General features: G+C 61.4%; 52 protein-coding genes (2 of these 52 only partly in view). 25 read left to right on the top strand and 27 right to left on the bottom strand.

What is annotated here, in order from left to right:
- From AC1RT4_RS09790 to AC1RT4_RS09775, 4 genes are all read left to right on the top strand, one after another.
- On the top strand, nt 1-509 hold the 3' portion of the coding sequence (locus AC1RT4_RS09790) for an endonuclease/exonuclease/phosphatase family protein (protein WP_039764867.1). It extends 370 nt beyond the left edge of the window; only the last 509 of its 879 coding nucleotides appear in the window; its start codon lies beyond the left edge, outside the window; its stop codon occupies nt 507-509.
- A complete protein-coding gene (locus AC1RT4_RS09785; protein WP_493085255.1) occupies nt 506-2,590 on the top strand; it encodes a diguanylate cyclase in 2,085 nt (694 codons plus the stop codon). The genes AC1RT4_RS09790 and AC1RT4_RS09785 overlap by 4 nt, the downstream gene beginning before the upstream one ends.
- A gap of 101 nt (nt 2,591-2,691) precedes the next feature.
- Nucleotides 2,692-3,471: an N-acetylmuramoyl-L-alanine amidase gene (locus AC1RT4_RS09780; RefSeq protein WP_493085253.1), complete on the top strand. Its 780-nt coding sequence runs from the start codon at nt 2,692-2,694 to the stop codon at nt 3,469-3,471.
- 75 nt (nt 3,472-3,546) lie between these two features.
- On the top strand, nt 3,547-5,160 hold the full coding sequence (locus tag AC1RT4_RS09775) for an EAL domain-containing protein (RefSeq protein WP_493085251.1): 1,614 nt from the start codon (nt 3,547-3,549) through the stop codon (nt 5,158-5,160).
- On the opposite strand, the gene AC1RT4_RS09770 is transcribed toward AC1RT4_RS09775, so the two are convergent.
- Complete coding sequence (locus tag AC1RT4_RS09770) at nt 5,157-6,947, bottom strand: KinB sensor domain-containing domain (protein WP_007954048.1); 1,791 nt, start codon at nt 6,945-6,947, stop codon at nt 5,157-5,159. The two genes, AC1RT4_RS09775 and AC1RT4_RS09770, sit on opposite strands and share 4 nt — an antisense overlap.
- A 10-nt stretch (nt 6,948-6,957) precedes the next feature.
- Nucleotides 6,958-8,304, bottom strand: a complete 1,347-nt coding sequence (gene algB / locus AC1RT4_RS09765) for a sigma-54-dependent response regulator transcription factor AlgB (protein WP_007954049.1) — start codon at nt 8,302-8,304, stop codon at nt 6,958-6,960.
- 427 nt (nt 8,305-8,731) lie between these two features.
- Between algB and AC1RT4_RS09760 the strand changes: the two genes are divergently transcribed.
- From AC1RT4_RS09760 to AC1RT4_RS09740, 5 genes are all read left to right on the top strand, one after another.
- On the top strand, nt 8,732-9,016 hold the full coding sequence (locus AC1RT4_RS09760; RefSeq protein WP_493085248.1) for a hypothetical protein: 285 nt from the start codon (nt 8,732-8,734) through the stop codon (nt 9,014-9,016).
- Nucleotides 9,017-9,083: 67 nt separating this feature from the next.
- The gene (locus AC1RT4_RS09755) at nt 9,084-9,248 is read left to right on the top strand and encodes a DUF1328 domain-containing protein (RefSeq protein ID WP_003177151.1); all 165 of its coding nucleotides are present in this window, start codon (nt 9,084-9,086) and stop codon (nt 9,246-9,248) included.
- Between the two features lie 2 nt (nt 9,249-9,250).
- Nucleotides 9,251-9,715: an inhibitor of vertebrate lysozyme family protein gene (locus tag AC1RT4_RS09750; RefSeq protein WP_007954053.1), complete on the top strand. Its 465-nt coding sequence runs from the start codon at nt 9,251-9,253 to the stop codon at nt 9,713-9,715.
- 697 nt (nt 9,716-10,412) lie between these two features.
- Nucleotides 10,413-11,744, top strand: a complete 1,332-nt coding sequence (gene gltP, locus AC1RT4_RS09745) for a glutamate/aspartate:proton symporter GltP (protein WP_493085246.1) — start codon at nt 10,413-10,415, stop codon at nt 11,742-11,744.
- 102 nt (nt 11,745-11,846) lie between these two features.
- Nucleotides 11,847-13,076 carry a nucleoside recognition domain-containing protein gene (locus AC1RT4_RS09740; protein WP_007954056.1) on the top strand — a complete coding sequence of 410 codons (1,230 nt, stop codon included), beginning with the start codon at nt 11,847-11,849 and terminating at the stop codon, nt 13,074-13,076.
- A 3-nt stretch (nt 13,077-13,079) separates the two neighbouring features.
- Here AC1RT4_RS09740 and AC1RT4_RS09735 read toward each other — a convergent pair whose 3' ends face one another.
- From AC1RT4_RS09735 to AC1RT4_RS09695, 9 genes are all read right to left on the bottom strand, one after another.
- A complete protein-coding gene (locus AC1RT4_RS09735) occupies nt 13,080-13,706 on the bottom strand; it encodes an ABC-type transport auxiliary lipoprotein family protein (RefSeq protein WP_493085244.1) in 627 nt (208 codons plus the stop codon).
- Nucleotides 13,703-14,641, bottom strand: a complete 939-nt coding sequence (locus AC1RT4_RS09730; RefSeq protein WP_127796495.1) for an MlaD family protein — start codon at nt 14,639-14,641, stop codon at nt 13,703-13,705. Before AC1RT4_RS09730 ends, AC1RT4_RS09735 begins: the two co-directional genes overlap by 4 nt.
- 1 nt (nt 14,642) lies before the next feature.
- Nucleotides 14,643-15,446, bottom strand: a complete 804-nt coding sequence (locus tag AC1RT4_RS09725; protein ID WP_007954063.1) for an ABC transporter ATP-binding protein — start codon at nt 15,444-15,446, stop codon at nt 14,643-14,645.
- Nucleotides 15,443-16,591 (bottom strand): ABC transporter permease, encoded by a 1,149-nt coding sequence (locus AC1RT4_RS09720; RefSeq protein WP_045121722.1) that lies wholly within the window; start codon nt 16,589-16,591, stop codon nt 15,443-15,445. The genes AC1RT4_RS09725 and AC1RT4_RS09720 overlap by 4 nt, the downstream gene beginning before the upstream one ends.
- Nucleotides 16,592-16,646: 55 nt before the next feature.
- Entirely contained in the window at nt 16,647-17,675 is a 1,029-nt protein-coding gene (locus tag AC1RT4_RS09715) for a DUF5924 family protein (RefSeq protein ID WP_493085241.1), read from the bottom strand.
- 75 nt (nt 17,676-17,750) lie between these two features.
- Nucleotides 17,751-19,142: a M16 family metallopeptidase gene (locus AC1RT4_RS09710; protein ID WP_493085239.1), complete on the bottom strand. Its 1,392-nt coding sequence runs from the start codon at nt 19,140-19,142 to the stop codon at nt 17,751-17,753.
- Between the two features lie 94 nt (nt 19,143-19,236).
- Nucleotides 19,237-20,895, bottom strand: coding sequence for a Na/Pi cotransporter family protein (locus tag AC1RT4_RS09705; RefSeq protein ID WP_007954067.1), 1,659 nt, complete (start codon nt 20,893-20,895; stop codon nt 19,237-19,239).
- Between the two features lie 214 nt (nt 20,896-21,109).
- A complete protein-coding gene (locus AC1RT4_RS09700) occupies nt 21,110-21,877 on the bottom strand; it encodes a TerC family protein (RefSeq protein WP_007954068.1) in 768 nt (255 codons plus the stop codon).
- A gap of 71 nt (nt 21,878-21,948) precedes the next feature.
- Nucleotides 21,949-23,256, bottom strand: coding sequence for a CitMHS family transporter (locus AC1RT4_RS09695; RefSeq protein WP_438300262.1), 1,308 nt, complete (start codon nt 23,254-23,256; stop codon nt 21,949-21,951).
- Between the two features lie 324 nt (nt 23,257-23,580).
- On the opposite strand from AC1RT4_RS09695, the gene AC1RT4_RS09690 reads away from it, so the two are divergent.
- Nucleotides 23,581-23,982 (top strand): GFA family protein, encoded by a 402-nt coding sequence (locus tag AC1RT4_RS09690; protein ID WP_493085236.1) that lies wholly within the window; start codon nt 23,581-23,583, stop codon nt 23,980-23,982.
- On the opposite strand, the gene AC1RT4_RS09685 is transcribed toward AC1RT4_RS09690, so the two are convergent.
- Nucleotides 23,983-24,309 carry a DOPA 4,5-dioxygenase family protein gene (locus AC1RT4_RS09685; protein WP_127796489.1) on the bottom strand — a complete coding sequence of 109 codons (327 nt, stop codon included), beginning with the start codon at nt 24,307-24,309 and terminating at the stop codon, nt 23,983-23,985.
- Between the two features lie 84 nt (nt 24,310-24,393).
- Here AC1RT4_RS09685 and AC1RT4_RS09680 point away from each other — a divergent pair, with 84 nt between their 5' ends.
- A complete protein-coding gene (locus AC1RT4_RS09680; protein WP_493085233.1) occupies nt 24,394-25,053 on the top strand; it encodes an NAD(P)-dependent oxidoreductase in 660 nt (219 codons plus the stop codon).
- A gap of 4 nt (nt 25,054-25,057) precedes the next feature.
- Here the strand turns inward: AC1RT4_RS09680 and AC1RT4_RS09675 are convergent, their stop codons facing one another.
- A complete protein-coding gene (locus AC1RT4_RS09675) occupies nt 25,058-26,008 on the bottom strand; it encodes a choline sulfate utilization transcriptional regulator (RefSeq protein ID WP_129973334.1) in 951 nt (316 codons plus the stop codon).
- Nucleotides 26,009-26,122: 114 nt separating this feature from the next.
- Here AC1RT4_RS09675 and betC point away from each other — a divergent pair, with 114 nt between their 5' ends.
- The 3 genes from betC (at nt 26,123) to AC1RT4_RS09660 (ending at nt 30,242) form a co-directional block, all read left to right on the top strand.
- Complete coding sequence (gene betC / locus AC1RT4_RS09670; protein WP_493085231.1) at nt 26,123-27,637, top strand: choline-sulfatase; 1,515 nt, start codon at nt 26,123-26,125, stop codon at nt 27,635-27,637.
- Nucleotides 27,638-27,653: 16 nt separating this feature from the next.
- Nucleotides 27,654-28,571 carry a choline ABC transporter substrate-binding protein gene (gene choX, locus AC1RT4_RS09665; RefSeq protein ID WP_493085229.1) on the top strand — a complete coding sequence of 306 codons (918 nt, stop codon included), beginning with the start codon at nt 27,654-27,656 and terminating at the stop codon, nt 28,569-28,571.
- A 102-nt stretch (nt 28,572-28,673) separates the two neighbouring features.
- Nucleotides 28,674-30,242, top strand: a complete 1,569-nt coding sequence (locus tag AC1RT4_RS09660) for a SulP family inorganic anion transporter (protein ID WP_192562967.1) — start codon at nt 28,674-28,676, stop codon at nt 30,240-30,242.
- A 7-nt stretch (nt 30,243-30,249) separates the two neighbouring features.
- Here AC1RT4_RS09660 and aroE read toward each other — a convergent pair whose 3' ends face one another.
- Complete coding sequence (aroE, locus tag AC1RT4_RS09655; protein WP_493085227.1) at nt 30,250-31,071, bottom strand: shikimate dehydrogenase; 822 nt, start codon at nt 31,069-31,071, stop codon at nt 30,250-30,252.
- A gap of 9 nt (nt 31,072-31,080) precedes the next feature.
- Nucleotides 31,081-31,995 (bottom strand): oxygen-dependent coproporphyrinogen oxidase, encoded by a 915-nt coding sequence (hemF, locus tag AC1RT4_RS09650; protein ID WP_102687947.1) that lies wholly within the window; start codon nt 31,993-31,995, stop codon nt 31,081-31,083.
- Nucleotides 31,996-32,142: 147 nt separating this feature from the next.
- Here hemF and AC1RT4_RS09645 point away from each other — a divergent pair, with 147 nt between their 5' ends.
- Nucleotides 32,143-33,120 carry an NADPH:quinone reductase gene (locus AC1RT4_RS09645; RefSeq protein WP_493085225.1) on the top strand — a complete coding sequence of 326 codons (978 nt, stop codon included), beginning with the start codon at nt 32,143-32,145 and terminating at the stop codon, nt 33,118-33,120.
- A gap of 23 nt (nt 33,121-33,143) precedes the next feature.
- On the opposite strand, the gene AC1RT4_RS09640 is transcribed toward AC1RT4_RS09645, so the two are convergent.
- From AC1RT4_RS09640 to AC1RT4_RS09605, 8 genes are all read right to left on the bottom strand, one after another.
- Nucleotides 33,144-34,442: a phenylacetate--CoA ligase family protein gene (locus AC1RT4_RS09640; RefSeq protein WP_493085223.1), complete on the bottom strand. Its 1,299-nt coding sequence runs from the start codon at nt 34,440-34,442 to the stop codon at nt 33,144-33,146.
- Entirely contained in the window at nt 34,432-35,700 is a 1,269-nt protein-coding gene (locus AC1RT4_RS09635; RefSeq protein WP_493085221.1) for an aminotransferase class I/II-fold pyridoxal phosphate-dependent enzyme, read from the bottom strand. The genes AC1RT4_RS09640 and AC1RT4_RS09635 overlap by 11 nt, the downstream gene beginning before the upstream one ends.
- A complete protein-coding gene (locus tag AC1RT4_RS09630) occupies nt 35,697-36,791 on the bottom strand; it encodes a DUF3419 family protein (protein WP_493085219.1) in 1,095 nt (364 codons plus the stop codon). Before AC1RT4_RS09630 ends, AC1RT4_RS09635 begins: the two co-directional genes overlap by 4 nt.
- A gap of 42 nt (nt 36,792-36,833) precedes the next feature.
- Complete coding sequence (locus tag AC1RT4_RS09625; RefSeq protein ID WP_493085217.1) at nt 36,834-37,568, bottom strand: iron-containing redox enzyme family protein; 735 nt, start codon at nt 37,566-37,568, stop codon at nt 36,834-36,836.
- Nucleotides 37,546-38,217, bottom strand: coding sequence for a hypothetical protein (locus tag AC1RT4_RS09620; protein ID WP_493085215.1), 672 nt, complete (start codon nt 38,215-38,217; stop codon nt 37,546-37,548). Before AC1RT4_RS09620 ends, AC1RT4_RS09625 begins: the two co-directional genes overlap by 23 nt.
- Nucleotides 38,218-38,488: 271 nt before the next feature.
- Nucleotides 38,489-39,046, bottom strand: coding sequence for an L-threonylcarbamoyladenylate synthase type 1 TsaC (gene tsaC / locus AC1RT4_RS09615; protein WP_007954101.1), 558 nt, complete (start codon nt 39,044-39,046; stop codon nt 38,489-38,491).
- Between the two features lie 54 nt (nt 39,047-39,100).
- The gene (gene dprA, locus AC1RT4_RS09610) at nt 39,101-40,201 is read right to left on the bottom strand and encodes a DNA-processing protein DprA (protein ID WP_493085212.1); all 1,101 of its coding nucleotides are present in this window, start codon (nt 40,199-40,201) and stop codon (nt 39,101-39,103) included.
- A gap of 79 nt (nt 40,202-40,280) precedes the next feature.
- The gene (locus AC1RT4_RS09605; RefSeq protein WP_493085210.1) at nt 40,281-41,306 is read right to left on the bottom strand and encodes a LysM peptidoglycan-binding domain-containing protein; all 1,026 of its coding nucleotides are present in this window, start codon (nt 41,304-41,306) and stop codon (nt 40,281-40,283) included.
- 169 nt (nt 41,307-41,475) lie between these two features.
- Here AC1RT4_RS09605 and def point away from each other — a divergent pair, with 169 nt between their 5' ends.
- Genes def through AC1RT4_RS09580 form a run of 5 tightly spaced genes read left to right on the top strand, consistent with a single transcriptional unit; the run spans nt 41,476 to nt 46,039 of the window.
- Entirely contained in the window at nt 41,476-41,982 is a 507-nt protein-coding gene (def, locus tag AC1RT4_RS09600; RefSeq protein WP_007954104.1) for a peptide deformylase, read from the top strand.
- A gap of 56 nt (nt 41,983-42,038) precedes the next feature.
- Nucleotides 42,039-42,998 carry a methionyl-tRNA formyltransferase gene (gene fmt / locus AC1RT4_RS09595; protein ID WP_007954106.1) on the top strand — a complete coding sequence of 320 codons (960 nt, stop codon included), beginning with the start codon at nt 42,039-42,041 and terminating at the stop codon, nt 42,996-42,998.
- The gene (gene rsmB / locus AC1RT4_RS09590) at nt 42,995-44,305 is read left to right on the top strand and encodes a 16S rRNA (cytosine(967)-C(5))-methyltransferase RsmB (RefSeq protein WP_493085207.1); all 1,311 of its coding nucleotides are present in this window, start codon (nt 42,995-42,997) and stop codon (nt 44,303-44,305) included. The genes fmt and rsmB overlap by 4 nt, the downstream gene beginning before the upstream one ends.
- A 22-nt stretch (nt 44,306-44,327) precedes the next feature.
- Nucleotides 44,328-45,704 carry a Trk system potassium transporter TrkA gene (gene trkA, locus AC1RT4_RS09585; RefSeq protein WP_085606334.1) on the top strand — a complete coding sequence of 459 codons (1,377 nt, stop codon included), beginning with the start codon at nt 44,328-44,330 and terminating at the stop codon, nt 45,702-45,704.
- Between the two features lie 20 nt (nt 45,705-45,724).
- Entirely contained in the window at nt 45,725-46,039 is a 315-nt protein-coding gene (locus AC1RT4_RS09580) for a tetratricopeptide repeat protein (RefSeq protein ID WP_493085205.1), read from the top strand.
- A 51-nt stretch (nt 46,040-46,090) separates the two neighbouring features.
- Here AC1RT4_RS09580 and AC1RT4_RS09575 read toward each other — a convergent pair whose 3' ends face one another.
- Nucleotides 46,091-46,978, bottom strand: coding sequence for a lysophospholipid acyltransferase (locus AC1RT4_RS09575; protein ID WP_064379631.1), 888 nt, complete (start codon nt 46,976-46,978; stop codon nt 46,091-46,093).
- A gap of 40 nt (nt 46,979-47,018) precedes the next feature.
- Nucleotides 47,019-47,576, bottom strand: a complete 558-nt coding sequence (gene tag / locus AC1RT4_RS09570) for a DNA-3-methyladenine glycosylase I (RefSeq protein ID WP_007954111.1) — start codon at nt 47,574-47,576, stop codon at nt 47,019-47,021.
- An 81-nt stretch (nt 47,577-47,657) separates the two neighbouring features.
- On the opposite strand from tag, the gene glyQ reads away from it, so the two are divergent.
- The 4 genes from glyQ to AC1RT4_RS09550 all read left to right on the top strand — a co-directional run bounded on the left by glyQ (nt 47,658) and on the right by AC1RT4_RS09550 (nt 52,068).
- Nucleotides 47,658-48,611, top strand: coding sequence for a glycine--tRNA ligase subunit alpha (gene glyQ / locus AC1RT4_RS09565; protein ID WP_003187265.1), 954 nt, complete (start codon nt 47,658-47,660; stop codon nt 48,609-48,611).
- Nucleotides 48,608-50,662 carry a glycine--tRNA ligase subunit beta gene (gene glyS / locus AC1RT4_RS09560; protein WP_007954113.1) on the top strand — a complete coding sequence of 685 codons (2,055 nt, stop codon included), beginning with the start codon at nt 48,608-48,610 and terminating at the stop codon, nt 50,660-50,662. The genes glyQ and glyS overlap by 4 nt, the downstream gene beginning before the upstream one ends.
- 4 nt (nt 50,663-50,666) lie before the next feature.
- Nucleotides 50,667-51,206, top strand: a complete 540-nt coding sequence (gene gmhB, locus AC1RT4_RS09555; RefSeq protein ID WP_162831792.1) for a D-glycero-beta-D-manno-heptose 1,7-bisphosphate 7-phosphatase — start codon at nt 50,667-50,669, stop codon at nt 51,204-51,206.
- Between the two features lie 82 nt (nt 51,207-51,288).
- Nucleotides 51,289-52,068, top strand: a complete 780-nt coding sequence (locus tag AC1RT4_RS09550) for a lysophospholipid acyltransferase family protein (RefSeq protein ID WP_115079795.1) — start codon at nt 51,289-51,291, stop codon at nt 52,066-52,068.
- A 156-nt stretch (nt 52,069-52,224) separates the two neighbouring features.
- Here the strand turns inward: AC1RT4_RS09550 and AC1RT4_RS09545 are convergent, their stop codons facing one another.
- Nucleotides 52,225-53,766, bottom strand: a complete 1,542-nt coding sequence (locus tag AC1RT4_RS09545) for a sensor histidine kinase (protein ID WP_493085200.1) — start codon at nt 53,764-53,766, stop codon at nt 52,225-52,227.
- Nucleotides 53,767-53,932: 166 nt separating this feature from the next.
- Between AC1RT4_RS09545 and AC1RT4_RS09540 the strand changes: the two genes are divergently transcribed.
- Nucleotides 53,933-54,649, top strand: a complete 717-nt coding sequence (locus AC1RT4_RS09540; RefSeq protein WP_493085198.1) for a response regulator transcription factor — start codon at nt 53,933-53,935, stop codon at nt 54,647-54,649.
- Nucleotides 54,650-54,711: 62 nt separating this feature from the next.
- Here AC1RT4_RS09540 and gyrB read toward each other — a convergent pair whose 3' ends face one another.
- On the bottom strand, nt 54,712-57,074 hold the 3' portion of the coding sequence (gene gyrB / locus AC1RT4_RS09535) for a DNA topoisomerase (ATP-hydrolyzing) subunit B (protein ID WP_011331734.1). It continues 55 nt past the right edge of the window; 2,363 of the gene's 2,418 nt are visible here — the last part of the coding sequence; the start codon falls outside the window, past its right edge — the gene reads right to left on this strand; its stop codon occupies nt 54,712-54,714.

The following is a 57,074-nucleotide window of genomic DNA, read 5'->3' as shown; positions in this document are numbered from 1 at the left end:
TGGCCCAGCACAGCAATGGCGTGCTCAGTCGCCTGCGGCCGTGGGCGATCGAGGACCACCCGCTGCCGGGTCCAAAGGGTCGCGGTGCGATTCTGGTGCGCTTCGGCGAAGGCCCGGAAGCGCTGGTGGTGGTGATGATGCACCTGGCGCTCGGCGCCCGGGTCCGCAGCATGCAGCTGGCCTACATCCGCGAGCTGATCGGCGGCTACAAGCATCAGGTGCTGATGGGTGACATGAACACCCACGCCAGCGATCTGCTGCAACACTCGCCATTGCGCGACCTCGGCCTGCTGGCCCCGCAACTCGAAGCGACATTCCCCAGCTGGCGCCCGCAGCGCTGCCTGGACCATATTCTGCTCAGCCCGACCCTGACCCTGGAAAAGGTCGAAGTGCTGGCACAACCGATTTCCGATCACCTGCCGGTCGCGGTAGAGATTCGTCTGCCGGGTTCGCTCACGGCCGATGCATTGCCCGCGTTGAGCACTGCCCTTCGCGGAACCCCTGAATGAGCGACGAAGCCCAGCGCTGGAAAGAGAAATACCTCAAAAGCATCGAACAACAGGAAAAGCTCGAACGTCGATGGGACGCCCGGCTCGACCTGCTGCGCCGTGGCCTGGTGCGCAGCACCCTGGCGGCGGAAGGCACCGACCGCGTGGTCGATCAGTGCATGAAAGAGATGCGCGACGTGGTGCGTACCGATGACATGGACGCCGGCCTCGCCGCCCTGCTGCCGCGCCTGGAAAAAGCCGTACTCGATTCCGAGCAGCGCCGGGAAACCCGGATCGAACAGGTCAGCACTGCACTGACTGCGCTGGTCACTCAGTTGCAATCCCTGCCCCTGCCCCGGGACGTGGCCCAGCCGCTGAAGAAGTTCGCCAAGCAGCTGGACGGCCGGGTGAGTCAGGCAAGGGAAATGCCGCTGCTGCTCAGCGAACTCAGCGGCTTGCAGGGCAAGGCCTTGAGCCAGCTGGAGACGCCGGCGGAACCGGGACGACCGGGGTTGTTGCAGCGCCTGTTCGGCAGTCGCGACAACGAGGAAGCGCCTGTGACGGCGACCCAGCCTGCCGTGGCCGCATCGTCCGCACAGACGGAGCGAGCGCCCGCCCCACATGAAACCGCGCCCTTGCAGGAAGCGCCTGTCACGCCCGTCGAACCGATCGTCCCTGCGCCCGTCAGCCAGGCACCGATCGCCGCCCCCGTGGCCGAACCCGCGAAAACTCCAGCGCCACCCCCCGAGTACCATGCAGAGCCGGAGGTGGTGGCCTTCGAGCCGGCCAGAATCCTCACCGAAGCCCCCGCCGCCCCCAGCGAACCAGAAGCCGCCGAGCCAGAGCCGCAGGCCTTCACGCCTCCTCCGGTTTTCGCGCCGACAGTGCCAACAGCCATCAACCCGGACGAACTGATCCACCCCGGCGATACCCCGCCGCCGGTGATCCTCGACAGCCTGCCCCTGCCCGAGCCCATCGCCCAGGCATTGGCAGCAATCGATCCGGAGCAATCCGAACACGACATCCTCTACGCCCTACCGGACTCGCCGGAGCCGTCCTACAGCTCGGTCGCCAAACACATCGAAGACACGCTGATCGGGTTGCTGGACGACCTGACCCTGCCAGAGCGCCACCGCCCGCAAGCCGAAGCCATGCGCGATCGGCTGAAAAATGGTCTGAACTGGTACGAGCTACTGCCGATCCTCGACGATCTGGCGACCTTGATGCTGGCGATTACCGACAGCGGCCAGCACGAATTCGAAGCTTACCTGCAGCAACTCAACGAACGCCTCGAAGCTTTCCAGAGCAACTTGCAGGCCGCCAGCGAAGGCCACGCCGACAACAGCTCCGCGGCGCGGGCGATGGACACGCAGATCCGCGAACAGGTCGACGGCTTGCAGAACAGCGTGCAGGAAGCGGCCGATCTGGACGATCTGAAGCAGGTGCTGGAAAACCACCTCGAAGGCCTGCTCGGCACGATGGATCAGCATCAGAAACAGCGTGACGCCCGGGAACAGGAAGTCGCCGGACGCCTGAAAAGCCTGGCCGAGCGCGTCGCGCACATGGAGCAGGAAGCGCTGGGCTATCGCGAACACCTTGAAGAGCAGCGCCAGAAAGCCCTGATCGATCCGCTCACCGGCCTGCCCAACCGCGCCGCCTGGACCGAACGGCTCGAACATGAAATCGCCCAATGGCAGCAGCACGGCAACACCTTGAGCCTGGCCATGCTCGACCTCGATCACTTCAAACGGATCAACGATAACTACGGCCACCTCGCCGGCGACAAGGTGTTGAAGATCATCGCGACCGTGCTGCGCAAACGCCTGCGTGGCAGCGATTTCATTGCCCGATTTGGTGGAGAGGAATTCGTATTGCTGCTGCCGGCCACTCCGCCGGCCGTCGGCGCCAAACTCCTGGAAACCCTGCGCGCTTCCATCGAAGCCTGCCCGTTTCACTTCAAGGGCGAGCGCGTCACGATCACCGTTTCCATGGGACTGGCGGCGTTCCGGCCGGGAGAACACAGCGATCTGGTGCTCAAAAGAGCCGATCAGGCGCTTTACCGGGCGAAAAACGCAGGACGTAACCGGGTGGAACTGGGCTGAGGCAATTGTTCCATATTGTTTAAATCAGCCCTATAAGCGTCGAAGCGCAAGGCGATACGTTACACTGTTGCATTATCGTCTTGCGTGTACCGCCCTCTGCCATGAAATTTTTTACCCTCCTCGCGTCGCTAATCTTACTGGCCGGTTGTGCCAGCGGCCCGCGTTTTGACACCAGCCATCCTTCGGTCAATCACGACAGTCGCGTGCAGTTTGTGATCGTCCATTACACCTCCGCCTCGCTCGAACGCTCGCTGCAGTTGCTGACCCACGGCGAAGTCAGCAGCCATTACCTGATCGGTGACGACAAGAACGCCACCATCTACAAGCTGATGGACGAAAACCTGCGGGCCTGGCACGCCGGCGAAAGCGAATGGCAAGGCCGTACCTGGCTCAACTCCAGCTCCATCGGCATCGAAATCGTCAATCCGGGTTTCAAGGACACGCCGACCGGTCGCCTCTGGTATCCCTACAGCGAAGCCCAGGTGCAATCGCTGATCGTTCTGCTCAAGGACATCAGTAAACGCCAGGGCATCAGCCCGCGCCACATCATCGGCCATAGCGACATCGCCCCGCTGCGCAAGCTCGACCCGGGGCCGCTGTTCCCCTGGAAACGCCTGGCAGCCGAAGGGCTGGGGCTCTGGCCCAACGAACAAGCGGTGGCACGCCAGCAGGCGCAGTTCGACGCCGAGCTGCCGAGCATTACCTGGTTCCAGAGCCAACTGGCACGCCTGGGCTACTCGACGCCGCAGACCGGCGAGCTGGATGTGGCGACCCGCCATGTGCTCGCGGCCTTCCAGATGCACTACCGCCCTGCGCGCTTCGACGGCACGCCGGATGCGCAAACGGCAGCGTTGCTGCTGGTGCTGAATCAGACAAAATAATGACGCCCGCCCGACGGTCAGGGCGAAAGTGCAATCAGCAGCTATAACTCATTGGTAATTCTTCGGATATCCATGATGGTTGCTACCCGAGAGACGCTGCGTAGCTGGTTTTATCGCCCCTGGTTTCTGGCGATGATCGCGGCTGTCCTCAGTGCGAGCCTGCTGATCACCGGCGGGCTGTTCGTGGCCATGCGCCAGGTTGAACAAAGCGAAAGCCAGGAAATGAACGCCCAGGGCGAGCGCTTCCTGGCGCGTCTGGAGCAACTGTTCGGCCAGTTGCGCGAAAGCCTCGACGACCTCGAAGCCCAACCCTTGCGCAGCTGCGACGACGAAATGATCGCCACGTTGCAGCAAGTGACGTTCAACTACCGCTTCGTCTATGAAGCGGCCTACATGGACGCCACGCGGATCTGCTCCAACCGCCCCCGTCAGGAAGGCCTGTCAGTGGTCCGTCCTCCGGACATCAAAGGCCCGACCTACAGCTACTGGCTGAACACCACCACCGAACCCGATGAAAACCGCGCAGCGCTGATGCTCGGGCGTGGCAACTTTCGCGTGGCCACTTCACGCGGGCATTTGACCGACATGGTCGACCTGTCGCCCGGCAGCAGCCTGTTGGTGGTGCTGGATCACGGATCCCGGGCGATTCCGGTGCTCGGCGTTCCACAAACCTGGCCACCCACGGAACCCTGGCCGCCGAAAACCCCGGATGCACTGCAAGTCACCCAATCGCACCTGATCTACCGCATGCCCACCGATAACCCGGAATATCAACTGGTGCTGATCAGCCCGCGCTCGGGCATGCACATTCCGGAGCTCTGGTGGTGGATGGTACCGTTCTGTCTGGTGCTCGGTGCGCTGGTAGGCGTTCTGGTGTTCTGGATCGTGCGCCAGCGCCAGTCGCTGGATGCCGAGCTGCACGGCGCGATCCGCCGGGGCGAGTTGCAGGTGCTCTATCAACCGATCTTCGATCTCGACAGCCGCAACTGCGTCGGCGCCGAAGCCCTGCTGCGCTGGCGCCGGCCGGACGGCACGCTCACAAGTCCCGACCTGTTCATCCCGATGGCCGAGAACACCGGTCAGATTCGCCAGATGACCGACTTCGTCCTGCAACGCTTGCTCGAGCAGCTCGGCCAGCTGCTGCGAGCCAACCCGCAGCTGTACATCTCGGTGAACCTGGCCGCCTGCGACGTGATGGTGCCGCGCATCGGCCAGGTCATGGCGCGGCTGTTGACCCTGCACCGGGTCGCGGCGCGGCAGATTGCGTTCGAGGTGACAGAACGCGGCCTGATCGATGTGGTGGTGGCTCGGGAAAACCTGCAAGCGCTGCGCGATGTCGGCCATCAGGTACTGATCGACGATTTTGGCACCGGCTATTGCAGCCTCGCCTACCTTCAAACCTTGCCGGTGGACTGCCTGAAAATCGACAAGGCATTCATCGACGCCCTCGGTCATGACGCCGCCAGCAGCGGTGTCGCGCCGCACATCATTCACATGGCCCAGGCGCTGGACCTGAAGGTGATCGCCGAAGGGATCGAATACGAATCCCAGGCCGAGCTGCTGAGCAGCGAAGGCGTGAAGTTCGGTCAGGGCTGGCTGTTCGCCCACGCCTTGAGCGCGGTGCAGTTCATCGAACTGATCACCCGTGGACGGCGACTCGCCGGCCGCCGGATTGACGACGAGGCCTAGACCGCCAGCGCCATGTAGAACTGCGTGCCCTGCCCCGGCCGCGAGTAAACACCCATCCGCCCGCCGTGCAGCTGGACGATTTCCTTGCACAGCGCCAGACCCAGCCCGGCCCCGCCCTTTTTCCTGCCGACCTGGACGAAGGGTTCGAAGATCCGCCCTTGCTGTCCGTAGGCAATCCCTTCGCCGTTGTCTTCGACGCTGATGATCACCCGCTCACCATGACGCCGGGCCTGCAACCGAATCAGCCCGTCGCGCGCTGTGTGGCGCAAGGCGTTGTCGATCAGGTTGTCGAGGACTCGATCAAGCTGCGCCTGATCCGCCTGCAAGCGTGGCAGCGGGCCCTGCGCTTCGACCTGCAGGGTAACGCCCTTCTGCGCCGCCGAATCGGCGAAACGCAAACGCGCCTGCTCCAGCAGATCCTCGATGGAACACGGCGCCAGCGTGAGCTTCTGCAAACCGCTCTGATAGCGCGAGAAGTTCAGCAGATCGTTGATCAGCTGCATCAGGCGCTGCATTTCTTCGTTAACCGTGTCGAGCAGGTCGGACTCGCGCGACTCCGGAGGAAACTTCGCCCGCTCGCGAAACAACCCGAACGCCATGTGCATGCCCGTAACCGGTGTGCGCAATTCGTGGGACGCGCGCAGCACGAACTCGCTGCGCACCCGCTCGAAGGCGCGCTGCTCAGTGACGTCATGCAAGACCATCACGGCGCCGAGGATATGCCCCTGGGTGTGGCTGACCGGCGTCAGGCTGTAGGTCAGCAGGCGCGATTCGCCATCGACCTCGATGCTCAAGTCTTCCGGCGCCCGCTCAAGGGTGCCGCCGCGCAACACCAGTTGCAGTTGTGCATCCAGCTCCGGACGCTGAAGCGCGGTGCCCAGGCCTTCGCCGAAACGGTCGCTGTCCCAGCCCAGTTGCCGCTGGGCCACCGGGTTCAAGTGTTCCAAATGCCCCTGACGGTCGATCATCAGCAAGCCGTCATCGATGCTGTCGAGAACCGCTTGCAGGCGCTGCTGGCCGGCGAGCAATTCGTCGACGTTGGTCGCCTGGTGTTCGCGCAGGGCTTCGGCCATCAGCCCGAAGCGGCGGGTCAGCAGATTGATTTCCATCGCCGAGGACACCGGCAGGGTCACTTCGAAATTGCCCTGCCCAATGTTGTCCGCCGCTTTGGCCAGCGCCTCGATCGGCGCACCAAAACGCCGGGCAATGCCTTGGGCGGTGATGAAACCGATGATCAGCACCGCCAGCCCCACCAGCCCGAGCAGTCCGGAAATCAGCAGCGCCCGGTCACGGGCGGCGTGCTGGACAGCGTTGATGTTATCCAGCGCGTGCTTGTGCTCCGAGATCAAACCGTTACGCAGGGTGTTGAATCGCTCGCGCAAGTCGCCACCACTGCTCAGGGCGGCGCCCGGATCGCGGGACAGGTCGAATGCCTCGAGGAAGGTCAGGTAATCGCTCTTTGCCTGACTGAACCCGTATTGGCGATTGTCGTTTTTCTGCTCTTGAGCGATGCCCTCGTCGAGCAATTCGAAATAACGTTGTTTGGACGCTTCGAACGCCACGGGATCGGGCTTCTCGGCCAGCATCATGATCAGTTGATCGCCGAGGGTCTGCCGCAGCTTGAGCCCCAGATCGAGGGTGACGAAGTTGTTGCGGATCAGCGCCTCCTGAGTGCCGGCCATCTGCATCACGCTGACCAGCCCGAGCATCAGCCCGAGCAAAGCCACGGTGATCAGCGCGGAAATGCTCAGGAACAGGCGGGTCCGCAACTTCATCGCCAGTTTCATCGGCGGGAGCTCACAGGTTGTACTGCTTGCGCTTGCGATACAGGGTCGAAGCGTCGATCCCCAGAGTCTTGGCGGCCTGATCGAGAGTGCCGGCAGTCGCCAGTACTGCGCCGATGTGAGCCTTCTCCAGCTCATCGAGGCTCAGTGCCGCGCCGACCCGTGGCGCGTTGTTGGCCGGTTGCTCGGCCATGCCGAGGTGGCTGATTTCCACCCGCTCCTGCGGGCAGATGATGCTCGCCCGCTCGACCACGTTGCGCAGCTCGCGGATGTTGCCGGGCCAGCGATAACCCAACAGAGCTTCGCGAGCTTCGTCGCTGAAACCCCGGGCCGGACGCGCATATTCCTTCACAAATCGGGCGAGGAAGCGGTCGGCCAGGGTCAGGATGTCTTCGGCTCGCTCGCGCAGTGGCGGCAAATGCAGGGTGATGACGTTCAGGCGATAGAGCAGGTCTTCACGGAAACGGCCGTCGCGCACCATGTCCTCAAGATTGAGGTTGGTGGCGGCGAGGATGCGCACATCGGCGCGGCGGGTGACCGGATCCCCTACCCGCTCGTATTCCTTGTCCTGAATGAAACGCAGCAACTTGGGTTGCAATGTCAGCGGAAAATCGCCGATCTCGTCGAGAAACAGCGTACCGCCATCGGCTTGGTTAACCCGACCCAGCGTACTTTCACTGGCCCCGGTGAACGCGCCACGACTGTGACCGAACAGCTCGCTTTCCATCAGTTCGGCGGTCAGCGATGGGCAATTGATGGTGACGCAGGATTTCTTCTCGCGCTTGCTCCAGCCGTGAATGGCTCGGGCCAGTTCACCTTTACCGGTGCCGGACTCGCCGAGGATCAGAATGTTGGCGTCGGTGCCCGCCACTTGCCGCGCAGTTTCCAGTACGACTTTCATCGCCGGGCTGTGGGAATCGAGGCCGTCCTTGGGCTTGCGGATCTCGCCTTCGAGGGCTTCCAGACGCGCAGAAAGCTGGCGTACTTCCAGTTGCTTGGCGGTCGCCAGGCGCAGTTGATCCGGGCTGCACGGCTTGACCAGATAATCGGCCGCGCCGGCCTGAATCGCGTCCACCGCCGTGTCGACGGCCGAATGAGCGGTGACAATCACCACACGCATCCACGGCGCCTGAATGCGCATCTGCGCCAATACATCCAAGCCGTTGTCTTCGCCCAGACGCAAATCGAGGAAGCACAGGTCGAACACCTGACGTTGCAGCAGCGCATCCGCCTGGGCCGCGCTGTTGGCGGTGGCGACGGTATAACCTTCGTCTTCGAGGCAATAACGGAAGGTTCGCAGGATGGCGGATTCATCGTCCACCAGCAGAATGCGGCCTTGGTGCTCAGTGGCTGATTCCATTTTTCCTACGCTCCATAAGTGAATGTCTTGGGTTAGTCCCGGAAAAATCGGGCAAGTTGCATGGTTGATTCTGATCGATTCCGGTCATAGCAGGGTAGCTCTCTCCCGCCCTCACGGCTAATCCGCTGATTTTGTTGATTTTTTAAACATCACACAGTTTCAAGGCGGTTTCCTGCCTCCTTTTCTGACATCCGCCCCCTGCCCTCAATTCAAAAAGAATGATTTCTCCTACGAAATAATCGTGCATTACGCACGACCCTGCGCGGGCCATCGTGCAGGATGCGTCGTCAGGAATTTTCACACCATCCGTAACTAGCTGATTTTATTATATTTTTTTAAACAAAAAAGCTGGCATGCAGGCTGCAATACCTCTCTCAGCCCGGGCAGAAATGCACTGCCCCAACCGAATAAGAGTGAGGAACCCAGGATGACTCGCCCACGTGCCGCCCAAATGCGTATCTCGCCACTGCACTTGCAGCAGGCCCTGTTTGGCGCATTTGCGCTGTTGATCACGCTGATCGCCTGCCAGCAATACCTGCGCTGGGAGCACAGTCAGCGACCTGAGCCACTGATCTCGATGCAACACGCGACGCAGACGCACTTCAGCGCCGTCAGCAGCAGCCAGGCCGACAACGGCGCGATGCGCATGATGGACGTCGACCAGCCACAGCCATTGGGCGACATGCCCCGTGAAGAACGCTGGGTTTTCTGATCAACGAATCTGGGCGCCCCCGCGCCGAGACCGGCAACACCCCTAAATAGAAGCAAGGAGAATCACCATGTTGAGCTGGGCAATCACATTCCTGATCATTGCCATCATCGCTGCAGTACTGGGCTTCGGTGGTATCGCGGGCACCGCCACGGGTATCGCCAAGATTCTCTTTGTCGTGTTCCTGGTGATGTTCATCGCTTCCTTCTTCTTTGGCCGTCGCGGTCGAGGTTGAACATGAAGGGTTTAAAGACACTGGCAGCCGCCCTGCTCTTGGGCGGTAGTGCCATGGCGATGGCGGCCAATGACGGCCAGGCGCGGGTCAACGAACTGTTGAGTTCCGACCCGCAGTACAGGGAAACCTGGGAAGGCGTGGTGAAGAAGGAAGAACGCCTGCCGGAATGGGTGATGAACCTCTCCGGCGCGCCGGACCAACAGATGAATGCCGTGACCGAAGATGGCGATCAGTATCTGGTAGGGCCGCTCTGCGAATCGCAGGACAAATGCCTCAACCACCGCCTGATCGTCGCCTTCAGCTTCGACAAGAAACACGCTTACGCCATGCTGGTCGATGTGCCCGAGGGACTGCCGGCCGACAAGTCGCCAACGCGACATGCCACCTACCGCTTCCTCGGCAAGCCCGACCAGGGCATGCAGGATCTTTTGATGGAAACGCTGAAGAAAGATCCGAACTGGTATTGAACATGAGGGCAGCTGAAAGGCTGTCCTCCATTGCACCCGCCCGAGGAAGGCCGGTGCATGACCAGGGGGCCGGGACGTTCTGACTGTTACAGGGTCGGAGTGACCTACGGGTACAGGGAGTGCCTGCGATGAGGGCCGGGTCAGGGTAAAAGCTGCGACGCAAGTTCGCCAACCGGAGCGGTTCGACGGACTTGCGCTGAGCTTTCAACGTGACAAAACGTTGATCCAGAGCGTTCTGCTCGTCTTTTTTATCGCTCACACTGCGTGCGAAAGCATTTCGCGGTGTTTCTTGGCGACCGTATATCGAGAAAGAGTCGATTGAGGAAGTCGGACTTTTAGATTCCGAACGTAGGCTTTTTCCTAAATTTTTCGTCGAAATCACTCGTTCAAAAAATAACCAACCTACGCTGTAATGGCCGGTTCACGGCACTTATGCCTGCCGAAATGTCGTATTCGAACCGGTTGGGACGCCAGTTTCATTTAAAAAAGCTCATGCCGATTCGGCATAGGGTAGGCGTTTACGGCATTAGACGGCGCAACCTTGCATCGGAATAGTTGCGCCTTTTTTCGCCTGCCGGAGAGCCGTAAACACGCGCTTCGGGGCACCTTATACGGAGGCAGATGCACAGACTTTTCCGCTAAAGAGCGTTCCAGTTCCTGCATGTGCCTGAGTCAAACGCAAGTAAGGGTAAAGATAATGAAGAAGGCAAAGCTTAGCCTCGCCTGGCAGATCCTCATCGGTCTGGTGTTGGGGATTGCAATCGGTGCGTTGCTCAACCATTTCAGTGCCGAGAAGGCCTGGTGGATCAGCAACGTCCTGCAACCGGCAGGCGATATCTTTATCCGTCTGATCAAGATGATCGTGATCCCGATCGTCATCTCTTCCCTGATCGTCGGCATCGCCGGCGTGGGCGACGCCAAGAAGCTCGGGCGCATCGGCCTGAAGACCATCATCTACTTCGAAATCGTCACCACCATCGCGATCCTCGTCGGTCTGGTGCTGGCTAACGTGTTCCACCCGGGCGCCGGCATCGACATGAGCACCCTGGGCACTGTGGACATCTCCAAGTACCAGGCGACCGCCGCCGAAGTGCAGCATGAACACGCGTTCATCGAGACCATCCTCAACCTGATCCCGTCGAACATCTTCGCGGCCATGGCTCGCGGCGAGATGCTGCCGATCATCTTCTTCTCCGTGCTGTTCGGTCTCGGTCTGTCGAGCCTGCAGTCGGACCTGCGCGAGCCGCTGGTGAAGATGTTCCAGGGCGTCTCGGAAAGCATGTTCAAGGTCACCCACATGATCATGAACTACGCCCCGATCGGCGTGTTCGCACTGATCGCGGTGACCGTGGCCAACTTCGGTTTCGCTTCGCTGCTGCCGCTGGCCAAGCTGGTGATCCTGGTTTACGTTGCCATCGCCTTCTTCGCCTTCGTGATCCTGGGCCTGATCGCCAAGATGTTCGGCTTCTCGGTGATCAAGCTGATGCGCATCTTCAAGGATGAGCTGGTGCTGGCTTACTCCACCGCTTCCTCGGAAACCGTGCTGCCACGCGTGATCGAGAAGATGGAAGCCTACGGCGCACCAAAAGCCATCTGCAGCTTCGTGGTACCGACCGGCTACTCGTTCAACCTCGACGGTTCGACCCTGTACCAGTCCATCGCGGCGATCTTCATCGCTCAGCTGTACGGCATCGACCTGTCGATCAGCCAGCAACTGCTGCTGGTCCTGACCCTGATGGTTACTTCCAAAGGCATCGCCGGCGTACCGGGCGTGTCCTTCGTGGTACTGCTGGCCACTCTGGGCAGCGTTGGTATTCCGCTGGAAGGCCTGGCCTTCATCGCCGGTGTCGACCGTGTGATGGACATGGCGCGTACCGCCCTGAACGTGATCGGCAACGCTCTCGCCGTACTGGTCATCGCTCGTTGGGAAGGCATGTACGACGACGCCAAGGGCCAGCGCTACTGGAACTCGCTGCCGCACTGGCGCAGCAAGGAAAAACTGCCGACCGGTGACGTTTCCAACAACTGATCCCCGCCCGCCAGGCACCCTGACAAACCCCGGAGAAATCCGGGGTTTGTCGTTTCTGGCGACCCCGCTATCATTCGCCGCATCTTCCGGGGGATTTGACTGATGCTTAATGGCCTGTGGCTTGGCTTCTTCATCGTGGCAGCCGTTTCGGCGCTGGGGCAATGGCTGATCGGCGGCAACGCCGGGATCTTCGCGGCGATGGTGGAAAGCATTTTTGCCATGGCCAAGCTGTCGGTCGAAGTCATGGTGCTGCTGTTCGGCACGCTGACCCTGTGGCTGGGCTTCCTGCGCATCGCCGAGAAGGCCGGGATCGTCGAGTGGCTGGCCAAAGCGCTGGGCCCGTTGTTCCTGCGGCTGATGCCGGAAGTGCCGGCGGGTCACCCGGCCATCGGCCTGATCACCCTGAACTTCGCCGCCAACGGCCTGGGCCTGGACAACGCCGCCACGCCGATCGGCCTTAAAGCCATGAAGGCGCTGCAAGAGCTCAACCCCAGCTCGACCATCGCCAGCAACGCGCAAATCCTGTTCCTGGTACTCAACGCGTCGTCCCTGACCCTGCTGCCGGTGACGATCTTCATGTACCGCGCCCAGCAAGGCGCTCCGGACCCGACGCTGGTGTTCCTGCCGATCCTGCTGGCCACCAGTTGCTCGACCATCGTAGGCTTCCTGTCGGTGGCGTTCATGCAGCGCCTGCGGGTCTGGGATCCGGTGGTGCTGGCTTACCTGATTCCCGGCGCGCTGATCCTCGGCGGCTTCATGGCGTTGCTGGCGACGATGTCGGCCACCGCGCTGGCGGGGCTGTCGTCGATCCTCGGCAACCTGACGCTGTTCGGCCTGATCATGCTGTTCCTGGTGATCGGCGCGTTGCGCAAAGTGAAGGTTTACGAGGCCTTCGTCGAAGGCGCGAAGGAAGGTTTCGACGTAGCCAAGAACCTGCTGCCGTATCTGGTGGCGATGCTTTGCGCGATCGGCGTATTGCGCGCATCGGGCGCACTGGATTTCGGCCTCGACGGCATCCGTCATCTGGTGGAGTGGGCAGGGTGGGACACACGATTCGTCGACGCGCTGCCGACTGCGATGGTCAAACCGTTCTCCGGCAGCGCCGCCCGGGCGATGCTGATCGAAACGATGAAGACCTCGGGCGTGGACAGCTTCCCGGCGCTGGTGGCGGCAACGATTCAGGGCAGCACCGAGACCACGTTCTACGTGCTGGCGGTGTACTTCGGCGCGGTGGGCATCCAGCGCGCCCGGCATGCTGTCGGTTGCGCGCTGTTGGCCGAGCTGGCGGGCGTGCTCGGCGCTATAGGCGTCTGCTACTGGTTCTTCGGTTAAGGATCAAGGCCGGGCAGGTGGGGCAACTTTCTGCCCTTGCTCCACCGCCCACGCCACCACCTTCGCGGTGAGGCGATCACTGGCCTGACCGAAGCCGGCCACCACCGCCGGGACTTTCACATCATTGAGCGGCTGACGTTCTTCGAAGCGGCGACTGGCGAGAATCCGCTGGTCATAGCCGCGCACCAGCAACGCATCGACCCGCACCACGACGCTGGCCTGTGTGCCCTGATACTCGGTTTGAAACGCCTGCAGGCTGCCACCCAGTTCCAGGTCCGCCTGGAAATTGCTGTCGTCGGTGCTCAGCAGCGATATACGCCCGTCACGCTGGAATCCATCCAGCAACCGATTACGCACCAGCACCGGCGCCGGATCACTCCAGCGCGAGGCCTTATAAGTGCTGATCACGTCACCCTGGGGAATCACCGCGATGCCCGGCCGGTTCAGCGCCTCGCTGGCCTGCAATTTGTTCAACCGTAGCGACCAGTGCTGCGTAGATGCCGAGCTGGCCGAGGCGGGCGCCTGTGCCGCCGGCAAGCGATAGACGTCCAGCGGTTCGGACTTGGGCAGGATCGAGCACGCGCTGATCAGCGTGAAGCCGGCTAAGAGGGCGAGGCGAGTCAGCTTCATGGCGTGAACTCCTTGTTCTTGTCACTGCCCAGCAGGTAACCGCTGGGGTTGGCCTCCAGGCGTTGGGAAATGGCGCGCAGCGAGTTCAGGGTTTCACGCAGTTCGCGGATCGCCGGGGCCAGACCGTTGAGGCCCTGCATGCCGCTGTCGAGGGAGTTCTGGTTCTTGCTCAACAGGCCGTTGATGGTGGCGCTGCTTTGCTCCAGGGACTTCATCGCCTGTTCAGCGCTGCCCAATGCCTGCTTGCCCTGATCGTTGAGCAGACCGTTGGCGTTGCGCATCAGCGCCGAAGTCTGTTCGAGCATGTTGCCGGCCTGTTTGCCCACCGTCGCCAGTTGCTGCATGGCCTGACGCAGGTCGCCGCGCTGATCGTTGATCGAGCCGGTGGTCTGTTCCAGATGCTGGAGGGTTTTGCTCACGCGCTCGATGTTGTCGGCGGAGAACATCTGATTGGCGTTGCTCAGCAGGGTGCTGACTCCGCTCATCAGGTCGTTGCTGTCATTGAGCAGCCGCGAGATCGGCGAGGGCGAAGCGACGATGGTCGGCAGATTTCCGTCATGGCCCTTGAGCTTCGGGCTCTCTGGCGTGCCACCGCTGAGCTGGATGATCGAGGTGCCGGTGATCCCGGCCAGGGCCAGTTTGGCCTGGGTGTCTTCCTTGACCGGCGTGTCGCCCGCCAGACGAATCCGCGCCAGCACCCGACGCGGGTCCTGCGGGTCGAGGCGCAGGCTGACCACATCGCCGACCTTGATCCCGCTGTACTGCACCGGGCTGCCCCGGGACAGGCCGCTGACCGCCTCGTTGAAGACGATTTCGTAATCCTTGAACTCGGTGTCGACGCTGGACTTGGCCAGCCACAGACCGAAGAGCAGGGCGCCCGCCACCACAATCACCGTGAACAGGCCGATCAATACATGATGGGCTCGGGTTTCCATGTCAGACCTCGTTGAGCTGTTTGGCGGCGTCCAGCGCCGAGCGGCCGCGAGGGCCGTGGAAGTATTCGTGAATCCATGCGTCGTCGGTTTCCGAGACCACGTCGATGGGACCGGCCACCAGCACTTTCTTCTGCGCCAGTACCGCGACGCGGTCGGTGATGGTGTAGAGGGTGTCGAGGTCGTGAGTCACCAGAAACACGCTCAGGCCCAGCGCGTCGCGCAGGGTCAGGATCAATTGGTCGAACTGCGCGGCGCCAATTGGATCGAGGCCGGCGGTGGGTTCGTCGAGAAACAGGATGTCCGGGTCCAGCGCCAGCGCCCGGGCCAGTGCCGCACGCTTGATCATCCCGCCGGAGAGCGAGGCGGGGTACTTGTCCGCCGCCGACAGCGGCAGTCCGGCCAGCGCCAGCTTCACCGCCGCCAGATGCTCGGCGTCGTCGCGGCTCAGGCCGGCGTGTTCAATGAGGGGCAGGGCGACGTTCTCGGTCACCGTCAGCGACGAGAACAGCGCGCCTTTCTGGAACAACACGCCAAAGCGCCGCTCGATCAGCGAACGCTCATGTTCCGGCAGGCTCGGCAGATTCTGGCCGAACACCTTGACCATGCCTTCGCTGGGCCGGCGCAAGCCGACGATGCTGCGCAGCAGCACCGATTTGCCGCTGCCGGAGCCGCCGACCACGGCCAGGATTTCGCCTTTGTACAAGTCGAGGTCGAGGTTCTCGTGCACGCTCTGGCTGCCGAAGCGATTGCACAGGCCACGGACTTCGATCACCGCCTCGGAGGGCGCGCGGGGTAGACGACTCACCAGCCCATCTCCATGAAAAACAGCGCAGCGACCGCATCGAGCACGATCACCACGAAAATCGATTGCACCACGCTGGAGGTGGTGTGGGCGCCGACCGATTCGGCGCTACCGCTGACCTTGAAGCCTTCCAGACAACCGATGGCGGCGATCAGGAACGCGAAGATCGGGGCTTTGACCAGGCCCACCAGGAAATGTTGAATCCCTATGTCGCTTTGCAGCAGCGACAGGAACATCGCCGGCGAGATATCCAGCGACACCGCGCAGACCACCGCGCCGCCGACGATCCCGCAAATCATCGCCAAAAAGGTCAGCATCGGCAGCGCCACCAGCAGCGCCAGCACCCGCGGCACCACCAGCAACTCCATGGGATCGAGGCCGAGGGTGCGAATCGCGTCGATTTCCTCGTTGGCCTTCATCGAGCCGATTTGCGCGGTGAAGGCACTGGCGGTGCGGCCGGCCATCAGGATCGCCGTGAGCAAAACGCCGAACTCGCGCAGGAAGGCGAAGCCCACCAGATCCACGGTGAACACGCTGGCGCCGAAACTGGCCAGCACCGTCGCCCCGAGAAACGCCACCACCGCGCCCACCAGAAAGGTCAGCAACGCGACGATGGGCGCGGCATCAAGGCCGGTCTGTTCGATGTGCGCAATCATCGGCGTGATCCGCCAGCGCTTGGGCCGGAACAGACTGCGAGCGATGGTTTCGAGGATCAGGCCGACGAAACCGAGCAACTGCAGTGTGTCCTGCCAGACCGTGTCGACGGCCCGGCCGATGCGGGTCAGCAATTGCACGCTGACGCTGATTTCCGGTTCCTTGATCGGCACACAGAAGTCAGTCAGCGAGCGATACACGGTTTGCAGCAAGGCGCGGTCGGCGCTGGAAATCGTGCAGTCGGGGTGTTCGGCGGACTTGCCCAACCGCTCCGAGCCGAGCAGTTCCACCAGCAGCGACGCACCGGCGGTGTCGAGGGCGCCGAGGCCGTTGAGATCGATGGGGGTGTTGGCGTCGTACTGGCCGTGGAGCGTTTCGCTCAGTTGCTTGAGGTCGGCGTAGTGGGCAAGCGTCCAGTCCCCGGTCACCCGCAGGCGGGCAGGGGTGATCGAGGTGTCCAGGCGGGCACTGCCGGTCATTGGGCTGCTGGTCATAAGCTCCGTGCTTGTTCGGCTGAATACGCTGGCATACGTAATAGCACGAACCCGGTTACTTTTCTTTGGTCGGTGTGCTGTCCGTGACCTCGAAGCGCAGCACGCCAATCACCTGACCGTCTTCGGTCAACACCCGCACCTGCCATTTGCCCGCCGGGTTGCCGGGGAAGTTCTGCTTGTGCGTCCAGGCCCGGTAGCCTTCCTTGCGCCCGCCGTGGATGTCGAGAGCGATGCGGTCGACCTCTTTGCCGTTGAACTGCCACACGTGATAGATCCGCTCATCAAGCCCGCGCGGTGCGTTGATCGCGGTGTAGGCATAGAGCCCGCCGCCACGGATCTGATCGGCGCTGACTTCCTTGAGGCTGGCGCCCGGAACCCGGTCCTGCACCTGGGTGCTGATCGCCACGTCGGTCATCCACAGCGTTGCCGGCGGCACCCACGAACGCAGGACCCAGCCCACGCCACCGATGCCGACCGTAATACACAGGATCGCCAAGGCATTGCGCACGGTGCGGATCGGGAAGATCGACGCCAGGCTCGGGAACGACAACACCACCGCAATCCCCAGCGCCCATTTGAAGCTTTGCGAGGTGGTCAGGTGCATGATCACCGGCAGCGCGGTGAGCAGGGCGGCGAACAGGGTCAGGGTGTGCAGCGCCAGGAACGCCCAGCGCCGTGGCGCCAGCCATTTGTAGTAGAGCGGGTCAACGATCGAGATCAGCGCCGCGATGCACAGCAGCCCGGTGAAAAACAGCTGGCCGCTGTTCCAGGTGGTGGTGATGAAGAAGAACGGCAGGACGAAAAACAGGCTTTCCTGGTGGATCATCTGCGTCGCGTAACGCAGCAGCGGCTGGGGGATTTCCCGTTTGAAGATCCGCGTGAACAGCTTGGTCAGGCTGTTTTCCAGCATCAGCCAGATCCAGCTCAGCAGCATGATCGTGGTGATCCAGCTCGCCAGCCCCTGTTGCCGGTCGACCAAAATGAAGCTGCCGACCCCGGAGATGAAACCGCCAAGCGCAATGACCCCGGGGTAGCGCTTCATCAGTTCGAGAATGCGCTGGATCAGGAGGGTCAATTTAGACATTTGGGCGGTTCACGACAGTCGAGGAAAAAACCCCGACAGAGTACCGCCCGCCGCGCCGTGTGGCGAGGCTGTCGGTCAGTCTGGATGTACGGATTTGCGCCGATGCAGGCGCCAGCCGAGCAGGATCAGCACCAGCACGCCCAATCCGCCCGCCAGCAGCCACAACACCTGATCGTCGCTGAGCAGCGGTTTCTCGATCCGCAGATAACCCGGTTGCAGCAGCAACTCGCGCATGGCCTTGTTCGCCGCCTCCAGCGTCACGCCTTGCAGCTCCCGCGCAGGATCGGCAAAGCGCCCGTCCTCATAGTCGCCCAGCGCGCTCCAGTAGTAGTCGGCCATGGCGCTGGTGCCTTGCACGGCCCAGGCCTGGTGGGCGATGGCGGCTTGTTTCAAGCGATTGAAGGTGTCGGCATCGAGGCCGTTTTTCAGCAGGTCGGCCTTGAGGTCTTCCAGCACTTGTTCGGCTTCAGCAATGTCACCGCGATCCAGATCGGCGTTGAGGCTCATGAAGCCGACGCCGCCGAACACTTCGCGCTCGGCCCACGGCCCGTAGGACAAACCATGGTTCAGGCGTAGTTGGCGGTACAGCGCCCACTCCAGGTATTCCTTGAGCAGGTCGAAGGTCTCGTCGTACTGATCGTCCAGCACCGGCTCCGGCACCAGCCAGTGCAGCTTGGCGCTGTTGCCGATGAAGCCGCGAGTGATCGTGCGTTCGTGAGCGGCGCTGGCGCGAATGTCCGGCAACGGACGGTGTTCGCTCGGATCGACCGCTTCCAGCGCGCCCCACGCCCGCTCCAGATAGGCCGGCAGCAATTTGTCGAGGTCGCCAACGACAATCAGGGTCATGTTGTTCGGCGCGTACCAGGCCTTGCGCACCTTCTCCAGCTGTTCGCGGGTCAGGCCATCGACTTCGGCCCGCTGCGGGCATTTCAGGCCCAGCTCTACTGCCAGTTGATTGCTCGCGGTGTGGCCCAGATCCTGCCGGTCGAGAAAGCGTTGCAGCCGGGTGTAATGGCCGCCGTCCTCGCGCTCGACCACTCGCTTGGCGGCGTTGATCGCGTTGTCGTCGAAGCGGGTCTGGGTCAGCAGGTCCAGCAGCAGGTCGAGGACCTTGCGCTGGTTTTTCGCCGGGGCTTCGATGACGAACGTGGTGTCGGCGTTGCTGGTAAAGGCGTTCCAGTCGCCACCGAGGGCCTGCATGCGCTCTTCGAGGCCACCTTCGCCGGTGGCGTCGATGCCGCTGAACAGCAAGTGTTCGAGCAGGTGCGGCAGCTCCTTTTCATTGCAGTCGAAATCATCGAGACCGACGCCGATCACCAGCCGGATCGCCACGTGCCCACGCTCGGAGCCGGGCTTGAGCAGCAATTGCAAACCGTTGGGCAGCGCATAGCCTTCAACCTGAAAACGATCCAGGGCGAAAGCGGGCAGGGAACCGAGCAACAGACAGGCGAACAACAGGCAACGCATAACGAGCTTCCATACGGCTGAATTGGAGATCCGTGTCGTCAGTCCGGCCGCGAGGCCGAACCTTGAGTTACTGACTGACCACAACCCCAGACGTTCAAGGCGAATGCGTGATGTCCGCCATATCGTCCGCCGCCAGCGCGCCGGTATCGGAAGTTTCCAGCACCACGTAGGCGCTGCTGCAGAACAGCGAGTTCAGGCGTTTCATGTCGGCAATCAACTCCAGGTGCAACGAACTGGTCTCGATACTCTGCACGATCTTACGTTGCAACCGGCTGACATGGGCGTGGGCCAGACGCCGTTCCTGTGCGCGAAAGCGACGTTTCTCGCGCAGCAACTGACGGGCGCTTTCCTTGTCGCCGCTGAGGAACACCGACAGCCCCAGCCGCAGATTCGCGATCAACTGCTGTTGCAGGCCGGCCAGCTCTTCCAGCCCGTCTTCGGAGAACGACCGGCGTTGCGAAGTCTTCTGCTGCTGCACTTTGCGCAGCATGCGTTCGATCAGGTCGCTGGCGAGTTTGAGGTTGATCGCCAGCTCGATGATCTCCGCCCAGCGCCGACTGTCCTGTTCGCCGAGATCTTCGCGGGGCATCTGCGCCAGGTACAGCTTGATCGCGCTGTACAGCGCTTCGACGTCATCGGTCAGCTTGCGCATTTCCTGGGTGACGGCGGTCTGCTTGCCGCGCAGCACGTCGAGGGTCGCGTCGAGCATGTTGTCGATCAGGTCGCCCATGCGCAGGGTTTCCCGGGCGGCGTTGGCCAGCGCCAGACTCGGGGTTACCAGCGCGGTGGCGTCGAGGTGACGCGGCTTGGCGGTGCCATTGACCTCCGGGCGCTCCGGCAGCAGCCAGGCGCACAGCCGCGCCATCGGCCCGACGCTCGGCAGCAGGATCAGGCAGCGCGCCGTGTTGTAGAGCAGGTGGAAGCCGATGACCATTTCCTGCGGGCTGAAATCCAGGCTGTCGATCCAGTGCACCAGCGGGTCGAGCACCGGAATGATCAGCAGCAGCCCGATCAGTTTGTACAGCAGGCTGCCCAGCGCTACTTGCCGGCCGGCGGCGTTCTGCATGCTGGTGCTCATGAACGCCAGCACGCCACTGCCGATGTTGGCGCCGATCACCAGACCGATCGCCACCGGCAAACTGATCACCGCAGCGCCGGCGAGCGTGGCGGTCAGCAGCACGGCCGCCAGGCTGGAGTAGGAAATCATCGCGAACAGCGCGCCGACCAGGGCGTCGAGCAGGATATCGCCGGTCAGCGACGCAAAAATCACCTTCACCCCTTGGGCATGGGTGATCGGTGCGGCGGCCTCGACGATCAGTTGCAGCGCCAGAATGATCAGCCCCAGCCCGATGGCCACACGGCCCATCTGCCCGAGCCGCGTCTGCTTGCGCGAGAGAAAGAAAATCACCCCGAGGAAAATCAGCAGCGGCGACAGCCACGACAGGTCGAACGTCAGCACCCGCGCCATCAGCGCCGTACCGACGTCGGCGCCAAGCATGGTCGCCAGGGCCGGGGTCAACGCCATCAGGCCCTGACCGACAAAAGACGTCACGAGCATGGCGGTTGCGTTGCTGCTCTGCACCATCGCGGTCACGAGGATGCCGGCGACAAAGGCCAGCCAGCGTTTGGACATGTTCTGGCCGATCACGTGGCGCAGATTGGTGCCGTACACCCGCAGGATGCCGGTTCGGACGATGTGCGTGCCCCAGATCAGCAGGGCCACGGCAGAAAGCAAATTGAGCAGGGTGAGCATGCAGACCCCCTGTAATAGCAGCGCCCCAGAGGGGCAAGTTGACGGTACCGCGCAATTTCTACGTTCTGATACTTAAGCTGTAGTTGGCTAACGGTCTGGGCGCCAGCATTGCACAGCTAAAGCGGGGATTGAAACAAAAGTGTCATGAAAACAGGTTCATGCGGCCATGAAAAAAGGGCCCGAAGGCCCTTTGATCTGTTGCGCAGTGTTCGGGTTACTGACCCGGAATATCCTTGCGCAGTTTCACCGGATCCTGCTGTTTGCGTTTTTTCGCGATGGCGGTGCGCATCTTGATGTTGATCGCTTCGACTGCCAGCGAGAACGCCATGGCGAAGTAGACGTAGCCTTTCGGTACGTGCACGTCGAACGACTCGGCAATCAGCACGGTGCCGACCACCAGCAGGAACGACAACGCGAGCATTTTCAGCGACGGGTGCTTGTCGATGAATTCGCTGATCTTGCCCGAAGCCAGCATCATCACCAGTACCGCAACGATGATCGCCGCGACCATGACCGGCACGTGGGACACCATGCCGACAGCAGTGATCACCGAGTCCAGCGAGAACACGATGTCGATGATCGCGATCTGGATAATGGTGTAGAGGAAATTGCCGCCCTTGCCACCGGGTGTTTCGTCGCTTTCGTCTTCACCTTCCAGTGCGTGGTACATCTCCTGGGAGCTTTTCCACAGCAGGAACAGGCCACCGAAGAACAGGATCAGGTCGCGACCGGAAATGCCCTGGCCGAACACTTCGAACAGGTCGGCGGTGAGGCGCATGACCCAGGTGATCGACAGCAGCAACAGGATCCGCGTGATCATGGCCAGGCCAAGACCGAAGATCCGGGTGCGCTGCTGCATGTGTTTGGGCATGCGGCTGACCAGGATCGAAATCATGATGATGTTATCGATGCCCAGAACGATTTCCAGGGCGGTCAGGGTGAAGAAGGCAACCCAGATCTCAGGGTTGGTCAGCCATTCCATGTGTATTCCTTTGAGCGAGTGTTAAACCAGGACGCCAGCAATCAGCTGGCGTCCTGGTGAGTTTGGTGCCGTTACAACGTGCTGAACAGCGGGAAAGTCCCCAACAGCAAGGCTGCGGCCAGTATGCACAGGCAGACCAGCACTGCCCACTTCAGGGTGAAACGCTGGTGATCGCCGAACTCGATCCCCGCCAGTGCCACCAGCAGGTACGTCGACGGCACCAGTGGGCTCAGCAGGTGAACCGGCTGGCCGACGATCGAGGCACGGGCCATTTCCACCGCGGTGATGCCGTAATGGCTGGCCGCTTCGGACAACACCGGCAACACACCGTAGTAGAACGCGTCGTTCGACATGAAGAACGTGAACGGCATGCTCACCAGCGCCGTGATCACCGCCAGGTACGGGCCGAGGAAATCAGGGATCACTGCCAGCAGGCTTTTCGACATGGCATCGACCATGCCGGTACCCGACAGGATACCGGTGAAAATGCCCGCCGCGAAGATCAGACTGACCACCGACAGCACGCTGCCGGCGTGGGCGGCGACGCGATCCTTCTGCATTTGCAGGCAAGGGTAGTTGACGATCATGGCAATACTGAACGCCACCATGAACAGCACCGGCAGCGGCAGCAGGCCGGCGATCAGGGTGCACATCAGGGCCAGAGTCAGCAGGCCGTTGAACCAGATCAGTTTCGGACGGCGTGCATCCGGGAATTGCGAGACGCTGATTTCGCTGTGATCGATTTCGTCGCCGATCAGGTGCAGCTCACCCAGACGCGCACGCTCACGTTTGCCGTAGAAGTAGGCAATGATCAGGATCGCCACCACACCGGCCGCCATCGCCGGGATCATCGGTACGAAGATGTCCGACGGGTCCACGTGCAGCGCACTGGCCGCACGGGCGGTCGGGCCACCCCATGGAGTCATGTTCATCACGCCGCCGGCGAGGATGATCAGACCGGCCATGATTCGCGGGCTCATGCCGATGCGGCTGTACAGCGGCAGCATGGCGGCCACGCAGATCATGTAAGTGGTCGCGCCGTCACCATCGAGGGAAACGACGAGCGCCAGTACGGCGGTGCCGACCGAAACTTTCAGCGGGTCACCCTTGACCAGTTTGAGGATCTTGCGCACGGCCGGGTCGAACAGGCCGGAGTCGATCATCAGGGCGAAATACAGAATCGCGAACATCAGCATCACGCCGGTCGGCGCAAGCTTGGTAATACCTTCGAGCATCATCGGGCCGATCTTCGGGGCGAAACCACCGAACAGGGCGAACAGGATCGGGATGATGATCAGAGCGATCAGCGCAGACAGGCGCTTGGTCATGATCAGGAACATGAACGTGATGACCATGGCGAAGCCAAGGAAAGTCAGCATGGGAATACTCCAGGCGTAGCGCGGCTAGGTAAGTGAGCGGATCGGGCGGGATCAGCGCAGAACGGGAAGCACGAGACGTACGGGCGGAGTCGGAGCGAGGAGGCGGGTTGCAGAGGACATCAGAATCACCATTGTTGTTGTTAATTGGGCCTGTCGTGCGAGCAATCACACGCGTTGGCCAACCGGTCTGTTGCCGGCAGTGGGGGCGATCCTAATCGGGGAACCTTTCAGCTACCTTTCGCGCAAGAAAGCTTTGGGCGAACGGCCAACCGGCCGTCGGATGCGGGCTAGAGTCAATGAACACGGGAAGCGGAGGGCAGGGTGATGACTGAGTTGCACGACGGTGGCTGTCACTGCGGACATATCCGCTATCAGTTCAGCGGAGCGTTGCACGACATCGCCCACTGTCATTGTTCGATCTGTCGAAAGGTCAGCGGCGGCATCGTCACCACCTGGATCACCGTGCCAGCGGCGAACTTCAAGTGGCTGGCGGGGAAACCTTCGCGCTATGACTCGTCGACCAGTTGCGCACGATTCTTCTGCCCGAACTGCGGCGCACAACTGGCGCTGGTGACGTTGCTCAGCCCCGAGAGCATCGATCTGACGGTCGCCACCCTGGATCATCCGGAGCAGGCCGCCGCCGAGCGGCATATCTGGACCGACAGCCAGTTGCCGTGGCTGCACCTGGACGAGCATCTGCCGGGCGAGCCCGAAGAAACCATCTGATTAAAAAATAGACAGATCCAGCGGCCGCATCGCGCCCATCCAGATCGCGTGCTCGGTGTGATCGAGCAAGTCATCGCCGGTGTCCGGGTGCAGGAACACCACCAACCCTTTGCGATTGAGCGCCAGCCACGGCAACACGTCGCCGATCAACTCCGGGCCGAAGGCCAGCTGGCAGCTCCAGTCCGGGTGCGGGCCGACCGGACGTTCATGCACGCGGCCCATCTTCAATGGGAACAATTGCGCGGCCTGCTCACACAGCGCCCGCGCCTGTTCGATCGTGCTGGCGTCGTAATAAACGTGGGCGTGATAACCCTTGATCGTCTGCATCGCAAACCCTCTGAATCGGTTCGAACCCTCGGCGTTGCCCGTATGTCACACGCCATACAAGGGAAAACAAAAGGGACCTCAGCCATGAAAAATGCCGAAACCCCGGCGGTGAAAGTGGTGCTCTATGGTGCCATGAGTAGCCTGGGCAGTGCGTTGATGGCTGAACTGCTGCGCCGCCAGCACGAAGTCATCGCCATCCTCGACGATCTGACGGCGCTCGCGCCACGGCCGGGGCTGCGCACCAAAAGCGGCGATCTGCTCGATGCCGAGCGGGTCAATCAGAGCGTGGCCGGCAGCACGGCGGTGATCTGCCTGCTGAATGCGCCCGGCTTGCCGCTGAGCAGTGATCATGTCGAGAAGTCCGTGGTGCTGGGGCCGGTGGAACAGGTGCTGGCGGTGGATGCGTTGATCGATGGATTGCAGGCGGCGAGCGTCTCGCGGCTGTTTGTCATCGGCGAATTCGAAGCACTGGACGATCCGGAAAACGCCGACCCGCTGCAACGCCACGCCGCTGAAGAAGTGCGCGAAGCCCTGCAAAGCAGCCCGCTGCACTGGACGCTGGTGAATGCACCGCGCAGCGTCGCCGGGCTGACGATCGAGCATTTCAGTCAGGTCGGCCGCACGCTGGAACCGGGTCTCGCCGAACCGCTGGAACGCCTGAACCGGGTGGCGGTGGGGATTGCCGATGAGCTGCGGCTGAATCTGCATCTGCGCCAGCATGTGGATTTCGTCGCCGCCTCTTGATCCGTTACACAGCAATCGAAGGCAACGGCAGTCCGGCCAGGGACTCGGCGCTACTGGCCTGTTCGGCCATCAGCCAATCCACGAAGGTCTGAATCAACGCGCCCCGGCGTTTGCGTTGCGGCAGCACCACGTAATAACCGAGGCGCGACAGGGTGGTTTCGGCGATCGGCCGGCACAGCAGACCCTGGGTGAGCAAGTTATCCACAAGGTGCCGCCAGCCAATGGCCACGCCCTGACCGCCAATCGCCGCTTGAATCAGCAAGGTGTAATTGTCGAAACGCAGCTGGCCCGGGGCGGGTGGCGTACTGATGTTCAACGCGCGGAACAGACCGCTCCAATCGAACCAGTTGCTGCTGTTTTCCCCCCGCAGGTGCAGCAGCGGAAATTCCATAAGTGCTTGGGCCGGCAAGGGCAGGGGACGATCCTTGAGCAGTTGCGGACTGCACACCGGAAACACTTCTTCGCTGAACAACCAGTGACTTTCGCCCTGCTTGAAGCGACCGTCGCCGAACAGAACGGCAACGTCGATATCCGGGCGCAGCATGTTGTGATTGCGCTCGCTGGTGACCAGGCTCACGTCCACCTGTGGATAAGCTTCATGGAAGCGATGCAGGCGCGGCATCAGCCAATACGCGGCGAAGGCAAAATCGGTGGCGACCTGCAGCACTTCATGTTGCTGCTGCGTACTGATCGCGCTCAATCCTGCGTCGATATTCTGCAAACCGAGGGTAACTTGTTCGAAAAGGATCGAGCCGACCTCAGTCAGCTCGATGCCTCGATAGATCCGGTCAAACAGCCGTGTGCCGAGTTGCTCTTCCAGCCGTTTGATCTGCTGGCTGATGGCCGGTTGCGTCGTGCCAAGCTCCACCGCCGCAGCGGTAAAGCTGCGATGACGCGCCGCCGCCTCAAAGGCGCGCAACAGGTCCAGCGACAGATCACCGAGGGCTTCATACATAAGCTGTGCTTATCCTAGTCATTGTCCGGCACGGGCTTTACCGGATATTGCGTGGAATCCATGCTCGATCGCAGCAATGTCGCATAAATATTCACTATGGAATGCCGCGATCACATGAAGCGCAAGAACATTCTTTTCATCATGGCCGATCAAATGGCCGCGCCAATGTTGCCGTTCTACGGCCCGTCGCCGATCAAACTGCCGAATCTCAGCCGCCTCGCCGAACAAGGCGTGGTGTTCGATGCCGCCTACTGCAACAGCCCGCTGTGCGCACCGTCGCGTTTCACCCTGGTCAGCGGCCAGCTGCCGAGCAAGATCGGCGCCTACGACAACGCCGCCGATTTCCCCGCCGACATTCCGACCTACGCCCATTACCTGCGCCGCCTCGGTTACCGCACCGCGCTGTCGGGCAAGATGCATTTCTGCGGCCCCGATCAACTGCACGGTTACGAAGAGCGCCTGACCAGCGACATCTATCCGGCCGACTACGGCTGGGCGGTGAATTGGGATGAGCCCGATGTGCGGCCGAGCTGGTATCACAACATGTCTTCGGTGTTGCAGGCCGGGCCGTGCGTGCGCACCAACCAGCTCGACTTCGACGAAGAGGTGGTGTTCAAGGCGCAGCAATACCTGTTCGACCATATTCGCGAGGACGGCGACCAGCCGTTCTGCCTGACCGTGTCGATGACTCACCCTCACGATCCGTACACGATTCCCAAGGCGTTCTGGGATTTGTACGACGATGCGGATATCCCGCTTCCGACGACGCCGGATCAGCATTCACTCGACCCGCACTCCCAGCGTTTGCTCAAGGTTTATGACCTGTGGGACAAGCCGCTGCCTGTGGATAAGATTCGCGATGCGCGCCGCGCGTATTTCGGCGCATGCAGCTATATCGATGCCAACGTCGGCAAATTGCTGCAAACCCTCGAAGATTGTGGGCTGTTGGATGACACCGTCATCGTGTTTTCCGGTGACCATGGCGACATGCTGGGCGAGAAGGGCCTTTGGTACAAAATGCACTGGTACGAAATGGCCGCGCGGGTGCCCCTGTTGATAAGTGCTCCCGGTCAGTTCAAATCGGGCCGTGTCAGCTCTGCCGTCTCCACCGCCGACCTGTTGCCGACCTTTGTCGAACTGGCCGGGGGCAACCTGGAACCGAATCTGCCGCTGGACGGCCGTTCGCTGGTGCCGCATCTGCGAGGGCAGGGCGGTCACGACGAGATGTTCGGCGAATACATGGCCGAAGGCACTGTCAGCCCGCTGATGATGATCCGTCGTGGCGCCTTCAAATTTATCTACAGCGAAACCGACCCTTGCCTACTCTTCGATGTGGATAACGATCCACGCGAGCAGGAAGAACTCAGCCAATCACCGCAACATCGCCAGCTGTTCGACGATTTTCTCGCCGAAGCACGTGCCAAGTGGGACATCCCGGCGATTCACCGCGATGTTCTCGAAAGCCAGCGTCGGCGGCGTTTCGTCGCCGAGGCGCTGACGATCGGCAAGCTGAAGAGCTGGGATCACCAGCCGCTGGTGGACGCCAGTCAGCAGTACATGCGCAACCACATCGACCTCGATGACCTGGAGCGCAAGGCCCGTTATCCACAACCCTGCCAAAACCAATAACGTTAAGGGGAAGTCCATGGTCAAGTTATCCACAGTCGTGACGGTCAGTCTGCTGGCACTGGGCAGCGCATCCGCGTTCGCCGAGAGCTGCGACACGGTGAAAATGGCCGATCCCGGCTGGAGCGACATCGCCGCGACCAACGCCATCACCGGGTTTCTGCTGGATGGCATGGGCTACAAGGCCAAGGTCGACACCCTCGCGGTGCCGATCACCTTCGGAGGCTTGAAGGATGGCCAGGTCGACGTGTTCCTCGGCAACTGGATGCCGGCGCAGCAGGGCTTCTACGACAAGTTCGTGGCCACCGGTGACGTCACGCAACTGGCGAAGAACCTCGACGGTACCGAGTTCACCCTGGCCGTGCCGGATTACGTGTGGGATGCGGGTGTGCATAACTTTGCCGACCTGAATAACTACGCCGATAAATTCGAGAAGAAGATCTACGGCATCGGCTCCGGCGCGCCGGCGAATATCTCGCTGCAGGAGATCATCAAGAAAAACGACTTCGACCTGGGCCAGTGGAAGCTGATCGAGTCCAGCGAACAGGCGATGCTGGCCGAAGTCTCGCGGGCGGTGAAGAAACAGAAGTTCGTCACCTTCCTCGGCTGGACCCCGCACCCGATGAACGTGCAGCTGAAAATGCATTACCTCAAGGGTGGCGAGAAATACTTTGGCGACACCGGCAGCGTCTACACCCTGACTCGCAAGGGCTACGCCGAGGCCTGTCCGAATGTGGGTAAATTGCTGACCAATCTTTCGTTCACTCAGGAGATGGAGAACAGCATCATGGCCGAGGTGGTGAACAAGAAGGTCAGCAATGCGGAGGCGGTGAAGGCCTGGATCAAGGCGAATCCGGCGGTGCTGGACAAGTGGCTTGATGGTGTGAAGACCGTGGATGGCAAAGATGCGTTGCCGGCGGTTAAAGCCAAACTGTAGCTGCGCGGACCGATCATTCCCACGCTCTGCGTGGGAATGCCGCAATGGACGCTCCGCGTTCCGGGCTGCGTACAATGCGCAAAATTTCACCCGAGAGGATCCATGGCCCTCCCCAGCCGTCGCTCACTTTTCCCCTTCCTGACCTGGCTGCCCCGGCAGACCCGCGCCAGCGTCGGGCGGGACCTGGTCGTCGGCCTCAGCGGGGCGATTCTCGCGTTGCCCCAGTCGATTGCCTACGCGCTGATCGCCGGGCTCCCACCGGAATACGGGCTCTACGCCGCCATCGTTCCGGTATTGATCGCCTGCCTGTGGGGCTCGTCGTGGCATCTGATCTGCGGCCCGACGGCGGCGATTTCGATTGTGCTGTTCGCCAGTGTCAGTCCGCTGGCCGTGCCTGCGTCGCAGGACTACATCACCCTTATCCTGCTGCTGACCTTCCTCGCGGGGATTTTCCAGTGGCTGCTCGGCCTGTTGCGCTTCGGTGCACTGGTGAATTTCGTCTCGCATTCCGTGGTGCTGGGTTTCACCCTCGGCGCGGCGGTGGTGATTGCCATCGGTCAATTGCCGAACCTGCTGGGACTGGATCTGCCGGCCAAGGCCACGGCGCTGGCCAGCCTGATGGACCTGCTGCGCCATCTCGGGGCTGTGGATAAACCGTCGCTGGTCCTTGGTGTGGCGACGGTGGTGGTTGGCGCGTTGCTCAAACAGTGGCTGCCGCGCTGGCCGACGCTGTTGATGACCTTGGTGCTCGGCAGTCTGGTGGTTTGGCTGTGGCCGGCGATGTTCGGCCACGTTCAACTGGTCAGCGCATTTGTCGGGCGCTTGCCGCCGTTCAGTGGATTGCCGCTGGATATGGACCTGATCCTGCGCCTGCTGCCCAGTGCCGTGGCGGTGGGCATGCTCGGGCTGGTCACCAGCCTGTCGATTGCCCGTTCGATTTCCGCACGCTCGCAACAGCTGCTCGACGCCAACCAGGAAGTCCGCGCGCAGGGTCTTTCGAACATTGTCGGGGCGTTCTTTTCGGGATCGCTGTCCGCCGGCTCGTTCACCCGATCCGGTTTGAGCTATGAGGCCGGGGCCTGCTCGCCGCTGGCCGGGGTGTTTTCGGCGTTGTGGGTGGCGTTGTTCGCGATTTTCGGTGCCGGGCTGATCGCGCACATTCCGATCCCGGCCATGGCCGGCAGCATTCTGTTGATCGCCTGGGGACTGGTGGATCACCGCGGCATTCGCGCGCTGCTGCGTGTCAGCCGGGCGGAATTCGTGGTGATGAGCCTGACTTGCGTCGCCACGTTGCTGCTGGAGTTGCAGACGGCGATCTATGCCGGCGTGCTGGCCTCGCTGTTTTTCTACCTCAAGCGCACTTCGCAGCCGAGGGTGCAGCACTGGCGCGATGGCGAGGACGATGTGTTGCGGGTCGGCGGGTCGATCTTTTTCGGCGCCAGCCACTACCTGCAAGTGCGCCTGCAGCGGATGCACGGCGCGCGGGTGGTGATCGAAGCGCAGCAGATCAACTTCATCGACTATTCAGGCGTGGAAATGCTCCATCAGGAAGCCCGGCGCCTGCTGCGCCAGGATCGCAGCCTGACCTTGCGTCAGGCGCGTCCGCAGGTGGTGGAGGAGTTGCGCAAACTCGAAGGGCCGGAGAAATGCCCGATCCGCTTCGAGGACTGAGGGCGCCTTACAGCGCCAACTGCCGACGCAATTCCGCCAGAACCGGCGCAGTGTCGGGACGCACACCGCGCCACAGGAAAAAGGCTTCGGCCGCCTGCTCGGCCAGCATGCCCAAGCCGTCCATCACCACGCCCGCGCCATGCTCGGTGGCCCAGCGGCAGAATGCGGTCGGTTCCTTGCCGTACATCATGTCGTAGCACAGGGTCTTGCCCGGCTCGATCAGGCTTGGGGCAATCGGCGGCACGTCGCCGGTAAGGCTGGCGGAGGTGGCGTTGATGATCACGTCCACCGGCTCGCGCAACCAGTCGTAACCACTGGCCGACACCGGCCCCAGGTCGCAGAACAGTTCGGCCAGCAGCTCGGCCTTGTCCACCGTGCGGTTGGCGATGATCACCGAGGCCGGCTTCTCCGCCAGCAACGGCTCCAGCGCACCGCGCACCGCGCCACCGGCGCCGAGCAGCAGAATGCGTTTGCCGGTGAGGCTGAACCCGGCGTTGACCGTCAAATCCCGCACCAGACCGGCGCCGTCGGTGTTATCGCCGAGCAGGCTGCCATCGGCCAGTTTGCTCAGGGTGTTCACCGCACCCGCGCGTTCGGCGCGGGCGGTCAGGCTGTTGGCCAGGCGATAAGCATCTTCCTTGAACGGCACGGTCACGTTGGCGCCGCGACCTTCCTGGAAAAACGCCGTGGCGCAGCCGGAAAAGTCCTCGAGCGGCGCCAGCAGGGTGCTGTAGTCGAGGCTTTGCCCGGTCTGTTCGGCGAACAGTTTGTGAATCATCGGCGACTTGCTGTGGCCGATCGGGTTACCGAAAACGACGTAACGATCCATCAAAAGTCCTCAGGCCTGGGCCAGCCAGTCGCGATCTTGCAGGAAGTACTCGGTCAGGCGCGCTTCTTCGCTGCCCGGCTCGGCTTTCCAGTCGTAGGCCCAGCGCACTTGCGGCGGCAGCGACATCAGGATCGACTCGGTACGCCCGCCCGATTGCAGGCCGAACAGGGTGCCACGGTCGTAAACCAGGTTGAACTCGACATAGCGGCCGCGACGGAATTCCTGGAACTCACGCTGCTTGGCGGTGAAGGCGTCGTTCTTGCGGCGCTGCACGATCGGCAGGTAAGCGTCGATGTACGCATCGCCGATGGCGCGCATGAAAGCGAAACTGGTGTCGAAGTCCCACTCGTTCAGATCATCGAAGAACAGGCCGCCGATGCCGCGCGGCTCGTGGCGATGCTTGATGTGGAAATAGGTGTCGCACCAGGCCTTGTAGCGCGGGTAGACGTCCGGGCCGAACGGCGCGCAGGCCTGTTCGGCGACGCGGTGCCAGTGGATGCAGTCTTCTTCGTTGCCGTAGTACGGGGTCAGGTCGAAGCCACCGCCGAACCACCAGACCGGCTCTTCACCTTCCTTCTCGGCGATGAAAAAGCGCACGTTGGCGTGGGACGTCGGCACATGCGGGTTGTGCGGGTGGATCACCAGCGACACGCCAAGGGCTTCGAAACCACGCCCGGCCAGCTCCGGCCGATGGGCACTGGCAGACGGTGGCAGGCCACTGCCGAAGACGTGGGAAAAGTTGACGCCGCCCTTTTCGATCACCGTGCCGTTCTCGATCACCCGGGTCCGACCGCCACCGCCGGCCGGACGGGTCCAGGCGTCTTCGACGAAGCGCGTGCCGCCGTCTTCAATTTCCAGCGCGGCGCAGATGCGGTCTTGCAGGTCGAGCAGATAGGCCTTTACGGCGTCGGTGCGGGTCGTCATGGCTTCACCTTGGATCGGGCGGAACTGCGCGGCGCCCCGCGCAAATGGGCGCGTAGCATACCATCGCAAACCGGCACGCCGCAGTTGACGAAGATCAAGCATGAGCGTTCGATAGGGACCTTCCCAAATGACCCAAGGAGTAGGCAGATGGCCAAGCGAATCCAGTTCCGCGCCCACGGCGGCCCCGAAGTGCTCGAGTACGTTGACTATCAACCCGCCGAACCCGGTCCGCAGCAGGTTCGCGTGAGCAACAAGGCCATCGGCCTGAACTTCATCGACACCTACTACCGCAGCGGTCTTTACTCGCCACCGGCCTTGCCGTCGGGCGTGGGTGCGGAAGGCGCCGGTATCGTCGAGGCCGTGGGCAGCGAGGTCACCCGGTTCAAGGTCGGTGATCGTGTGGCGTACGGCAGCGGCCCGTTGGGCGCGTACAGCGACGTCCACGTCTTGCCGGAAGCGAATCTGGTGCACCTGCCGGACGCCATCAGCTTCGAAACCGCCGCCGGCGTGATGCTCAAGGGCCTGACCGTGCAGTACCTGCTGCGCCAGACCTATGAACTCAAGGGTGGCGAAACCATTCTGTTCCACGCAGCGGCCGGCGGCGTCGGTTTGCTCGCCTGCCAATGGGCCAAGGCCCTGGGCGTGAATCTGATCGGCACCGTCAGCTCGAAAGCCAAGGCCGATCTGGCCAAAGCCCATGGCGCCTGGGAAACCATCGATTACAGCCACGAAAACGTCGCCCAACGGGTGTTGGAATTGACCGACGGGAAAAAAGTCCCGGTGGTCTACGACGGCGTCGGCAAGGACACCTGGCCGGCTTCGCTGGACAGCGTGGCGCCCCGTGGCCTGCTGGTGAGCTTCGGCAATGCGTCGGGCGCGGTGGACGGCGTGAACCTGGGGATTCTGGCGGCAAAAGGTTCGTTGTACGTCACACGGCCGACCCTGGCGACCTACGCCAACAACGCCGAAAACCTGCAGCGCATGGCCGACGAGCTGTTCGGGATGATCACCAGCGGCAAGCTGAAGGTGGATATCAGCCAGCGCTATCCACTGGCTGACGCGGCGAAAGCGCAAACCGAGCTGTCGGCGCGACGCACCACGGGCTCCACTGTCCTGCTGCCCTGACCACCGATGACCTCGTCCCATCGTCATGACGGTCCCGGGGTCTGTTCAAACGTCACAAAAAACGGCGTCTTGCCGGCCAGGGTGGTTTCGAACTCCTGACGAGCAAGACGCTTCACCTCCAGCCCCAGCACACCGGGCAACCTGAGCAATGCGCTGGCCTGTCCTTCGACCTGCAACGCATCTTCAATGACGCTTCGTGTGTCGGCTGTCAGTGTGCCCTCGGCGATGACCAGACGCATGCGTGCTCCCTCAGGCTGTCGATCAATCTGCACCTGGACATCGGTGGCCTGCAACGGCGGCAAAAGCTGCCGGAGTACGTGCAATACCTGTGACTGAGTGATGAACGCGCCACCCAGTTTGATCGATGTCTCGACCCGCCCCTCAAGCGCCAGCACCGGCATGGAACTGCCACAGGCACACTTCGCCACTGTGCGCAGGATTCGCCCACGATCCCCGATCCGGTAGCGCAACAGCGGCACGTGATCGGGCAGCAGTGGCGTCAGCAGAAACTCACCGGTTTGCTCTTCAGCCACAGCTTGGAGGGTCAGCGGATCAACCACTTCGAGCAGCATTGCGTCGGCATGCAAGTGATAAAAACCGTGCTCCAGATGAGCACACTGAAAACCGATGGGGCCGGTCTCCGTCGAGCTGTAGCCCAACGAACGAATGTTGAGCATCGGCCAGTCCCGGGCCAACTGGACGCGCAGCGTTTTACTGCAGGGTTCTCCAATGTAGTAAAGCCACTTCAGGCTGCACAATTGCACAGCGCCGACTCTCTCATGATTGAACAACGCGGCAGCGAAGGAGGGAGTACATATCAACGCATCGGCCTTGTGTGTCTGAATCAGCTCGGCGACGCGCTGCACGCCCATCTGAGAACCGGCAGGCATCAGGCGTGCGCCAATATGCTGGACGATGGCTGCCGCGTATTGGAAGGCACCCTGCATTTCCCCTGCCGTCAGGCAGTTCATGACCGATTCAGGGCGTTCGTCCGTCGCACCGAACATCCGTGCCCCCAAAGGCACGATTGCAGCGTTGAACGCCCAGGAATGGGTGATCTGTTTGCGATTGCCGGTGCTGCCTCCCGAGGTCAGGGTCAGCCCGCCACCCGGTGCTCGATGTGAAGCTTCACCGAGCGCGGAAAACAGCACGCCGCCGGACTCGTCTTCCACTGACAGAACCGGTAATCGATGCAGATCGGCCAACCCCTGCACTTCCATGATTCGCGGATACAGCGCACGAAACCATGGCAGTGAGCGTGCGTGAGCCAATTTGTGTGAGAGAGCCTCGGCCGATACATCCGTGACGAGTTCATTGCTCATGGCCCCGCCCTCCCTGACGAATGCCCAGCTCATCGAATCCGCTACGGACGGCGTTCGCCAGACATTCCAGCTGGCGTTGACTGTGGCTCGCACTGATGGCCAGGCGCAAAATCGCCTCGCCCTTGGCCACCACCGGAAACAGCGCGGTAGTGACCGCCATACCCTGCCGGCGCAAATGCTGCGCCAGACTGATCGCATCTCTCTCGGCCCCGACGCGGACAAAACGAATGGGGGACGCGACGTGATGATTGCCCAGCACTGGCCCCAGCAAACGGTCGATCGTGGCGATATTTCTCCACAGCGCCACCTGCAAATGCCCCAGCTCCGACGACAAATGGATTTTCCCCGAAGCAACTGCCGCGCCCACCCCGCCAACGGACAATGGCCCGCCAAACGTATAGGTCGATGCATGACGCCGAATCATTTCGGCATCCGCTTCGCTGCGCACTGTGATCGCCCCACCGGTTGCACCGAACGCCTTGGACAGCGACGACAGCAGGATCAGTCGGCCACCCTGTCGTTCATCCGCCGCGTCCAGCGCGTAACCACCACCGGCAACGCCATGGATCGAGGTGCCGTGGGCGTCATCCGCATAGAGATAACCGTCGAAACGCTCCGCCAGTTGCAGCAGGCGATTGATCGGGTAAACACCGCGCATCGAGCCAATGCTGTCGGTCAGGATGATGGGCGTATTACCCGCCGCGACCGCCGTTGAGCACGCTTCCTCCACCTGCTCTACATCGCTGCAATCGCGGCGCTGTATCGGCCCGAATTGCCAGAGAATGCCTTGCAGCACTTGCATCGAAGCGTGAGCGGCACGGTCGACAATCCAGCAGGGGCCACGACGCATGGGATACGAGGGCATCTCGCCGGAGCCGAGCAGCGGCAGACAGCCAAGGTGCGCACTGCCCACCGAGTTGAAGGTGACCGAATGCCCCTGAAATATCCGGTTGAGCAGTTCATCCAGCTCACGCATGGGTGGCAACAGCGCCCGGGTTCGTGCGGCGGCGAATTGCACGCCGAAAGACTCCACGGCGCTCACCGCTCCTTGAATCAAGCGAAGATCACCCTCCAGCCCCAGATAAGAACAGGAGAGAAACTCGGTCAGCCGCTCGCCGCTATCGAGCTCGATCTCTTTGCCCTCACGTTTAGCCAGCTTCAGGCCATTCAGCCCCGCATCGAATAGCTGTTGCTGATCGTCACGCGCTTGCCGGACACGGTTTTTGACCCAATTGACGGTCGGTTGAAAAGTGTTCATCGGGATACCTGCAAAGAGGGTGTGCGGCGATAGACCTGGACATGCCAGAGCTGGGTTTTTTCTCGCGCAATGTCTGCCTGGTACTGGTGGGTGATATCGCAGAAACCTGCGCAATCGGGCCGCACCACATGCAAATGACCCCGCATGACCACCTGTGCGTTTTCCGACAGGGCCGGTGCCAGGCGCTGCAAAACGTTCTTGCCGGCCGCTTCGGGCATGAAGGAAGGCACGTCCGACAGTGATACGAAATCGATGGCTGTTTCCCCGGCAACACAGTCGAGGATGTCGGTCTGCACCACGCGTAACTCGCACTGCTGAAGTCCCTCACGGGCCCGCTGGAAAATTGCCGGATCGCACTCCAGCGGAAAGCCTTGTGGATAACGCAGCTCACCGAAAAACAGCATTTGCAGGAAAAAGCTCTCGCGGACCACCTGAGTGGTGAACAACGTATGGAAAATTTCCAGATACGCCGCGCGGGAACTGATCCCCAGGTTGTTGGGTGGAAACGCGCCCTTGTACAACAGCGAATTGAGGACTGCCGCGTTTCCCAGCAAAGCGATCACGGCTTTCCAGCGCTTGAGCGGAAAGCGGTTTCGGTAATATTCCGTTTGTTCGTCAAGCTGGCTGAACTGAAAAATGCCTCGGCCGGCCTTGCCGGTAAACAGTCCGGTGATCTTCGCCAAGCGCTTCAGGGTCTGCTCGAATGCGCCCATGTAAATCGGCGCTTCCCAGTGCCGGGACTGGAACAGTGCGGACAACCAGCGACGATCCGCCGACGGTAAAACCAGTTGCTGGAAAATGGAGCGACGTCGCGCCCGCATACTTTCCATCCGATAGCCCATGAACCCCATGAACGACTCGTGATCGGTCTGTTCCAGCAAGGCAAAACGCAATCGGGTGAACGCCAGTTGCGGCGCACTGATATCGGTACAGGTCATGCGTGCCGGGGCGGCGGCCAATAACGGCAACAGCCGGCCGCCGCATCCGGCGATACCCAGCACGTGCCCGGCATGTCTGGGCAGGATCGCGTACTCAAGCGCGGTGTCCTCATCGCCGAGCGTGTAGTTGAGCCGGTCAAAATAATCAGCCATGTCTGCCCCCAGCCTTCTGATCTGGACATGGGCGGGCGGCCTTCATTGGTTGTCCAGCGCATGGAGGAAGTCATAACGGGGTGCCAGCCCGTTTTGCCAGGCCTCGAACTGCTCATAAACCGCCTCGAGCATGTTGCCGGTCAGGCGCAGGCTGGTTTCCATGACAGTGGCTATCGCATCCCAGTCTTCCTGACGCTTGCAGGTGCGCTGCAGCATCAATTTGATTTCGTTGAAGTGCTCGATATCAATGTCGGAATGCGCAATGAAGAACGTCAGTTGAGCGGGTTTGAGCGCCAGCGTTTCACTCAGGCTATCAATGAGGGGAGTGATGAACTGGTAGGCATTTTCTGCCCAATAACTATAACCAAGCCGTTGTAACGGGTTACCGGTAAAGGAGATCCAATATAAATAAGCGATCAGCACATCGGTGGCCGGAAGTGCTGGCGGAATATCGAATACTTCGTTCTTCAAACCCAGACTCATGACATCATGCAGCGCCATTTTTTCATGACCGACTTCTTGCGCCGCGTGTTCAAAGCAGAACTTGGCATACACCGGATTATCCGCATGTCGGACACCGACCAATCCTTGATTTCGTGCGTTGTGTGCCGTGTAGTGAAAAGTCTGGATCATGTAGATCGCATATAAGGCTTTTGAAACGCTCCCTTCGCGAATGGCATTCACCAGCCGCGAACTTTCGAGAATATCGGCCCATGACTTTTCGATTCGCTCATCGAGCAGGCTTAATTGTTGTTCAAAACTGAGAGGCGTATTCATCAACGGGGGTCTCCAATGGGTTGGCGAGCAGGTGGGCAGACTGTTGAAGTGCTGTGAGGATTTGCTGCCATTGAGCCGAGAGCAGCCAGTAATCGCCGCGCTGGCGCTGTTCGATGCGTAGAGCGTCGGTGGTAATGGGCGTCAGGCCGAAGCGCTGGAACAGTCGCCGTTGCGGTGATCGGCAGAGCGCGGTAACCCCTTCATAACCCCGCTTGATCGCCCATTCCGTGGCAGCCGCCAGCAGGCCGTTGATCGACATGGGGAACTGAGTTTGCGAGTGGCTGATCAAGCGGCTGAACTCGACATGGCGCGACAGCGTCGTGGCGGGAGACAGTTGCTGCTGCGCCAGTGAGGCCCATTCGAACGGCGCAGGGGTCACTCTCAATACGGCCGTGGGCCTGTCGTGCTGATACAACAAAAAGTGGGTACTGCGCGAAATAATCGCCAGGCGTGTTTCAAGTGACCTGGCTCTGGGTGTCAACATGTAGTGTTGCAATCGCAATCGAAAATGACGGGAAACAAACCGTTCAAACTCTCGTGTGTCTGATCCTGCTTCAAGAATAACGATGCGATAGTTTTCATGACGCCTTTTAAAGGTCGTCTGAATTTCCTGCAGATAATCCGTTAATTGCGAATCCCTGATATCCATTTCTTCTCCGCAGCCGTTAACTTTTCGAAGTTTTCTGAGCGCATTGAAATAATGAATGGTTTTAGAAAAATCGCCACTGTGTGGCTTCTGAGAATAACGTCGGAAAAATTACAATAATTGAATACTTAAAGATTCATCTGACGTAGAAAGGAAAAATTCAAACAAAACTCGGGGCTATAACTTCAGCTAAATGAAGGAAAAATCGCAGGCACGCGTAGTACTCCTCGCCATGAAAGCCGAAGAGTACTCACGAAATTGACCAAGGGTGGTATCAGGCCGGGCGCACGATATTGCCGGTGGCCAGATCCCGAATCAGGCTCGGGTTCTTGCGACCGCCAAGCGCTCCGCCGAGCACCAGATCGACCTGACCACGGAAATACTGCTCGACCCGCAAGCGACTCTTCGCCGCCGGCCGCCCCTGCGGATTGGCCGACGTGGAGATCAACGGCCCCACCAGCGAGCACAGATCCCGCACCTGCGGATGATCGCTGACCCGCAGCGCCACGGTGTCATGCACCCCGGTCACCCATTCCGGCAACAGGTTCTGGTGCGGCACCAGCCAGGTGTTCGGGCCCGGCCAGGTGCTGGCCATGCGGTCGATCCAGTCCTGGGGGAAATCCTCGAACAGAAAATCGAACTGACGAATGTTGTCGGCGACCAGGATCAAGCCCTTGTCCACCGAACGGTTCTTGATCGCCAACAGGCGATCCACCGCTTCTTCATTCCAAGGATCGCACCCCAGCCCCCAGACGGCTTCGGTTGGATAGGCAATCACCGCCCCGGCGCGAATCTCTCGTGCGGCTTGTTGCACACGCCAACTGTTGACCATGAAAAACTCTCCGCAAACAGGTTTCGCGCAGTTTACCGATCTTCAATGTAAAACCTAGCTCACGCGCGCAAACCAGCGGCCGTTTTCGCACACCGCGCGGCCATCCATCTCCAGTTCGGTCAATGCCGCCAGCACTTTGGGCAGCGCCCAGCCACTGCTGTCGGCCAGGCCTTCGCTGGTGTGCGGCGCCGCGTGCAGCAGACGCAACAACGGGTTATCGGGATTCACTGCCGCTGTGGATACCGGCATATGCTGCCAGCCACGCAGGGCTTCGAGAATGTGCTCGATGGTTTCCACCAGCACCGCCCCGTCACGGATCAGTTGATGACAGCCCCGGGCGCCGGGGTGATGGATCGAACCCGGAATGGCGTACACCTCGCGACCCTGTTCCGCCGCCAGCCGCGCGGTGATCAACGAGCCGCTGGCAACACTGGCCTCGACCACCAGCACGCCAAGGGACAAACCGCTGATGATCCGGTTGCGTCTCGGGAAATTGCTCGCCGTCGGCCCGGTGTCCAGAGGGAATTCCGAAAGCACTGCACTGCCGGACGCAATCATCGCGTCCGCCAGCCGTCGGTTGCGCTGTGGATAAAAGTTTTCCAGACCGGTACCGAGCACGCCGACCGTTTGCCCGCCGACGTCGACAGCGGCTTGATGCGCCGCCGCATCGATGCCCAGCGCCAGACCGCTGGTGATGACGAATCCGGCCCCCGCGAGACTGCGGGAAAAAGCAGCGGCAGTGTCCATGCCCGGGCGGGAGGCGCGGCGACTGCCGACCATTGCCAGTTGCGGTTTTTCCAGAATCCGTGGGTCGCCAGCGACAAACAACAGGGGCGGTGGATCGGGAATTTGCGCCAACAAGGCCGGATAATCCGGGTGATCCCACATCAGCAAATGTTGACCCGGACGCTCTAGCCAGCGCAATGCGTGGCTGGCGCCGTCCCGAACTTCAGGGCAGCGTCTGGCCTCGGCGCTGGCCGCCGGCAATCCTAACGAGCGCCAGGCGCTGGCCGGTGCGCTGATCGCCTTTGAGGCGCAGCCGAAGGCTTCGAGCAGTTTGGTGAAACGCTTGGGGCCGATTTCCGGCAAGCGGTGCAGGCGCAGGCGCGCTTCCAGTTCCGCCGGGGAAACCGACGCAGAGACAGGCATCATCATGGATCATCCTTGATCGTTATAAGGCCCGAACCTTTCGGAACAAGCTGTGGATAACTCTGTTGGTAACTTGTGAAGCCAGCTAAGGATTTCGCACCTTGTCCAGCACCGCGAGCGAGCGCGATGCGTTCAGTACGAGGCCGTAACTGAGTTTGTCGTAGGTGCGGAACACCATCAGCAAGCCGGCGCGCTCATCGGGGATTTTCAGGGGTTGGCCGGTGATCCGGTCACGCACGGTTTCCCCGGTTTTCATCACCACCAGCACGTTGCCCTCTGCCAGGCCGTCGCGTTTGCCCTTGTTCAGGGTCACCACGTCCATTGCGCCGATCTGTGTGACGCCGCGCGGCACATCGATGATCAGGCCGTTGATGTCGGTGGTGGGAGCGCTGGGCATGAAGGTCGAGTTGATCGAACGCTCTTCGCCGCTGAACAAGCGGTCGCCGAGGCGCACTTCCTGGGTCGTGCGTTGCAGGGCGAGGGTGGCGACGTCGCCTTCAGTGGCGACGATTTCACCACCGCCGATGTCGTCGGCGTTGATCCCCAGAAACTCCTTGCTCTGCGGATCGGTGTAGACCTTGCCCTGGCGGAAGATGCCGTAGACCGGCTGGTTCGGATCGAAATGGCCACGGGCGAAGATCCGGTCGCCGGTGCCGCTGAGCACCCGCTCGGCGTCGCCCGCGACGATGTACGGCGCCTTGTCGAAGTCCTCGACCTTGTCGACGATGCGGTTGCTCAGCAGAAAGCTGTTGATGGATTTGAGCGGAATGCTCGGAATCGCCTCGGCCACCGGGCTGGTGCGGATACGCGGCGACAGCTTGATGGTGCCGCGCGACTCGCCGCGATTGACGGTCAGGCGCGGCTGACCGTTGACGTAACTGAGCGTCAGCGTGTCGCCGGGGTAGATCAGGTTGGGGTTTTCGATCTGCGGATTGACCCGCCACAGCTGCGGCCACTGCCAGGGTTCGCGCAAATATTTACCGGAGATGTCCCAGAGCGTATCCCCCGAAACCACCGTGTATTGCTGTGGAAAACCTTCCTTGAGTTGCACTTGCCCGTGCGCGGCGCCGGCCGAGGCCAGAAACAGCAGGGCGAGTAGTGATTTCCTCATGCGGTGAATCCCTTTATTATGTGCGTTCGCGTGAAACGCCAGAGCCCCCGTGGCTCGCTCCCTGCTCTATGCTGAAAATCAAGGAGCTACGTTTCACAACGGTAGCCTGCATCTTCGGACCCGCCAGGCCATCGCCCGACTTTACCTCACACGTGCAGCAATCAAGCTTATGGCCATTTTGAACATCCTCGAATTTCCGGACCCGCGTCTGCGCACTATCGCCAAACCTGTGGCTGTAGTGGACGACGAAGTGCGTCAGCTGGTCGATGACATGTTTGAAACAATGTATGAAGCGCCGGGCATCGGCCTTGCCGCGACCCAGGTCAACGTGCACAAACGTATCGTCGTGATGGACCTTTCCGAAGACCGCACCGAACCGCGGGTGTTCATCAACCCCGAGTTCGAATCGCTGACCGACGAAATGGAGCAATACCAGGAAGGCTGCCTCTCGGTGCCGGGTTTCTACGAAAACGTCGACCGTCCGCAGAAGGTCAAGATCAAGGCTCTGGACCGCGACGGCAAGCCTTACGAACTGATCGCCGAAGGCCTGCTCGCGGTGTGCATCCAGCACGAATGCGACCACCTCAACGGCAAGTTGTTCGTCGATTACCTGTCCACGCTCAAACGCGACCGGATCAAGAAGAAACTGGAAAAGCAGCACCGCCAGAACGCTTGATGCCCCTCTTCAAAGGCTTGCTGCGGCAAGCCTTTTTCTTTTTATGAGACTCCCCCATGACTGAGCCACTGCGCATCGTTTTTGCCGGCACCCCGGAATTCGCCGCCGAACACCTCAAGGCCCTGCTGGACAGCCCTTACGAGATCGTTGCGGTCTACACCCAACCGGATCGCCCGGCCGGTCGTGGGCAAAAACTGATGCCGAGCCCGGTCAAACAGCTCGCCCTGGAAAACAATATCCAGGTGTTGCAGCCGCCGACTCTGCGCAACGCTGACGCTCAGGCCGAGCTCGCTGCGCTGAAACCGGATTTGATGGTGGTGGTGGCCTACGGCCTGATCCTGCCGCAAGCGGTGCTGGATATTCCGCGCCTGGGTTGCATCAATAGCCACGCCTCTCTGTTGCCGCGCTGGCGCGGTGCGGCGCCGATCCAGCGCGCCGTGGAAGCGGGCGATGCCGAGAGCGGCGTGACCGTGATGCGCATGGAAGCCGGCCTGGATACCGGGCCGATGCTGCTCAAAGTCGTGACCCCGATCAGCGCCGAAGACACTGGCGGCAGCCTCCACGACCGTCTGGCCGAAATGGGCCCGCCCGCCGTGGTGCAGGCGATTGCCGGTCTGGCCGCCGGCACCCTGGAAGGCGAAGTGCAGAATGATGAACTCGCCACCTACGCGCACAAACTGAACAAGGACGAAGCACGCATCGACTGGAGCCGTCCGGCCGTTGAGCTGGAACGTCTGGTCCGTGCCTTCAATCCATGGCCGATCACCCACAGCACGCTCAACGGCGAAGCGCTGAAAGTTCTGGCGGCGACACTGGCCGAAGGCAAAGGCGCACCGGGCACCATTCTCGGCGCCAGCAAGGACGGCCTGCTCGTCGCCTGTGGCGAACAGGCGCTGTGCCTGACTCGTCTGCAATTGCCCGGCGGCAAGGCGCTGAACTTCAGCGATCTGTTCAACAGTCGTCGTGAGAAATTCGCCACCGGCATCGTGCTGGGCGCAGCGGTGGACGCGCAATGAACCCGCGTCTGGCCGCCGCCAAGGCACTCGCCGCTGTCCTCAGCGGCAAGGCTTCGCTCAACAGCTCCCTGCCGACACAACTGGACAAGGTCGAGGATCGCGATCGCGGTTTCACCCAGGACCTGGCGTTCGGCACCGCCCGTTGGCAGCCAAGGCTCTCTGCGCTGGCGGAAAAACTGCTGCAGAAGCCGTTCAAGGCGGCGGATGCCGATGTCGAGGCGCTGCTGCTGGTCGGGCTCTATCAGTTGCTCTACACCCGCGTCCCGCCGCACGCCGCCATCGGCGAAACCGTCGGTTGCGCCGACAAGCTTAAAAAGCCGTGGGCCAAGGGCTTGCTCAACGCCGTACTCCGCAATGCCCAGCGCGAACATGAGGCGATCTTCGCCGAACTGGAACGCGATCCGGTGGTGCGCACCGCTCACCCGCGCTGGCTGCAAAAATCCCTGAAGGCCTTCTGGCCTGAGCAATGGGAAGCCATTTGCGAAGCCAACAACGCGCATCCGCCGATGATCCTGCGGGTCAACCGCCGTCATCACAGCCGTGACGCCTACCTCGGTCTGCTGACTGAAGCGGGCATCGCCGCGCAACCGTGCACTTTCAGCCGCGACGGCATCGTCCTCGATGCTGCTGCCGACGTACGCAGCCTGCCGGGCTTTGCCGAAGGCTGGATCAGCGTGCAGGACGAAGCCGCGCAACTGGCCGCCGACCTGCTCGACCTCGCGCCGGGCCAGCGAGTACTGGACGCCTGCTGCGCGCCGGGCGGCAAGACCTGCCACATCCTCGAAGCCGAACCGGCACTGGCCGGCGTGGTGGCGGTGGATCTGGAAGCCAAGCGTCTGGTGCGAGTGAAGGAAAACCTCGAACGCCTCGGTCTGAACGCCGAACTGATCGCCGCCGACGGTCGCGACACGGCAGCCTGGTGGGACGGCAAGCCGTTCCAGCGCATCCTGCTCGACGCGCCGTGCTCGGCCACCGGCGTGATCCGCCGCCATCCAGACATCAAGCTGACCCGTCAGTCCGACGACATCGCCGCCCTCGCGCAACTGCAAGGCGAGTTGCTCGACGCGATGTGGAAAACCCTCGAAGTGGGCGGCATTCTGCTCTACGCCACCTGCTCGACCTTGCCGACCGAGAACACCGAAGTGATCGCCGCGTTCCTTGAGCGCACACCGGGTGCCCGGGAGCTGGATCTGGCCACCGCCGCCGGGATCAAGCAGCCCCATGGTCGCCAATTGCTGGCCCAGCAGGGCGGGCATGACGGGTTCTACTACGCCAAGCTGATCAAGATCGCTGCCGCGCGCGGCTAAACGGATTCAATGGAGTGACTGGATGAAAATCATCATCCTCGGTGCGGGACAGGTCGGCGGTTCGCTGGCTGAACATCTGGCCAGCGAGGCCAATGACATCACGGTGGTCGACACTGACGGCGACCGTCTGCGCGATCTCGGCGATCGCCTCGACATCCGTACCGTGCAGGGCCGTGGCTCGTTGCCGAACATTCTGCGTCAGGCCGGTGCCGACGACGCCGACATGCTGGTGGCGGTGACCAACAGCGACGAAACCAACATGGTCGCCTGTCAGGTGGCCCACACGCTGTTCCACACCCCGACCAAGATTGCCCGGGTGCGCGAAGCGTCGTACCTGACCCGCGAGGAGCAACTGTTCCAGAACGAGGCGATTCCGGTCGACGTGCTGATCAGTCCCGAGCAGGTCGTCACCAACTACATCAAGCGCTTGATCCAGCACCCAGGCGCCTTGCAGGTGATCGATTTCGCCGAAGGCCAGGCACAACTGGTCGCGGTGCGCGCCTATTACGGCGGGCCGCTGGTGGGTCAGCAACTGCGCCAGTTGCGCGAACACATGCCGAATGTGGAAACCCGGGTCGCCGCGATTTTCCGTCGTGACCGACCGATTCTTCCCCAGGGCGATACGGTGATCGAGGCCGACGACGAAGTCTTCTTCATCGCCGCCCGTGCGAACATTCGCGCGGTGATGAGCGAAATGCGCCGTCTCGACGAAAGCTACAAACGCATCGTCATCGCCGGTGGTGGCCAGATCGGCGAGCGGCTGGCCGAGGCCATCGAAAGCCGCTATCAGGTGAAGATCATCGAGATGAACCCGGCGCGCTGCCGTTATCTCTCCGACACCCTCGACAGCACCGTGGTGCTGCAGGGCAGCGCGTCGGATCGCGACCTGCTGCTGGAAGAGAACATCGCCGACGCGGACATCTTCCTCGCGCTGACCAACGATGACGAAGCCAACATCATGTCGTCGCTGCTGGCCAAACGTCTGGGCGCGAAGAAGGTGATGACCATCATCAACAACCCGGCCTACGTCGACCTGATCCAGGGCGGCGACATCGACATCGCCATCAGCCCGCAACTGGCAACCATCGGCACCTTGCTGGCCCACGTGCGGCGCGGCGATATCGTCAGCGTGCATTCATTGCGCCGGGGCGCGGCGGAAGCCATCGAAGCGGTGGCCCATGGCGATTCGAAGTCGAGCAAGGTCATCGGCAAGGCCATCGAAAACATCGCGCTGCCGCCGGGGACCACCATCGGCGCGATCATCCGCGATGAAGAAGTGATCATCGCCCACGACGACACGGTGATCGCTGCCGGCGACCATGTGATCCTGTTCCTTGTGGATAAAAAACACATTCGCGATGTGGAGAAGCTGTTCCACGTGGGCCTGAGTTTCTTCTGACCGACCAAGAGGCGAGACAGATGATCGAATCCCTGGAAAAAATGCTCGCCAAGGGTGTGGATAACTCACTGCTGCGCTTCGGCCTCGGCAAGGGTTATCTGGATCTGGGAGAGAACGCGAAGGCGGCCGAGCATTTGCAGCGTTGCGTCGGCTTCGATCCGAAGTATTCGGCGGCGTGGAAATTGTTGGGCAAGGCTCAACTGGCGCTTGGGGATCTGCCAGCGGCAAGACAGGCGTGGGAGCAGGGGCTGGAAGCGGCCCGGGCCCATGGCGACAAGCAGGCCGAGAAGGAAATGACGGTGTTTCTGAAGAAGCTCGAACGGCAGAAGCCGTGACGACTGTGGATAACCCGTTTGGTCAGGTTATCCACAAACGCCCCTCGCCGATCAGTACCAGCGCGCCTCGCCCGGCGGACGCTTCTTGAAGCGCTTCATGCTCCACATGTACTGGCTCGGGTAAGCCGCCACGTAACGCTCGACCACCTGACTCATCGCAGCGCAGGAGGTTTCAGTGTCGGTGCTGTACATGGCTTCCGGCGCCGCTTCGAGGATCACCTTGTAGCCGGAACCGTCCGGCAGGCGCAGGGCGTGCAGGAATACGCCGACAGCTTTGCCCCCGGCGAGCATGTTCGGCACGAACTTGCTGGTCAGGGCCTGGGTGGCGAAAAACGGCACGAAGATCCCGGCGGATTCGGCCGGCTCCGGATCCGCAGGAATCCCCACCTGACCGCCCTTGCGCACTTCCTTGATGACACTGAGGATGCCTTCCTTGGTCGACGCGGCGACCTTGTTGCCCAGTTGCACGCGCTGTTTGCGCAGCAATTCATCCACAGCCTTGAGCTTCGGCGGCCGGTAGAAAATGATCGGTTTGCACTGGCTGCAATAGAAGTGGTTGAGCACTTCCCAGTTGCCCAGGTGACTGGTGATGCCAACCACGCCCTTGCCCGAGGCCAGCGCTTCTTTCAGCACCTCGAGACCTTCGACTTCGCGCACCAGGTCGATGGAACGCTGGGCCGGCCAGATCCAGGCGCAGGCGCTTTCGGTCAGGGACTTGCCGATGTCTTTCAGGGTCTGGCCGACCAGACGCTCGCGTTCGGCCGGGTCCATCTGTGGAAAACATTTGGCCAGGTTGATCCGCACCACGTCGCGGGAACGGTTGGGGGTTTTCCACATGATCCAGCCGATCGCCGAACCCACGGCCTGCACGGCCCGCCACGGAAGCAGGGCAAACAGCCGCAGAGCGCCAACCAGCATGGCGCCTTTAAACTTTTCCACAGGTCACTCCTGATCTTGTGCTGTGCGCGAGGCGGCCATTCTAACCGGCGTTGACCAGCTGCGCGTAGCGGTCGCAGTCCTGAGTGTGGTCCATGACCATTCCCGAAGCCTGCATCAGCGCGTAGCAGATGGTCGGACCGACGAAGGTGAAACCGGCCTTTTTCAGGCCTTTGCTCATGGCCACGGCTTGCGGGGTGATCGCCGGGACTTCGCTGCGATCCTTGAAATGATTGATCACCGGGCGGTTATCCACAAACGACCAGAGGAAGGCCACCGGATCTTCCAGCGCCAGCCAGGCCTGGGCGTTACGTCGGGCGGCATTGAGCTTGAGGCGGTTGCGGATAATTCCCGGATCGAGCATCAATTCGTCGATTTCCGCGTCGCTCATCTGCGCCACGCGCTGTACGTCGAAGCCGAACAACACCTCGCGATAACGCTCGCGTTTGCGCAGCACGGTGATCCACGAAAGCCCGGCCTGGAACCCTTCGAGCAAAAGCAACTCGAACAAACCCTGCGCATCGCGTAGCGGCGTGCCCCACTCCTGATCGTGGTAAGCCATGTACAGCGGATCTTCGTTGCACCAAAAGCAGCGTGGCATAAGGCTCCAGGGGGTGGAGGTGCGACTGAATCGGGTATACTCCCGCTCTTTAAATCGCAGCCCAAGAAACAGGTGAATTTCGTGAGCCAGCCTACGCCAGCCGTGCGTACCTTCCAAGACTTGATCCTCGCGCTCCAGCAATACTGGGCCGAGCAAGGTTGTGTGGTACTTCAGCCCTACGATATGGAAGTAGGCGCCGGCACTTTCCACACCGCGACATTCCTGCGCGCCATCGGCCCGGAAACCTGGAACGCCGCTTACGTGCAGCCAAGCCGCCGTCCGACTGACGGCCGTTACGGCGAAAACCCGAACCGTCTGCAGCACTACTACCAGTTCCAGGTAGTCCTGAAGCCGAACCCGGACAATTTCCAGGAGCTGTACCTGGGCTCCCTCAAGCATGTCGGTCTGGACCCGCTGGTCCACGACATCCGCTTCGTCGAAGACAACTGGGAATCGCCGACCCTCGGCGCCTGGGGTCTGGGCTGGGAAGTCTGGCTGAACGGCATGGAAGTGACCCAGTTCACTTACTTCCAGCAGGCGGGCGGCATCGAGTGCTACCCGGTGACCGGCGAGATCACCTACGGTCTCGAGCGTCTGGCCATGTACCTGCAGGGCGTGGACTCGGTCTACGACCTGGTCTGGGCTGACGGTCCGTTCGGCAAAGTGACCTACGGCGACGTGTTCCACCAGAACGAAGTGGAGCAATCCACCTACAACTTCGAACACGCCAACGTCGACAAGCTGTTCGAACTGTTCGACTTCTATGAAAGCGAAGCCAAGCGCCTGATCGAACTCGACCAGCCGCTGCCGTTGCCAAGCTACGAAATGGTCCTGAAGGCCTCGCACACCTTCAACCTGCTGGATGCGCGCCGGGCGATCTCGGTGACTGCGCGTCAGCAATACATTCTGCGCGTTCGCACCCTGGCGCGTTCCGTCGCCCAAGCCTACTTGCTGGCCCGCGCCAAGCTGGGCTTCCCGATGGCAACCCCGGACCTGCGTGACGAAGTACTGGCCAAGCTGGAGGCTGCACAATGAGTGCTCAAGATTTTCTGGTTGAACTGGGCACCGAAGAACTGCCACCCAAAGCCCTGAACACCCTGGCCGAAGCGTTCCTGGCCGGTATCGACAAGGGCCTGCAAGCTGCCGGCCTGAATTACGAGACCAAAACCGTCTACGCCGCGCCGCGTCGTCTGGCTGTGCTGATCACCGCGCTGGCCACCCAGCAGCCGGATCGCAGCATCAACCTCGACGGCCCGCCGCGTCAGGCCGCGTTCGACGCCGAAGGCAACCCGACTCAAGCGGCACTGGGCTTCGCCAAGAAGTGCGGCGTCGAGCTGAGCGAAATCGACCAGAGCGGTCCGAAACTGCGCTACAGCCAGAACATCGCCGGCAAGCCGACCGCCAGCCTGCTGCCGACCATCGTCGAAGACTCGCTGAACGACCTGCCGATCCCGAAACGCATGCGTTGGGGTGCGCGCAAGGAAGAGTTCGTGCGTCCGACCCAGTGGCTGGTGATGCTGCTCGGCGACCAGGTCATCGACTGCACGATCCTCGCGCAAAAGGCTGGCCGTGAATCCCGTGGCCACCGTTTCCACCACCCGGAAAGCGTGCGCATCGGTTCGCCGTCGAGCTACCTGGCTGATCTGCGTGCCGCGTATGTGCTGGCCGATGCCAACGAGCGTCGCGAGATCATCAGCAAGCGCACCGAAGAGCTGGCGACCCGTCAGGAAGGCACCGCGATCGTGCCGCCGGCGCTGCTCGACGAAGTGACCGCGCTGGTCGAGTGGCCGGTGCCGCTGGTGTGCTCGTTCGAGGAGCGTTTCCTCGACGTGCCGCAGGAAGCACTGATCACCACCATGCAGGACAACCAGAAGTACTTCTGCCTGCTGGATGCCGACGGCAAGTTGCTGCCACGTTTCATCACTGTGGCCAACATCGAATCCAAAGACCCGCAGCAGATCATCGCCGGTAACGAGAAGGTGGTTCGCCCACGTCTGACCGACGCCGAGTTCTTCTTCAAGCAAGACAAGAAGCAGAAGCTCGAAGCGTTCAACGATCGCCTGCAGAACGTGGTGTTCCAGGAAAAACTCGGCAGCGTCTACGACAAGGCCGAACGTGTTTCGAAACTGGCCGCGTACATCGCCGCACGCATTGGCGGCAACGCTTCGTGGGCTGCCCGCGCAGGCCTGCTGTCCAAGTGCGACCTGGCCACCGAAATGGTCGGCGAGTTCCCGGAGATGCAAGGTGTCGCCGGCTACTACTACGCCCTCAATGACGGCGAGCCGGAAGACGTCGCCCTGGCGCTGAACGAGCAATACATGCCGCGCGGTGCCGGCGCTGAACTGCCTGCCACCCTGACCGGTGCGGCCGTGGCCATCGCCGACAAGCTCGACACCCTGGTCGGCATCTTCGGCATCGGCATGCTGCCGACCGGCAGCAAAGACCCGTATGCCCTGCGCCGTGCGGCACTGGGCGTTTTGCGGATCCTGATCGAGAAACAACTGGATCTGGACCTGAACGACGCCGTGGCGTTCGCCGTGAATGCGTTCGGTGCCAAGGTCAAGGCTGCCGGCCTGAACGACGCGGTGCTGGAATTCATCTTCGACCGTCTGCGTGCGCGTTACGAAGACGAAGGCGTGGATGTCGCCACCTACCTGTCGGTACGTGCCCTGAAGCCGGGTTCGGCGCTGGATTTCGACCAGCGTGTACAAGCGGTTCAGGCCTTCCGCAAACTGCCGGAAGCGGCAGCGCTGGCGGCGGTGAACAAGCGTGTGTCGAACCTGCTGAGCAAGGTGGAAGGCTCGGTGCCGACCGAAGTCCAGGCCAAGTACTTCGACAACGCCAACGAGTTCTCGCTGTACTCGGCGATCCAGCAGGCGGACCAGGCTGTACAGCCAATGGCCGCGGCGCGTCAGTACAACGAATCGCTGGCACGTCTGGCCGCCCTGCGCGAGCCGGTGGACGCGTTCTTCGACGCGGTGATGGTCAATGCCGAAGACGCCAATGTGCGGGCCAACCGCTACGCGCTGCTGGCGCGTCTGCGTGGCCTGTTCCTGGGCGTTGCCGACATTTCGCTGCTGGGTTGAGGGATTGCTGTTGAAACTGCTGATTCTCGATCGGGACGGAGTGATCAATTACGACTCCGACGCCTACATCAAGTCGGTGGAAGAGTGGATTCCGCTGCCCGGCTCGATCGAAGCGATTGCGCAGTTGAGCAAGGCCGGCTGGACGGTGGCGGTCGCCACCAACCAGTCGGGCATTGCTCGCGGCTACTACGACCTCGCCACCCTCGATGCCATGCACGCGCGCCTGCGCGAACTGGTGGCGGAGCAGGGCGGTGAAGTCGGGCTGATCGTGTATTGCCCGCATGGGCCGGACGAAGGTTGCGACTGCCGCAAGCCGAAACCGGGGATGTTGAAAACCATCGCGCAGCATTACAACGTCTCGCTGACGAATGTCTGGTTCGTCGGCGACAGCCTTGGTGACCTGGAGGCCGCCAAAGCCGTCGATTCACAGCCCGTTTTGGTAAAGACCGGGAAAGGCGAAAAGACTCAGGCCAAGACCTTGCCGGTGGGCACCCTGATTTTTGACGATCTCGCGGCGATTGCCGCAGAACTTATCCACAACTAGAGTGCTTCTGAAGTTCCTGACCAGGGATTGATCGGGAGTGCGCTTGAACAGTCGGGCATTGCCCGTAACGGTAAACGTCGCCATGTCGATACTGCAGGCCATCAGAATCTTCCTCTTTTACCTGCTGCTGGGCACCACCGCTCTGCTGTGGTGCAGCCTGAGCTTTTTTATCGCGCCCTTTCTGCCGTTCAAGGCGCGCTATCGTTTCATCAACGTGTACTGGTGCCGCTGCGCCTTGTGGTTGACCAAGGTGTTCCTCGGTATCCGTTACGAAATCAAAGGCGCGGAAAACGTGCCTGACCGGCCCTGCGTGATTCAATCGAACCACCAGAGCACCTGGGAGACATTCTTTCTCTCCGCTTATTTCTCGCCCTTGAGCCAGGTGCTCAAGCGCGAATTGCTGTACGTGCCGTTCTTCGGCTGGGCGATGGCCATGCTGCGGCCGATCGCGATTGACCGCGACAACCCGAAAGCCGCCCTCAAGCAGGTCGCGGCGAAGGGTGACGAGCTGCTCAAGGACAATGTCTGGGTGCTGATCTTCCCTGAAGGCACGCGCGTTCCTCATGGCACCATCGGCAAGTTCTCCCGCAGCGGCAGCGCATTGGCGGTGAATGCCGCGCTTCCAGTACTGCCGATTGCGCACAATGCCGGCAAGTTCTGGCCGAAAATCGGTTGGGGCAAAAAGTCCGGCGTGATCACCGTGGTCATCGGGGAGCCGATGTATGCCGAGGGCAGTGGCCCCCGCGCCATCGCCGATCTGAATGATCGGGTGCAGGCGTGGAATGAAAAGACCCAACGGGAAATGGGCTCGCTGCCTCCGGCCCCTGAGGCACCGGCTGCGAACGATCAGATCGCTGTATGAGATTTGTGGATAACCTGTGTACGGTTTGTTCGCAAAGTCCCGAATTATCAAATTAAGTGACTGATTTACTTATATATTTCCGAAGCTGATAAAACACCGTAAAAGGTGCATAAGTTTTTTTCGGAAGTAAGGAAACCGGCTGATATAGCCGGTTTTTTATGCCTGCTCTTCGGCGATCAGCGGCAGCTCCAGACGGAACGTCGTGCCTTGATCGACCACGCTCAGGCACTCGATCCGACCGCCATGGTGATCCACCACGGCTTTGACCATCGACAATCCCAAGCCCACGCCGTCGATGCCCTGTGCAGAAGAAAAGCGCCGGTACTGGCTGAACAGGTCGGGCAGTTCCTCCGCAGCGATGCCTTTGCCTTGATCGGTCAGTTCACAACGCAACCAGCCATCGTTGCAGCTGACACGCATGTCGACCGTGGATCCGGCGGGACTGTACTTGATTGCATTTTCCAGCAGGTTGAACAGTGCGCGGGTCAGCAAGCCCTGATCGGCCAGGATCAGGCGCTCGTGTGATTGTTCGTCCATGTCGCTCAAGAGCTCGATGCGTTTTTGCTGGGCGATGGGCAGTGCCTGATCCAGCACGTCCATGACCAGCATCCCGAACAGGCTCGGTTGAAACTGATACGCCTCGGATTCGGCCCGGGCCAGCAGAACGAAGCCGTCGGTGAGTTCCAGCGCCCGCCGAACCTGGCGCTCAATCTGTTCGAACAGCGGCGAATCCGTTCCCGTCTGATGCCGGTGTACCTCGAGCAGGGCAAGAATCGCCGAATGAGGCGCACGCAGGTCATGGGACAGAAAGCGCAACAGCACACCGCGCTGTTCCTCGGCGGCGCGTTCGGCGCTCAGGTCGGTGAGACTCAGGAGCCAGCCGATCGGCAGGTCGCCATCAACCGGCAACAACGCGGCGCGCTCCAGGCGCAGGCTACGTTCCTTGTGATCACGGAACTCCAGCAGAGGCAGCTCGGATAGCGGCGGGCGCGGCTCTGTGGACAACTCCGGATAGCCCAGGCTCGCCAGTTGATTGAGCACATCCTCGCCCACCAGATTGTGATCGAACAGGCTCCTGGCCTTGCGATTGCCCAACAAGACTTGCCCCCGTGGATCGCTGATCAGGGTCGCGACCGGCAGATATTCCAGCCCGTCGGCAATGAATCGGCGGGTATCGCGGGTGCGGCTCATGGCTTGCTCAAGCGCCATGATCTGCCCCTGCAAGCGGTCGGCGCTGGGAAACTGCGCCCGGCGCCGTTCGGGAAAGACTTTCGGTTCACTGTCCAGCCGCGCCAGCTCCCAGCCGAAGTAGGTCAGCACCACACTCAGGCGTCGCCAGTTCCAGATCAAATAACCGAACAACATGCTTAGCACCGCCGGCGTCGGCGACCACCAACGCCTCATCTCCGCCAGCCCCGCACTGGTCAGCAGCACGCAGGCCATCCCGCCCAATGTCAGCCAGAGCGCCAGACGCGGGCGCCATAGCAGCAACCCAAGTACGCACGCGACCAGGGCTACCGAGAGTCCCGCGCCCATCAACGCCGCCGGGTCATGCAAATTGATCTGCGCACGCCAGGAAAGCAGTGCAGTCAGCGGCAACAGCACTAGACTTATCCACACCCACTCGCGCACCAGTTGCCGGAACAATCGCTGAACCTGGCTGGGTACACGACTTTCGTGTCGGCGCTGGTTATTCATGGGAAACAGGGCAGGGCGGGTTGAATGGTTTCATAGGCGGCCGGTCTGAGGACGTAGACCCGAAGAATCATAGCGGCTCACCCCACGGCGTGCCGCTTACTTTCACTGCATGGAGTGAGCCGATCCGGTCGGCACCCATTGCCCGAGCGACAAGGAACCACCGCGTATGCGCGTTGCGATACTGGACGATGAACCCGCCGAACTGCGCCGGGTCGAGCAGACCCTGCAACAAATGGCCGAAGCCGGAGGACAGCCCTGGTCACTGCACAGCTTCGAAAGCGGTGAAGACCTGCTGCGACAGTTGCGCCGGGAGACCTTCGACCTGCTGATCCTCGACTGGCAACTGCCCGACCTCACCGGCCTGGCACTGCTGCGCTGGACCCGCGAACACATGGAAGCTCCGCCGGCCGCCATCATGCTCACCAGCCGCGATGGTGAGAGCGACATCGTCCAGGCCCTGAATGCTGGAGCCGACGATTACGTCAGTAAACCGTTTCGGCCCAATGAACTGAAGGCCCGGGTTGCAGCGGTATTGCGTCGGCACAGCCTGCAACGTAACGCCCCGGCCGAGGTTTTGCGTTTCAACGATCTTGTGTTCGACGATGCCGAACTCACCGTCACCCGCGACGGGAAACCGATCGTCATGACTGAACGTGAGTATCGTCTTGCCCATTGTCTGTTCAGCAACCTCGGCCGACCGCTGTCACGGGATTACCTATATGAAAGGTTCTGGCCCCATGAAGAGATGTCGACATCGCGACCTCTGGACACCCATATCTATCGCCTGCGCAACAAGCTCGGACTGACGGCGGATCGGGGTTGGCAGTTGCTGACGATTTATGGGTATGGATATCGGTTGGAGAGTGTGGCGGCAGGGGAGTGAATCGCAGGCAATAAAAAAGGCCAACGCTTGTGCGTTGGCCTTTTCGTTGGTGCCGACCGGGATCAGAAATCCAGGTTGGACACCGCCAGAGCATTGCTCTCGATGAAGTCACGGCGAGGTTCGACCGCATCACCCATCAGGGTGTTGAAGATCTGGTCTGCGCCGATGGCGTCTTCGATGGTGACTTTCAGCATGCGGCGCACGCTTGGGTCCATGGTGGTTTCCCACAGCTGATCCGGGTTCATTTCGCCCAGACCTTTGTATCGCTGGATGGTGTGGCGCTTGGTGCTTTCGGCCATCAGCCAGTCCAGGGCTTCCTTGAACTCGGTGACCGCTTTCTTGCGCTCGCCACGCTGGATGTACGCGCCTTCGTCGAGCAGAGTGCTCAGTTGAGCGCCGAGGGTGACGACAGTCTTGTAGTCGTTGCTGCCGAAGAAGTCGCGGTTGAAGGTGACGTAGTTCGACAGGCCGTGGGAGATCAGTTCAACCTCTGGCAGCCAAACGCCACGTTCACGGTCTTCACGCAGGCTGGCCTTGTAGACCAGGCCCGACTTCTCGACGGTGCGCAGACGGACTTCGTACTGGGCCAGCCAGTCTTGCATCTTGGCGTGGTCGCCGAGCATTTCCAGGCTGACGGCCGGCAGGTAGATGAAGTGCTCGGTCAGCTCCTGCGGGTACAGGCGGGACAGACGCTTGAGGGTCTTCATCACCATGCGGAAGTCATTCACCAGACGTTCCAGCGCTTCACCGGAAATACCCGGGGCGTCTTCGTTCAGGTGCAGGCTCGCATCTTCCAGGGCCGACTGCGTCATGTACTCTTCCATGGCGTCGTCGTCTTTGATGTATTGCTCTTGCTTGCCTTTCTTCACCTTGTACAGCGGCGGCTGAGCGATGTAGATGTAGCCGCGCTCGATCAGTTCAGGCAACTGACGGAAGAAGAAGGTCAGCAGCAGGGTACGGATGTGCGAACCGTCGACGTCAGCATCGGTCATGATGATGATGTTGTGATAACGCAGCTTGTCGATGTTGTACTCTTCGCGACCGATACCGCAGCCCAGTGCGGTGATCAGGGTGCCCACTTCCTGGGACGAGATCATCTTGTCGAAACGGGCTTTCTCGACGTTGAGGATCTTGCCCTTCAGCGGCAGGATGGCCTGGGTCTTGCGGTTACGTCCCTGCTTGGCAGAGCCGCCCGCGGAGTCACCTTCCACGAGGTACAGTTCGGACAGCGCCGGGTCTTTTTCCTGGCAGTCAGCGAGCTTGCCCGGCAGACCGGCGATGTCCAGCGCGCCTTTGCGACGGGTCATCTCACGGGCCTTGCGCGCCGCTTCACGGGCACGGGCGGCGTCGATCATCTTGCCGACGACCAGTTTGGCTTCGTTCGGGTTTTCCAGCAGGAAGTCGGAGAAGTACTTGCCCATTTCCTGTTCGACCGCGGTCTTCACTTCGGAAGACACCAGCTTGTCTTTGGTCTGGGAGCTGAACTTCGGATCCGGCACTTTCACCGAGATGATCGCGGTCAGGCCTTCACGGGCATCGTCACCGGTGGTGGCGACTTTGTGCTTCTTCGCCAGACCTTCCTGCTCGATGTAGTTGTTCAGGTTACGCGTCAGTGCAGAACGGAAGCCCACCAGGTGGGTGCCGCCGTCGCGCTGCGGAATGTTGTTGGTGAAGCACAACAGGTTCTCGTTGAAGCTGTCGTTCCACTGCAGGGCGATTTCCACGCCGATGCCGTCTTCACGCTGGATGTTGAAGTGGAACACCTGGTTGACCGCAGTCTTGTTGGTGTTCAGGTATTCAACGAACGCACGCAGGCCGCCTTCGTACTTGAACAGCTCTTCCTTGCCGCTGCGCTCGTCCTTGAGGACGATGCCGACACCGGAGTTGAGGAAGGACAGTTCGCGAATACGCTTGGCCAGGATGTCCCAGCTGAAGTGAATATTCTTGAAGGTTTCGCTGGAAGCCTTGAAGTGAATCTGGGTACCGGTGGTTTCGCTGTCGCCAACGATCGCCATCGGTGCCTGAGGCACGCCGTGGACGTAGGTCTGTTCCCAGATCTTGCCGCTGCGGCGAACGGTCAGGACCAGCTCTTCGGACAGCGCGTTCACAACCGAAACACCTACACCGTGCAGACCGCCGGATACCTTGTAGGAGTTGTCGTCGAACTTACCGCCGGCGTGGAGGACGGTCATGATGACCTCGGCGGCGGAAACGCCTTCCTCTTTGTGCACGTCTACCGGGATGCCACGGCCGTTGTCTTTAACGGTGATGGACTCATCCGGGTGGATGATGATGCTGATGTCGTCGCAGTGGCCGGCGAGGGCTTCGTCGATCGAGTTGTCGACCACCTCGAACACCATGTGGTGCAGACCGCTGCCATCGTCGGTGTCACCAATGTACATACCGGGACGTTTGCGCACGGCAT

Source organism: Pseudomonas sp. GW821-FHT11D10, assembly GCF_058808435.1.
The sequence above is the reverse complement of the archived record's forward strand: the minus strand, read 5'-3'. Positions and strand labels throughout refer to the sequence as shown.

Bases quoted from the DNA above. Each gene is read 5' to 3' on its own strand.
- glyS (WP_007954113.1), top strand. From the start codon at position 48,608: ATGAGTGCTCAAGATTTTCTGGTTGAACTGGGCACCGAAGAACTGCCA.
- choX (WP_493085229.1), top strand. From the start codon at position 27,654: ATGGTCAAGTTATCCACAGTCGTGACGGTCAGTCTGCTGGCACTGGGC.
- AC1RT4_RS09620 (WP_493085215.1), bottom strand. From the start codon at position 38,217: ATGGATATCAGGGATTCGCAATTAACGGATTATCTGCAGGAAATTCAG.
- gltP (WP_493085246.1), top strand. From the start codon at position 10,413: ATGAAGAAGGCAAAGCTTAGCCTCGCCTGGCAGATCCTCATCGGTCTG.
- AC1RT4_RS09715 (WP_493085241.1), bottom strand. From the start codon at position 17,675: ATGTCTAAATTGACCCTCCTGATCCAGCGCATTCTCGAACTGATGAAG.
- AC1RT4_RS09700 (WP_007954068.1), bottom strand. From the start codon at position 21,877: ATGGAATGGCTGACCAACCCTGAGATCTGGGTTGCCTTCTTCACCCTG.
- AC1RT4_RS09750 (WP_007954053.1), top strand. From the start codon at position 9,251: ATGAAGGGTTTAAAGACACTGGCAGCCGCCCTGCTCTTGGGCGGTAGT.
- AC1RT4_RS09625 (WP_493085217.1), bottom strand. From the start codon at position 37,568: ATGAATACGCCTCTCAGTTTTGAACAACAATTAAGCCTGCTCGATGAG.
- AC1RT4_RS09660 (WP_192562967.1), top strand. From the start codon at position 28,674: ATGGCCCTCCCCAGCCGTCGCTCACTTTTCCCCTTCCTGACCTGGCTG.
- AC1RT4_RS09675 (WP_129973334.1), bottom strand. From the start codon at position 26,008: ATGTATGAAGCCCTCGGTGATCTGTCGCTGGACCTGTTGCGCGCCTTT.
- AC1RT4_RS09685 (WP_127796489.1), bottom strand. From the start codon at position 24,309: ATGCAGACGATCAAGGGTTATCACGCCCACGTTTATTACGACGCCAGC.
- AC1RT4_RS09720 (WP_045121722.1), bottom strand. From the start codon at position 16,591: ATGACCAGCAGCCCAATGACCGGCAGTGCCCGCCTGGACACCTCGATC.
- AC1RT4_RS09705 (WP_007954067.1), bottom strand. From the start codon at position 20,895: ATGCTCACCCTGCTCAATTTGCTTTCTGCCGTGGCCCTGCTGATCTGG.
- AC1RT4_RS09760 (WP_493085248.1), top strand. From the start codon at position 8,732: ATGACTCGCCCACGTGCCGCCCAAATGCGTATCTCGCCACTGCACTTG.
- AC1RT4_RS09680 (WP_493085233.1), top strand. From the start codon at position 24,394: ATGAAAAATGCCGAAACCCCGGCGGTGAAAGTGGTGCTCTATGGTGCC.
- AC1RT4_RS09645 (WP_493085225.1), top strand. From the start codon at position 32,143: ATGGCCAAGCGAATCCAGTTCCGCGCCCACGGCGGCCCCGAAGTGCTC.
- AC1RT4_RS09755 (WP_003177151.1), top strand. From the start codon at position 9,084: ATGTTGAGCTGGGCAATCACATTCCTGATCATTGCCATCATCGCTGCA.
- trkA (WP_085606334.1), top strand. From the start codon at position 44,328: ATGAAAATCATCATCCTCGGTGCGGGACAGGTCGGCGGTTCGCTGGCT.
- AC1RT4_RS09785 (WP_493085255.1), top strand. From the start codon at position 506: ATGAGCGACGAAGCCCAGCGCTGGAAAGAGAAATACCTCAAAAGCATC.
- AC1RT4_RS09550 (WP_115079795.1), top strand. From the start codon at position 51,289: ATGTCGATACTGCAGGCCATCAGAATCTTCCTCTTTTACCTGCTGCTG.
- tag (WP_007954111.1), bottom strand. From the start codon at position 47,576: ATGCCACGCTGCTTTTGGTGCAACGAAGATCCGCTGTACATGGCTTAC.
- AC1RT4_RS09605 (WP_493085210.1), bottom strand. From the start codon at position 41,306: ATGAGGAAATCACTACTCGCCCTGCTGTTTCTGGCCTCGGCCGGCGCC.
- AC1RT4_RS09780 (WP_493085253.1), top strand. From the start codon at position 2,692: ATGAAATTTTTTACCCTCCTCGCGTCGCTAATCTTACTGGCCGGTTGT.
- AC1RT4_RS09770 (WP_007954048.1), bottom strand. From the start codon at position 6,947: ATGAAACTGGCGATGAAGTTGCGGACCCGCCTGTTCCTGAGCATTTCC.
- AC1RT4_RS09690 (WP_493085236.1), top strand. From the start codon at position 23,581: ATGACTGAGTTGCACGACGGTGGCTGTCACTGCGGACATATCCGCTAT.
- hemF (WP_102687947.1), bottom strand. From the start codon at position 31,995: ATGACGACCCGCACCGACGCCGTAAAGGCCTATCTGCTCGACCTGCAA.
- AC1RT4_RS09735 (WP_493085244.1), bottom strand. From the start codon at position 13,706: ATGAAGCTGACTCGCCTCGCCCTCTTAGCCGGCTTCACGCTGATCAGC.
- AC1RT4_RS09695 (WP_438300262.1), bottom strand. From the start codon at position 23,256: ATGCTGACTTTCCTTGGCTTCGCCATGGTCATCACGTTCATGTTCCTG.
- AC1RT4_RS09545 (WP_493085200.1), bottom strand. From the start codon at position 53,766: ATGAATAACCAGCGCCGACACGAAAGTCGTGTACCCAGCCAGGTTCAG.
- fmt (WP_007954106.1), top strand. From the start codon at position 42,039: ATGACTGAGCCACTGCGCATCGTTTTTGCCGGCACCCCGGAATTCGCC.
- algB (WP_007954049.1), bottom strand. From the start codon at position 8,304: ATGGAATCAGCCACTGAGCACCAAGGCCGCATTCTGCTGGTGGACGAT.
- AC1RT4_RS09580 (WP_493085205.1), top strand. From the start codon at position 45,725: ATGATCGAATCCCTGGAAAAAATGCTCGCCAAGGGTGTGGATAACTCA.
- dprA (WP_493085212.1), bottom strand. From the start codon at position 40,201: ATGATGATGCCTGTCTCTGCGTCGGTTTCCCCGGCGGAACTGGAAGCG.
- def (WP_007954104.1), top strand. From the start codon at position 41,476: ATGGCCATTTTGAACATCCTCGAATTTCCGGACCCGCGTCTGCGCACT.
- rsmB (WP_493085207.1), top strand. From the start codon at position 42,995: ATGAACCCGCGTCTGGCCGCCGCCAAGGCACTCGCCGCTGTCCTCAGC.
- aroE (WP_493085227.1), bottom strand. From the start codon at position 31,071: ATGGATCGTTACGTCGTTTTCGGTAACCCGATCGGCCACAGCAAGTCG.
- AC1RT4_RS09710 (WP_493085239.1), bottom strand. From the start codon at position 19,142: ATGCGTTGCCTGTTGTTCGCCTGTCTGTTGCTCGGTTCCCTGCCCGCT.
- AC1RT4_RS09630 (WP_493085219.1), bottom strand. From the start codon at position 36,791: ATGGCTGATTATTTTGACCGGCTCAACTACACGCTCGGCGATGAGGAC.
- betC (WP_493085231.1), top strand. From the start codon at position 26,123: ATGAAGCGCAAGAACATTCTTTTCATCATGGCCGATCAAATGGCCGCG.
- AC1RT4_RS09635 (WP_493085221.1), bottom strand. From the start codon at position 35,700: ATGAACACTTTTCAACCGACCGTCAATTGGGTCAAAAACCGTGTCCGG.
- AC1RT4_RS09730 (WP_127796495.1), bottom strand. From the start codon at position 14,641: ATGGAAACCCGAGCCCATCATGTATTGATCGGCCTGTTCACGGTGATT.
- AC1RT4_RS09640 (WP_493085223.1), bottom strand. From the start codon at position 34,442: ATGAGCAATGAACTCGTCACGGATGTATCGGCCGAGGCTCTCTCACAC.
- AC1RT4_RS09740 (WP_007954056.1), top strand. From the start codon at position 11,847: ATGCTTAATGGCCTGTGGCTTGGCTTCTTCATCGTGGCAGCCGTTTCG.
- tsaC (WP_007954101.1), bottom strand. From the start codon at position 39,046: ATGGTCAACAGTTGGCGTGTGCAACAAGCCGCACGAGAGATTCGCGCC.
- AC1RT4_RS09775 (WP_493085251.1), top strand. From the start codon at position 3,547: ATGGTTGCTACCCGAGAGACGCTGCGTAGCTGGTTTTATCGCCCCTGG.
- AC1RT4_RS09540 (WP_493085198.1), top strand. From the start codon at position 53,933: ATGCGCGTTGCGATACTGGACGATGAACCCGCCGAACTGCGCCGGGTC.